The sequence below is a fragment of the Streptomyces sp. Root431 genome (assembly GCF_001426585.1).
Taxonomy (GTDB): domain Bacteria; phylum Actinomycetota; class Actinomycetes; order Streptomycetales; family Streptomycetaceae; genus Streptomyces; species Streptomyces stackebrandtii.
In genome coordinates, this window is record NZ_LMEI01000006.1 from 408073 (window position 1) to 465252 (window position 57180).

Annotated in this window: 49 protein-coding genes and 1 pseudogene (2 of these 50 cut by a window edge); 26 read left to right on the forward strand and 24 right to left on the reverse strand. The window is 72.5% G+C overall.

What is annotated here, in order from left to right; all coding sequences use genetic code 11:
* A protein-coding gene (locus ASC82_RS06305) for an LLM class flavin-dependent oxidoreductase (RefSeq protein ID WP_056642740.1) crosses the window boundary here: on the forward strand, window positions 1-904 show its 3' portion. 179 nt of this gene lie to the left of the window's left edge; 904 of the gene's 1083 nt are visible here — the last part of the coding sequence; its start codon lies beyond the left edge, outside the window; the stop codon is at window positions 902-904.
* 103 nt (window positions 905-1007) lie between these two features.
* Here ASC82_RS06305 and ASC82_RS06310 read toward each other — a convergent pair whose 3' ends face one another.
* On the reverse strand, window positions 1008-2105 hold the full coding sequence (locus ASC82_RS06310) for a prephenate dehydrogenase (protein WP_056642743.1): 1098 nt from the start codon (window positions 2103-2105) through the stop codon (window positions 1008-1010).
* A 214-nt stretch (window positions 2106-2319) separates the two neighbouring features.
* On the opposite strand from ASC82_RS06310, the gene ASC82_RS06315 reads away from it, so the two are divergent.
* The 7 genes from ASC82_RS06315 to ASC82_RS06345 all read left to right on the forward strand — a co-directional run bounded on the left by ASC82_RS06315 (window position 2320) and on the right by ASC82_RS06345 (window position 10239).
* Complete coding sequence (locus ASC82_RS06315; RefSeq protein WP_107105833.1) at window positions 2320-2820, forward strand: flavin reductase family protein; 501 nt, start codon at window positions 2320-2322, stop codon at window positions 2818-2820.
* Window positions 2821-2869: 49 nt separating this feature from the next.
* Entirely contained in the window at window positions 2870-4384 is a 1515-nt protein-coding gene (locus tag ASC82_RS30555) for an FAD-binding oxidoreductase (RefSeq protein WP_079039086.1), read from the forward strand.
* Window positions 4385-4428: 44 nt separating this feature from the next.
* A complete protein-coding gene (locus tag ASC82_RS06325) occupies window positions 4429-5640 on the forward strand; it encodes an acyl-CoA dehydrogenase family protein (protein WP_056642747.1) in 1212 nt (403 codons plus the stop codon).
* On the forward strand, window positions 5637-7289 hold the full coding sequence (locus ASC82_RS06330; protein WP_056642750.1) for an AMP-binding protein: 1653 nt from the start codon (window positions 5637-5639) through the stop codon (window positions 7287-7289). Before ASC82_RS06325 ends, ASC82_RS06330 begins: the two co-directional genes overlap by 4 nt.
* Window positions 7290-7319: 30 nt before the next feature.
* Window positions 7320-7811 (forward strand): flavin reductase family protein, encoded by a 492-nt coding sequence (locus ASC82_RS06335; protein ID WP_056642753.1) that lies wholly within the window; start codon window positions 7320-7322, stop codon window positions 7809-7811.
* 58 nt (window positions 7812-7869) lie between these two features.
* Window positions 7870-8853, forward strand: coding sequence for an LLM class flavin-dependent oxidoreductase (locus tag ASC82_RS06340; protein ID WP_056642756.1), 984 nt, complete (start codon window positions 7870-7872; stop codon window positions 8851-8853).
* Between the two features lie 162 nt (window positions 8854-9015).
* Window positions 9016-10239 (forward strand): styrene monooxygenase/indole monooxygenase family protein, encoded by a 1224-nt coding sequence (locus tag ASC82_RS06345; RefSeq protein WP_056642759.1) that lies wholly within the window; start codon window positions 9016-9018, stop codon window positions 10237-10239.
* Window positions 10240-10350: 111 nt separating this feature from the next.
* Here the strand turns inward: ASC82_RS06345 and ASC82_RS06350 are convergent, their stop codons facing one another.
* Complete coding sequence (locus ASC82_RS06350) at window positions 10351-10968, reverse strand: TetR/AcrR family transcriptional regulator (RefSeq protein WP_056642761.1); 618 nt, start codon at window positions 10966-10968, stop codon at window positions 10351-10353.
* Window positions 10969-11185: 217 nt separating this feature from the next.
* Here ASC82_RS06350 and ASC82_RS06355 point away from each other — a divergent pair, with 217 nt between their 5' ends.
* Window positions 11186-12766: an MFS transporter gene (locus tag ASC82_RS06355; RefSeq protein WP_056642763.1), complete on the forward strand. Its 1581-nt coding sequence runs from the start codon at window positions 11186-11188 to the stop codon at window positions 12764-12766.
* A 110-nt stretch (window positions 12767-12876) separates the two neighbouring features.
* Here ASC82_RS06355 and ASC82_RS06360 read toward each other — a convergent pair whose 3' ends face one another.
* From ASC82_RS06360 to ASC82_RS06380, 5 genes are all read right to left on the reverse strand, one after another.
* Window positions 12877-13689, reverse strand: a complete 813-nt coding sequence (locus ASC82_RS06360) for a class II aldolase/adducin family protein (protein ID WP_056642766.1) — start codon at window positions 13687-13689, stop codon at window positions 12877-12879.
* A 133-nt stretch (window positions 13690-13822) separates the two neighbouring features.
* Window positions 13823-15358 (reverse strand): FAD/NAD(P)-binding protein, encoded by a 1536-nt coding sequence (locus ASC82_RS06365; RefSeq protein WP_079039087.1) that lies wholly within the window; start codon window positions 15356-15358, stop codon window positions 13823-13825.
* A gap of 360 nt (window positions 15359-15718) precedes the next feature.
* Window positions 15719-16711: a helix-turn-helix domain-containing protein gene (locus ASC82_RS06370; RefSeq protein ID WP_024761587.1), complete on the reverse strand. Its 993-nt coding sequence runs from the start codon at window positions 16709-16711 to the stop codon at window positions 15719-15721.
* Window positions 16712-17133: 422 nt separating this feature from the next.
* Window positions 17134-17799, reverse strand: a complete 666-nt coding sequence (locus ASC82_RS06375; RefSeq protein WP_056643370.1) for an SDR family NAD(P)-dependent oxidoreductase — start codon at window positions 17797-17799, stop codon at window positions 17134-17136.
* 157 nt (window positions 17800-17956) lie between these two features.
* Window positions 17957-19255, reverse strand: coding sequence for an ROK family transcriptional regulator (locus ASC82_RS06380; protein WP_107105835.1), 1299 nt, complete (start codon window positions 19253-19255; stop codon window positions 17957-17959).
* 171 nt (window positions 19256-19426) lie between these two features.
* Between ASC82_RS06380 and ASC82_RS06385 the strand changes: the two genes are divergently transcribed.
* The 5 genes from ASC82_RS06385 to ASC82_RS06405 all read left to right on the forward strand — a co-directional run bounded on the left by ASC82_RS06385 (window position 19427) and on the right by ASC82_RS06405 (window position 25261).
* Window positions 19427-20731: a sugar ABC transporter substrate-binding protein gene (locus ASC82_RS06385; RefSeq protein WP_056642775.1), complete on the forward strand. Its 1305-nt coding sequence runs from the start codon at window positions 19427-19429 to the stop codon at window positions 20729-20731.
* An 11-nt stretch (window positions 20732-20742) separates the two neighbouring features.
* Window positions 20743-21735, forward strand: coding sequence for a sugar ABC transporter permease (locus ASC82_RS06390; protein WP_056642778.1), 993 nt, complete (start codon window positions 20743-20745; stop codon window positions 21733-21735).
* Between the two features lie 34 nt (window positions 21736-21769).
* Window positions 21770-22609, forward strand: coding sequence for a carbohydrate ABC transporter permease (locus ASC82_RS06395; RefSeq protein ID WP_056643373.1), 840 nt, complete (start codon window positions 21770-21772; stop codon window positions 22607-22609).
* 44 nt (window positions 22610-22653) lie between these two features.
* On the forward strand, window positions 22654-24045 hold the full coding sequence (locus ASC82_RS06400) for a GH1 family beta-glucosidase (protein WP_056643376.1): 1392 nt from the start codon (window positions 22654-22656) through the stop codon (window positions 24043-24045).
* A 208-nt stretch (window positions 24046-24253) separates the two neighbouring features.
* Window positions 24254-25261 carry a phosphotransferase gene (locus ASC82_RS06405; RefSeq protein WP_056643378.1) on the forward strand — a complete coding sequence of 336 codons (1008 nt, stop codon included), beginning with the start codon at window positions 24254-24256 and terminating at the stop codon, window positions 25259-25261.
* A gap of 18 nt (window positions 25262-25279) precedes the next feature.
* On the opposite strand, the gene ASC82_RS06410 is transcribed toward ASC82_RS06405, so the two are convergent.
* On the reverse strand, window positions 25280-26350 hold the full coding sequence (locus ASC82_RS06410) for a LacI family DNA-binding transcriptional regulator (RefSeq protein ID WP_056642781.1): 1071 nt from the start codon (window positions 26348-26350) through the stop codon (window positions 25280-25282).
* Window positions 26351-26539: 189 nt separating this feature from the next.
* Here ASC82_RS06410 and ASC82_RS06415 point away from each other — a divergent pair, with 189 nt between their 5' ends.
* The 4 genes from ASC82_RS06415 to ASC82_RS06430 all read left to right on the forward strand — a co-directional run bounded on the left by ASC82_RS06415 (window position 26540) and on the right by ASC82_RS06430 (window position 33742).
* A complete protein-coding gene (locus tag ASC82_RS06415; protein ID WP_056642784.1) occupies window positions 26540-28729 on the forward strand; it encodes a discoidin domain-containing protein in 2190 nt (729 codons plus the stop codon).
* A 143-nt stretch (window positions 28730-28872) separates the two neighbouring features.
* Window positions 28873-31050 carry a discoidin domain-containing protein gene (locus ASC82_RS06420; RefSeq protein WP_056642787.1) on the forward strand — a complete coding sequence of 726 codons (2178 nt, stop codon included), beginning with the start codon at window positions 28873-28875 and terminating at the stop codon, window positions 31048-31050.
* Window positions 31051-31086: 36 nt separating this feature from the next.
* Entirely contained in the window at window positions 31087-32193 is a 1107-nt protein-coding gene (locus tag ASC82_RS06425) for a DUF1996 domain-containing protein (RefSeq protein ID WP_079039090.1), read from the forward strand.
* A 136-nt stretch (window positions 32194-32329) separates the two neighbouring features.
* The gene (locus ASC82_RS06430) at window positions 32330-33742 is read left to right on the forward strand and encodes a GH1 family beta-glucosidase (protein ID WP_056642794.1); all 1413 of its coding nucleotides are present in this window, start codon (window positions 32330-32332) and stop codon (window positions 33740-33742) included.
* 72 nt (window positions 33743-33814) lie between these two features.
* Here the strand turns inward: ASC82_RS06430 and ASC82_RS06435 are convergent, their stop codons facing one another.
* From ASC82_RS06435 to ASC82_RS06475, 9 genes are all read right to left on the reverse strand, one after another.
* Complete coding sequence (locus ASC82_RS06435; protein WP_056642799.1) at window positions 33815-36055, reverse strand: MMPL family transporter; 2241 nt, start codon at window positions 36053-36055, stop codon at window positions 33815-33817.
* A 109-nt stretch (window positions 36056-36164) separates the two neighbouring features.
* A complete protein-coding gene (locus ASC82_RS06440) occupies window positions 36165-36446 on the reverse strand; it encodes a ferredoxin (protein ID WP_347336070.1) in 282 nt (93 codons plus the stop codon).
* Window positions 36447-36450: 4 nt separating this feature from the next.
* The gene (locus ASC82_RS06445; protein ID WP_056642802.1) at window positions 36451-37686 is read right to left on the reverse strand and encodes a cytochrome P450; all 1236 of its coding nucleotides are present in this window, start codon (window positions 37684-37686) and stop codon (window positions 36451-36453) included.
* Window positions 37687-37750: 64 nt separating this feature from the next.
* Complete coding sequence (locus ASC82_RS06450; RefSeq protein ID WP_056642806.1) at window positions 37751-38542, reverse strand: ABC transporter permease; 792 nt, start codon at window positions 38540-38542, stop codon at window positions 37751-37753.
* Entirely contained in the window at window positions 38539-39519 is a 981-nt protein-coding gene (locus ASC82_RS06455; RefSeq protein WP_056642810.1) for an ATP-binding cassette domain-containing protein, read from the reverse strand. The genes ASC82_RS06450 and ASC82_RS06455 overlap by 4 nt, the downstream gene beginning before the upstream one ends.
* Before the next feature lie 175 nt (window positions 39520-39694).
* Complete coding sequence (locus tag ASC82_RS06460; protein WP_056642813.1) at window positions 39695-40531, reverse strand: DUF4097 family beta strand repeat-containing protein; 837 nt, start codon at window positions 40529-40531, stop codon at window positions 39695-39697.
* Window positions 40532-40610: 79 nt separating this feature from the next.
* Window positions 40611-41147 carry a hypothetical protein gene (locus ASC82_RS06465; RefSeq protein WP_056642818.1) on the reverse strand — a complete coding sequence of 179 codons (537 nt, stop codon included), beginning with the start codon at window positions 41145-41147 and terminating at the stop codon, window positions 40611-40613.
* A 120-nt stretch (window positions 41148-41267) separates the two neighbouring features.
* A complete protein-coding gene (locus tag ASC82_RS06470) occupies window positions 41268-41987 on the reverse strand; it encodes a DNA alkylation repair protein (protein ID WP_199862475.1) in 720 nt (239 codons plus the stop codon).
* Entirely contained in the window at window positions 41984-42655 is a 672-nt protein-coding gene (locus tag ASC82_RS06475) for a CGNR zinc finger domain-containing protein (RefSeq protein WP_199862476.1), read from the reverse strand. Before ASC82_RS06475 ends, ASC82_RS06470 begins: the two co-directional genes overlap by 4 nt.
* Window positions 42656-42711: 56 nt before the next feature.
* Between ASC82_RS06475 and ASC82_RS06480 the strand changes: the two genes are divergently transcribed.
* The 3 genes from ASC82_RS06480 to mtnC all read left to right on the forward strand — a co-directional run bounded on the left by ASC82_RS06480 (window position 42712) and on the right by mtnC (window position 44579).
* A complete protein-coding gene (locus ASC82_RS06480) occupies window positions 42712-43479 on the forward strand; it encodes an AzlC family ABC transporter permease (protein WP_079039091.1) in 768 nt (255 codons plus the stop codon).
* On the forward strand, window positions 43476-43784 hold the full coding sequence (locus ASC82_RS06485) for an AzlD domain-containing protein (protein WP_056642828.1): 309 nt from the start codon (window positions 43476-43478) through the stop codon (window positions 43782-43784). Before ASC82_RS06480 ends, ASC82_RS06485 begins: the two co-directional genes overlap by 4 nt.
* A 72-nt stretch (window positions 43785-43856) precedes the next feature.
* Window positions 43857-44579, forward strand: a complete 723-nt coding sequence (gene mtnC / locus ASC82_RS06490) for an acireductone synthase (RefSeq protein WP_056642831.1) — start codon at window positions 43857-43859, stop codon at window positions 44577-44579.
* A 110-nt stretch (window positions 44580-44689) separates the two neighbouring features.
* Here the strand turns inward: mtnC and ASC82_RS06495 are convergent, their stop codons facing one another.
* From ASC82_RS06495 to ASC82_RS06505, 3 genes are all read right to left on the reverse strand, one after another.
* Complete coding sequence (locus ASC82_RS06495) at window positions 44690-45043, reverse strand: hypothetical protein (RefSeq protein ID WP_056642834.1); 354 nt, start codon at window positions 45041-45043, stop codon at window positions 44690-44692.
* A gap of 176 nt (window positions 45044-45219) precedes the next feature.
* Window positions 45220-45666 (reverse strand): peptidase inhibitor family I36 protein, encoded by a 447-nt coding sequence (locus ASC82_RS06500; protein WP_056642837.1) that lies wholly within the window; start codon window positions 45664-45666, stop codon window positions 45220-45222.
* A gap of 115 nt (window positions 45667-45781) precedes the next feature.
* Window positions 45782-46708, reverse strand: coding sequence for a hypothetical protein (locus ASC82_RS06505; protein WP_056642841.1), 927 nt, complete (start codon window positions 46706-46708; stop codon window positions 45782-45784).
* A 426-nt stretch (window positions 46709-47134) separates the two neighbouring features.
* Here ASC82_RS06505 and ASC82_RS06510 point away from each other — a divergent pair, with 426 nt between their 5' ends.
* A complete protein-coding gene (locus tag ASC82_RS06510) occupies window positions 47135-48628 on the forward strand; it encodes a family 43 glycosylhydrolase (protein WP_242427573.1) in 1494 nt (497 codons plus the stop codon).
* A gap of 16 nt (window positions 48629-48644) precedes the next feature.
* Here ASC82_RS06510 and ASC82_RS06515 read toward each other — a convergent pair whose 3' ends face one another.
* Window positions 48645-49523, reverse strand: a complete 879-nt coding sequence (locus tag ASC82_RS06515; protein ID WP_056642844.1) for a helix-turn-helix domain-containing protein — start codon at window positions 49521-49523, stop codon at window positions 48645-48647.
* Between the two features lie 123 nt (window positions 49524-49646).
* On the opposite strand from ASC82_RS06515, the pseudogene ASC82_RS30940 reads away from it, so the two are divergent.
* Window positions 49647-49811, forward strand: a pseudogene (locus ASC82_RS30940) (NAD(P)-dependent oxidoreductase); the annotation flags it as partial.
* Window positions 49812-49880: 69 nt separating this feature from the next.
* Here ASC82_RS30940 and ASC82_RS30945 read toward each other — a convergent pair.
* From ASC82_RS30945 to ASC82_RS06535, 3 genes are all read right to left on the reverse strand, one after another.
* Window positions 49881-50990, reverse strand: a complete 1110-nt coding sequence (locus ASC82_RS30945) for a winged helix DNA-binding protein (protein ID WP_242427574.1) — start codon at window positions 50988-50990, stop codon at window positions 49881-49883.
* Window positions 50991-51064: 74 nt separating this feature from the next.
* Entirely contained in the window at window positions 51065-51880 is an 816-nt protein-coding gene (gene ddaH, locus ASC82_RS06530) for a dimethylargininase (protein ID WP_056642849.1), read from the reverse strand.
* Between the two features lie 18 nt (window positions 51881-51898).
* A complete protein-coding gene (locus tag ASC82_RS06535; RefSeq protein WP_056642851.1) occupies window positions 51899-52846 on the reverse strand; it encodes a methionyl-tRNA formyltransferase in 948 nt (315 codons plus the stop codon).
* A gap of 247 nt (window positions 52847-53093) precedes the next feature.
* Here ASC82_RS06535 and ASC82_RS06540 point away from each other — a divergent pair, with 247 nt between their 5' ends.
* From ASC82_RS06540 to ASC82_RS06550, 3 genes are all read left to right on the forward strand, one after another.
* Window positions 53094-54455, forward strand: coding sequence for a lysine N(6)-hydroxylase/L-ornithine N(5)-oxygenase family protein (locus ASC82_RS06540; RefSeq protein WP_056642854.1), 1362 nt, complete (start codon window positions 53094-53096; stop codon window positions 54453-54455).
* Between the two features lie 133 nt (window positions 54456-54588).
* Window positions 54589-55650 carry an iron-siderophore ABC transporter substrate-binding protein gene (locus ASC82_RS06545; RefSeq protein ID WP_199862477.1) on the forward strand — a complete coding sequence of 354 codons (1062 nt, stop codon included), beginning with the start codon at window positions 54589-54591 and terminating at the stop codon, window positions 55648-55650.
* Window positions 55651-55778: 128 nt separating this feature from the next.
* Window positions 55779-57180, forward strand: the beginning of a protein-coding gene (locus tag ASC82_RS06550) for a non-ribosomal peptide synthetase (RefSeq protein WP_056642860.1). It continues 13073 nt past the right edge of the window; 1402 of the gene's 14475 nt are visible here — the first part of the coding sequence; its start codon is at window positions 55779-55781; its stop codon lies beyond the right edge, outside the window.

Genomic DNA, 57180 nt, shown 5'->3' on the forward strand with positions numbered 1-57180 from the left:
CGAACACCACTCCATGCCGGGGATCTCCAGCAGCAGCCCGGCCGTCGTCCTCGCGCACCTGGCGGCCCAGACCCGTACCCTGCGGCTCGGCTCCGGCGGGGTCATGCTGCCCAACCACGCCCCGCTCGTCGTGGCCGAGCAGTTCGGCACCCTGGAAGCGCTCGCGCCGGGCCGCATCGACCTCGGTCTCGGGCGTGCCCCCGGCACCGACGGCGCCACCGCGGCGGCGCTGCGGCGGGCCGCCGGGGCGCAGGCCGACGACTTCCCGGCCGAGGTCGCCGAGCTCATCCGCTTCCTCCGCGACGACTTCCCCGACGGACACCCCTACCGGCGCATCCACGCGGTCCCCGGGCCCGTGCAGGGCGAGGTCGGGCAGCCGCAGGTGTGGCTGCTCGGCTCCTCGGGCTTCTCCGCCCGCCTCGCCGGCGAACTGGGCCTTCCCTTCGCCTTCGCCCACCACTTCTCCGCGCGCAACACCCTCCCGGCCCTTGAGCTGTACCGGTCGAGCTTCCGGCCCTCCGCGACCCTGGCCGAGCCGTACGTCGTGCTCGGCGTCTTCGCGTTCGCCGGGGAGACCACCGAGGAGGCGCACCGGCAGGCGCTCACGGGGGCGCTCGCGACGGTACGGCTGCGCAGCGGCCGGCCCGGTCTCGTACCGACGCCCGAGGAGGCCGAGCGGCACGTCTTCACCGAGCAGGAGCGCGCGGTCCTCGGCACCTGGCTCGACAACGCCCTGTACGGCACGGCCGACGAGGTCAGGGCGGGCCTGGACGAGCTGCAGAAGCGGACCGACGCGGACGAGCTGATGCTCGCGATGAACTCGCACAGCCCCGACTTCCGCGTGCGCTCCTACGAGCTCATAGCCGACGCCTACGGCATGCCCGCCGATGTGACGGCGGGATGATGCCGCGCTGAGACGATGTCGACGTGCGGGAGGCCCTGGCCCCTTCCCCGGAGTTACGGGGAAGGGGCCAGGGCCTCACCACGTGCCGTACACGACGGCCCCGTCACGAGCCCGCCGCCACCGTGACCCGCCAGCCGTCGTCGGCGAGCCGGCGGCGGACCGCCTCGGCCGTGGGGGCGGGGGCCGCGAGGAGGGCCGAGAGCTCCGTGTCCGCGTCGGACCAGCTCAGCCGGATGCCGTCCGCGTCGATGCCGGAGCCCTCCGCCGCGTCGATCAGCCGGTCCACCTCGCCGGGGCCGCCGCCGAGCGGGACCGTCAGCGTCACCCGCTCCACGGGGACCCGGCCGCCCGGCTCGTACACCGCCTCCCAGCCTTCCCTGCCCCGCTCCAGGAGGTCCCGGAGCGAGGCCAGCGCCTCCTCCGACTCCGGCCCTGACACCTCCAGCGCGTTGAGCGCGCGCGTCAGCGCCTCCAGGTCCTTGCGCAGGTCGCCGAGGATCTCCGCGATCGCGGGACCGTTGGACCGGACGATGTCCGTCCAGAGCGTCGGGGCGCCGCCGGACACCCGGATCACGTCCCGAACCCCCTGGCCGGCCAGGGCGAGCGCCTCCCTGGACGCCCCGCCGAGCCGCGCCGCCATCAGCGTCGCCACGAGGTGCGGCGCGTGGGAGACGAGGGCCACGGCCCGGTCGTGCACCCCCGGTTCCATCACCAGGGGCACGGCGCCGCACAGCGCGACGGCGGCGAGCACCCGGTTGAGCGTGCCCGACGAGGTCTCGGGGCCGGGGGTCAGGACCCAGGTGCGGCCCTCGAACAGCCCGGCCCGGGCGGCCAGCGGTCCCGACCGCTCGCTCCCCGCCATGGGATGGCCGCCCACATAGCTCGGGCGGTGCACCCCGGTGCGCGAAACGGCAAGCGCCGTGGCCGACTTGACGCTCGCCACATCGGTGTAGGCGTGGGCGAGACCACGGCCCTGCTGGTCCGCGAGCACCTCCGCCACCCGCGTCGGCGGTACGGCGACGACAGCCAGGTCGACCGGCCCGGGAGGCGTCCCGAAGACACCGGCCCCCCGCGCCGCGGCCACCCGCGCCGCCGACTCGTCCGCGTCCAGCAGGTGCACCTGGACGCCGCGGCGCGTCAGCGCGAGCCCGATGGACGTGCCGATCAGCCCGGTCCCCACCACAGCCGCAGTGCGAATCACTGTTCCCCCCTCATGGCCCGTTCACCGACGTTCGCAGTCTGACCGCTACCCGGCCCCCGGTACTCGGCCTCCCGCGCACGGCATGTGCCGCATCAGCGCACTTCGGGCATTCGCGAACGCGACAGAGCGCATGCGCGGGGACAGCAAAACCGCCCGGCGCCGGACCATAGCTTGCTCTCGCCAAGGGGCCGTCAGCGAACGAAGGAGGAACGCCGTGGAACTCGATCTGCGCACGGTGATGCGGCACTTCGCCACCGGTGTCGGGGTGGTGAGCACCTGGACCGAGGCGCCGGACAGCCCCGGCGGGCGCCGCCACGACGCCATCACGGTCAACTCGCTCGTCCCCGTCTCCTTCGACCCCCCGCTCGTGTCGCTCTCCCTGCGCCACGGGTCGGCCTTCCTCACCGACCTCCTCGCCTCCCGGCGCTGGGGCGTGTCGATCCTCGCCGCGGACGGCGCGGACACCGCCCGCCGCCTCGCCGGCTCCCGGGAGAGCCGGACCGAGGCGCTGACCGACCTGCCCGCCGCGCCGGGGCCGCACACCGGAGCCCTGCTCTTCGACGGCCCCGGCTGGATGGAGTGCGCGCTCGCCGACTCCTTCACCGTCGGCGACCACCTCATGGTGATCGGCACCGTGCTCGCCACCGGCGTGGGCGCACCGCAGGACCCCCTGGTGTTCCTGCACGGGGCGCTCACCCCCGCCACCGGCCCGTGACCCGGGCCCGGCCCCGTCCTCGTACCGCCACTTCGCCAGGGAGACCACGATGACCGAACAGTCCAGGGCCGTCGACGACCCCGCCGCCCCGCCCGCGTCCGCGAGCCCCGCGCTGCGCAAGGCCCTCGACGCGGCCGCCCGGATCCTCGGCGAGGACCGGGTGCTGCGTCCCGAGGACGACGAGCGGGCGACCGGGCTCCTCGGCCCCAACGCGAGCCTCTTCCGCTCCCGCCGGATCGCCGCCGTCCTGCGGCCTGCGACCGCGGGGCAGGTCCCCGAGCTCGTCGAACTCTTCGCGGGGGACAGCGAGTCGGGCAGCCTCCACGTCGTCAGCACCGGCCGCAACTGGGGCCTGGGCTCCCGCGAACCGGCCGACGACGACGTCGTCGTCCTCGACCTCGGCGGCCTCGACAAGGTCCGCGCCCTGGACCTGGAGGCCGGCTGGGCCGTCGTCGAACCCGGCGTGACGCAGGGCCATCTGTCCCGGCTCCTCGCCCACACCCCGCGCCTCGTCAACGTCACGGTCTCCGCCGCCGCCACCAGCGTCCTCGGCAACGCCCTGGACCGCGGCGTCGGCCTGCGCGGCCAGCGCACCGACGACCTCGCCGGCCTGGAGGTGGTGCTGCCGGACGGCGAGACCGTACGGGTCGGCTGGTGGCCCACCGCGGACCGGACCGCACCGGTCTACCCGCACGGCCTGGGCCCGTCGCCGCTGCCCCTCTTCGTCCAGTCCGCCCTCGGCGTGGTCACCGCCGCGGTGATCCGGCTGCCCGCCCGGCCCGAGGCGCTGCGCGTGGTCCGGCTCGACTTCCCGCAGTCCGCGCTGAGCGCGGCGACCGACGCGGTGCGCCGCTGGGTCGCGCAGGGCCTCACCCGGGGCGTCCCGCGGATCTACGATCCGGCGGCCGCCCGGTCGTACGGCGGCACCGAGGGCGAGTTCCTGGTGCACCTCCCCGTCGACGGCACGGCCGAGGCCGTCGAGGCCCTCACCGGCATCCTGACCGCCGAGGCCCGCCGCACCGGCCTCTTCACGCAGGTGACGGCCACCGAGGCCATCGACCCCGCCCACCCGAACCACGAGGTCGCCCGGCTGGTCGAGCGCGGCTACGCCGGCGACCCCGACATCGCCGACGTCCTCTTCCGGGCCAAGATGGGCGTGCCCGCCGACCGCGTGGACGCGGACGCGGGGTTCGTCTTCTTCCTGCCGCTGCTGCCGTTCAACGGCGCGGACGTCGCCCGCGCGGACGGGCTGCTGCGGGAGGCGGCCGCCGCCACCGGCACCCGCCTCTCCGCGACGCTGCACCTCCTCGGCCCCGACCTCATCGACTGCGTGGTCGCGATGAAGTTCTCCCGCGAGGGGGACGCGGCCGAGCGGGCCCACCGCGCCCTCGACCTGCTCCACACCTCGTTCGCCGACGCCGGCTTCGCCCCGTACCGGCTGGACGTCGACCACGCCCACCGGCGCGACGCCCTCGCCGTCGATCCCGGAGCCCTGGCCCTGACCCGTCGGCTCAAAGCCGTACTCGACCCCAACAACGCCATCGCGCCGGGACGTTACCGCTGACCGCGGGAGACGACCGGCACCAGTGAGACAGGGGACTACAGCACATGGTCACTTCACAGGAGGTCGCCGCCCGGCGTCCCGATTCCGCCCGGCCGACCACCCCGGAGGAACTGCTCAGGCGTGCCGAGGACCTCGTCCCGGTGCTGCGGGGCCTCTCCGACGACATCGAGCGGGCCCGCAGACTGCCCGACGAGGTCGTGGAGAAGCTGCGTGACGCGGGCGTCTTCCGCATGGGCGTGCCCACCGAACAGGGCGGCCCGGGACTCGACTCCATCCAGCAGACGGAGGTGGTGGAGACCCTCGCCCGCGGCGACGCCTCCGCCGCCTGGTGCGCCATGATCGGCATGGACACCCCGCTCTACGCCCAGTTCCTGCCCGAGTCCGTCGCCCGGGAGGAGCTGAGCGACCCCGACGCCATCACGGCCGGGCTGATCCTGCCCCTCGGCCGCGCCGAGCGGGTCCCCGGCGGCTACCGGGTCAACGGACGCTGGGGCTTCGGCAGCGGCATCACCCACGCCGACTGGGTCGTGGCCGGCTGCTTCGTCCACCAGGACGGACAGCCCGAGCCCGGACCCGACGGCTCGCCCCGGCACTGGCGCATCATGCTGGCCCGCCGCGACGAATTCGAGGTCCTCGACACCTGGTACACCACCGGCCTCGCCGGCAGCGGCAGCAACGACTACCAGGCGAAGGACCTGTTCGTCCCGGAGGAGCACTCCTTCAGCCTGGGCGCCCCGCGCGTCGAGGGCCCGCACTCCACGGCGGAGGCGATCCTGCGCAACATGCCGGGCGTGCCGCTCGGCGTCGCCAGGGCCGCCCTCGACTACGTACGGGACCTGGCCGCCGGCCGCACCGACCGCGCCGCCGCCACGCCGTGGGCCGACACCTACCGGGTGCAGATGGCCATCGCCGAGTCCGAGATGGAGCTCGGCGCCGCCCGGCACGCCGTCTACGGCAGCCTCCGCAGGCAGGCCGAGATCCTGGAGAAGGGCGGCGAGATCGGCCGCGACGACCGGGTCGACACCGTCCTGGCGCGCGTCAACGCCTTCCGCGTGGCCCGCGCGATCGTCGCCCGGCTCTACGACCTGGTGGCGACGACGGCCGTCTACCGGCCCTCGCCGCTCGACCGCTCGCTGCGCGACCTGACGACGATGCGCCAGCACGTCATCGCCCAGGACCAGGTCCTCCAGTCGGCGGGCGCGCACCTGCTCGGCGGTACCCCGTCCAACCCCTTCAGTCTGGGCATCGTGGCATGAGCGGGCACCCGCGCGCGGAGGCCGGCGGACCATCCGCCGCCACGGTCACGGCGGACCGCGAAGACCTCGCGGACCGTGCGGAGCTGAGCGGCGGACCGCTGCCGGAACCGGCGGTCGGCACGCTCGGCGAGGCGCTGCGGCACGCCGCGCGCACCCCGCACGGCGTCGTCGTGATCGACGGCACGGGCACGGCCGTCCGCAGGTCGTACGCCGAGCTGTACGAGGACGCGGCGCGGGCGGCGGCGGAACTCGCCGCCGCGGGCGCGCGGCCCGGCGCGCGGGTGATCCTCCGCACGGCCCGCACCACCGACCTGCTCACCTTCTTCTGGGCGTGCGTGCTCGGCGGACTCGTCCCGCTGCCCGTCTCGTACGGCTCCGGTGCCGACGGGCTCGCCGACGCGGCAGGCGCCGTCGGGGAGGCGTGGCTGCTCGGCGACGAGCCGCCCGGCCCGTACCCTCCGGGGCTGCGCCGACTCGGGGCCGTGGGCGGCGCCTCCGCGGGAACCGGCGAGCCCGTCGGGGCGCGGCCGGACGACCCGGCGGTGCTCACCCTCACCTCGGGCAGCGGCGGCCGGCCCAAGGCCGTACAGCTGACCCACCGCCAGGTCCTCGCCCGGGCCCACGGCACCGCCCTCGCGCGGGGCCTCGGCCCGGACACCCGCAGCCTCAACCGGATGCCCCTCGACCACGTCAGCGGCATCGTCATGTTCCACGTACGGGACGTCTACCTCGGCTGCCACCAGGTGCACGCCGACGCAGGATGGGTCCGCGCCGACCCGCTGCGCTGGCTCGACCTGGCCGAGGCCGAGCGGATCGACACCACCTGGGCGCCCAACCGCGTCCTCGCGCTCCTCGTCGACCGGCTCGCCGAGGAGCCGGACCGGTCCTGGGACCTGAGCCGGCTCCAGTACGTCATGAACGGCGGCGAGGCGGTCAAGGACCGTGTCGTCCGGCGGTTCGTCGAGGCCCTCGCCCCGCACGGCCTGCCGGCCACCGCCGTACACCCCGGGTGGGGCATGCCGGAGACGGCCTCCGGCGTCGTCGACACCGTCTTCCGCCCCGCCGACGGCCCGCTCCGGCGCCACGTGCCGGTCGGGACGCCGCAGCCCGGCGTGTCCGTGCGGGTCGTGGACGAGACGGGCCGGGTGGTGCCGGCCGGGGTCGTGGGCCGGCTCCAGGTCACCGGAGCACCGGTCGCAAGCACGTACCTCGTCGGTGGGGAGGTGCGCCCGGCCCCGCTCTCGGACGACGGCTGGCTCGTCACCGACGACCTGGCCTTCGTCGCGGACGGCGAACTCACCGTGACGGGACGGGCCGACGGCCTCATCGAGATCGGCGGCGCCCGGTGGCACGGCCACGAGATCGAGGACGCCGTCGAGGAACTCCCGTACGTGCTCCCGTCCTTCACCGTCGCCCGTCCGCTCGCCGCGGACGGGACGGGCTCCACCGGGCTCGCGGTGTTCTTCCGGCCCCGGCCGGGGGTCTCCCCGGACGAGGCGGCGGAGCGGGTGCGCGAACGGGTCCGGGGGCGCTTCGGGGCCGGCCCGGTGCACGCCGAGGCCCTGGCGGAGCACGAACTGCCCAGGACCGCCACCGGAAAGCTCCGCCGCTCGGTCCTCACCGCCCGGCACCCCGGCACCCCGGGCTGAACCCGAACCCGCCCCACCGAGAGGCTTGCCATGTCCCTGGACCTGACCGCGACCATGCGCACCTTCGCCACCGGAATCTGCGTCGTCACCACCTACGAGGAGGAGGGGGACCGGCGCCGCCACGACGCGGTGGCCGTCCGCTCCTTCACCTCCGTCTCCCTCGACCCACCGCTCGTGTCCCTCGCCATCCCCCGCGACTCCGAGGTCCTCGCGACGCTGCTCACGACCAAGGTCTGGGCGGTGTCGATCCTCGACGTCGCCGGCATCGACATGGCCGAGGCCCTGGACGGCGACCGGGAGACCCGCGCCCGGGCCCTGCTCACCTGCACCGCCTCGCCCGGGGAGCGCACCGGGGCGCTGGTCCTCGACGCACCCGGCTGGCTCGAGTGCGCCCTGTACGACCGCCACGACACCGGCGACCACACGGTCCTGATCGGGGAGGTCCTGGCCACCGGCGGCCGGCACCGGCGGCCCCCGCTCGTGTTCGTGAACGGCAGCCTGCGCGCACTCTCCGAGGCCTGACCGCGCGCCGCCCCCCGGCACCCCCGACCGCATTCACTCCGAACTCCGAGGAGAAACCATGAAATTCGGCATCTGGCTCGACTTCCGCAACCCGGCCGGATGGCGGCGGCCCTGGACCGACGTCTACGAGGAGACGCTGTCGCTCGCCACCGACGCCGAGACCCTCGGGTTCGAGTCCGTCTGGCTGTCCGAGCACCACCTCACCGACGAGGGCTACCTGCCCTCCCTCTTCCCGGCGCTCGCCGCCATCGCCGCCCGTACGAGCCGGGTCCGGCTCGGCACCGCCATGGTCCTGGCCGGCCTCACCCACCCGCTGCGGCTCGCCGAGGACGCGGCCGTCACCGACCTGCTCTCCGGCGGCCGGCTGGAGCTCGGACTGGCCCCCGGCTACCGGGAGAAGGAGTTCGAGGCGCTCGGCTTCGACCGGGCCAAGCGGGGCGCCCGTACCGAGGAGACGGTGGAGATCCTCCGCCGTGCCTGGACCGGCGAGCCCTTCTCGTACGCCGGGAAGCACTTCGCCCTGGACGACGTCGTCGTCACCCCGGTGCCCGAGAGCCAGCCGCCGGTGTGGATCGGCGGCGGCAGCGAGGCCGCGGCGCGCCGGGCCGGCCGCCACGGGCTGCGCTTCCTGCCCGACCTCGGCACCCCGCCGGAGATCCTCGACCTGTACCGGCGCACCCTCGCCGAGCACGGGCACGACCCGGCGGCCTTCCCCCTCACGGCCATCGTCACCCCGGGCGTGTACGTGTGCGAGGACGCCGAGGCGGGCTGGCAGGAGATCCGGGAGCACTACTGGTACCTACTGAACAAGTTCCAGGAGTGGTTCGGCAACCCGGGCCTGCCCTCCGTGGACGACCTGCCGCGCGAACTGTTCCTGGTGGGCCCGCCCGACGTCGTCGCCGAGGGGCTGCGCGACCGGATCAAGCCCCTGGGAGACGTCGAGCGGGTCATTTTCTTCGGCCGCGCGCCGGGGCTGCCGGCCGACCGGGCCCGCCGCTCCCTCGAACTGTTCTCCGAGCACGTCCTCCCGCAGTTCGCCTGAGCCGGACCCGGTTCGCCACGGTCGGACCCGGTCCGACCAGCCCGATCCGATCCGGTCCGACCCGGTCCGGTCCAACCCGGTCCGGCCAAGCCCGATCCGGTCCGACCAGGCCTGATCCGGTCCGACCCGACCCGACTGACCCATGAAGGAGCAAGGAGCACCATGTCAGACATCGCCATCGTCGGAGCAGGCATCTCGGGCCTCCACCTCGCCCTGCGGCTCCAGCAGGCCGGGGTGACCACGACGGTCTACGCCGAGCGCAGCAGCGAGGAGCTCGCGGCGGGGCGCCCGCTGAGCCTCCCCGTCCGGTTCGGGAAGACCCGCGAACGGGAGAGCGAGCTGGGCGTCTCGTACTGGGAGGGCGGGGACGACGACACCCTCGGCGTCCGCCTCGTGGCGCGCGGGGAGCCGGGGATCGAGTTCCTCGGCCGCCTCGACGCCCCCGCGAGCGGCGTCGACCTGCGCCTCTACCTGCCCACGCTGACCGCCGACTACCTGGAGCGGGGCGGCCGCGTGGTCGTGCTGCGGCCGGACGCGGCCGAGATCGACCGCATCTCCCGTGACCACGACCTGGTCGTGGTGGCCACCGGGCGCGCCGCCACCACCGGCCTCTTCCCGCGCGATCCGGAGCGCTCGCCGTACACCTCGCCCCAGCGCGTCCTGACGGCCGGCCTCTTCCACGGCATCGCGCCCGTCGACCCGGGCCACATCCACTTCCAGGTCTCCGAGGCGGGCGAGATCTTCTCCACCCGCATCCTCACCGCCGACGGTCCCGTGCACGGCATGGTCGTGGAGGGCCTGCCCGGCGGCGCGCTGGAGCAGCTCGCCTCCTACGACCACCTGGAGGACCCCGCCGGCTTCGAGAAGACCCTGCTGTCGCTCGTCGCCGAGTACGCGCCGGACCTGCGCGAGCGCATCAACGACCGGGAGTTCGGGATCCGCCGCCCCGGAGATGTGATCCAGGGCGGTCTCACCCCGGTGGTCCGCCGCAGCTGGGCCGCGCTCGACTCGGGCCGGATCGCCCTGGCCCTCGGGGACGCCTGGATCGTCAACGACCCGCTGGCCGGGCAGGGCGCCAACCTCGGCTCGCGCATCGCCTTCGAGCTCGCCGAACTCATCGTCGCCGGCGGGCCGTTCGACGAGGCGTTCGCCGAGCGGGTGGCCGAGCGGCTGTGGCGGATCGCCGAACCGGTCGTCGCCTGGTCGAACCTCAACGTCGCGCCGCCGGTCGAGCACGTGGGCGGGATCTTCGTGACCGCCACCGCCGATCAGCGGGTCGCCGACGCGTTCGTCGCCAACTTCAACCACCCGGCCGACATGTGGGAGGCCGTCAAGTCGCCCGACGCGACGCGGGCCTGGCTGGACAAGATCACGGAGGCCGGGTGACGGAGACGGTCCGCTGACGACGGGAAGCGCGCGCGGCCGGGCCGTGCCGTCGGGAACCTCCCCCGCGGGGGAGGCGTCCGGACGGCACGGCCCGGCCGTCTTCACGTGGCGTTACGCGGCGACCAGCGGGCCGGTCCGGGCGCTCCACACGGTCATCGCCATGTCCACCAGTTCGTGCAGCTGGGCGCGCTCGGCGCCGTCGCGCGCCTGCAGCGAGAGGCCGTTGAGGAAGGTGGTGTAGAAGGCGGCGATCCGGTCCGTGTCCGTGTCGCCGGCGAGCTCCCCGCTCGCCACGGCGGCGTCCAGCCGGGCCGCGAGGGTGGACTTGGTACGGGCCCGGCAGCGCAGCGCGAAGTCCCGGACGGACTCGTGGTCGGTCGTGCAGCTGCTGGCGGCGTGCACGATCATGCAGCCGCGCGGCCGGTCCTCGGCGGTGAACCGGTCGACGCTCCCGTGCAGGAGCGCCGCGACCGCCTCGCGCACGTTCGGGGCCTCGTCCATGGCCCGGCGCGAGGACTCAGCCTCGGTGCGCTCGTAGAGCTCGATGGCCTCCCGGAAGAGCTGCTCCTTGTTCTTGAAGGCGGCATACAGGCTGGGCGGGTTGATGCCCATCGCGGCGCTCAGGTCGGTCGTCGACGTGGTGGCGTACCCCCGTTCCCAGAAGACGAGCATCGCCGTGTGCAGTGCGGCGTCCCGGTCGAAGCTGCGGGGGCGTCCGGTGCGGGCCACATGTCCTCCTTGACGGCCGATCAGCCGGTCGATAGCCTCTTCTGTAGAGGTTAGTACAGAAGTGGTGTTGTCCGCTGCCCCCCGAGTGGGGAAATCGGCGGTCACTCAGTCCTGCCCTCGACTTTACGGTCGGTCCGTCCTCCCGCCCACCTCGTCGGGCGACCACGGTGGCACGGCGTCCCCCTCCCCAGACCCATCCGACAAGGAGATCCAGTTCATGACCATCTCGGACGACGCCACGACGGACGGCGCGTTACCCGGCACGAGCGGTCCCGAGGCCCGCGTGCGGTGGGGCCTGCGGGAATGGCTGATGCTCGTGGTGGTGTGCGGAGCGTTCTCCCTCGACGCGCTCGACAACATCATGGTCGGCATCGCCACCCCCCAGATCAAGGACGAGTTCGGCATGAGCACGTCCGCCGCACAGTGGGTGGTGAGCGCCTACGTCCTCGGCTTCGGCGGCTTCCTGCTCCTCGGCGGCCGGATGTCCGACCTGCTCGGCAGGCGACGGGTGTTCCTCGTCGGACTCACCGTCCTCGCCGCCGGCTCCCTGCTCGGCGGCCTGGCGAACAGCGGCTTCCTGGTCATCGTCGGCCGGCTCGTGATGGGCATCGGCGCCGCACTGACCGCGCCCTCCGCCCTCTCGATCGTCGTCGGCAACTTCCCCGAGGGGCCCCAGCGCAACCGGGCCCTGGGCATCTACACCGCCTGCGGCGCCATCGGATACTCGATCGGCGTGGTCGTCGGCGGCGCCCTCACCCAGGCCAGCTGGCGCTGGACCTTCGTGCTCGGCGTGCCCGTGGCCATCGCGGCCCTGATCGGCGCTCTGATCCTGGTCCCCAAGGACCCGGCACACGACGGCTCCAAGCGGCACTTCGACGCCGCCGGCGCGGTCACCGTCACCGCCGCCATGCTGCTCCTCGTCTACGGCATCGTGCAGGCCCCGACGAGCGGCTGGTTCTCCGGCGTCACGCTCGGCGTCCTCGCCGCCGCGGCCCTGCTGCTCGCCGCCTTCGTCGTGATCGAGACCCGCAGCCCCCAGCCGCTGCTCCGGCTCGGACTGCTCCGCAACAAGTCCCTCGTGGGCGCCAGCCTGATCGCCGCGGCGATCCTCGGCACCTACATGAGCTACCAGTTCATCGGCAGCCTCTACCTCCAGACCTACCGGGGCTGGTCCCCGCTGGAGATGGCCTTCGCCTTCCTGCCCATCGGCCTCATGATCCTCACCTTCGCGCCCCGCGCGGGGAAGTGGCTGGGCCGGACGGGGCTGCGCTGGCCGATCTTCGGCGGCATGTTCGCCTACACCGTCGCCTTCCTGCTCTTCCTGCGGGTCGGCGAGGGCTCCTCGTACTGGCTGGTCATCCTGCCCAGCATGGTGCTCATCGGCGTCGGCTTCCCCTTCGCCTTCACCGCGGCCAACGTCCGGGCCACCTCGGGCGTCGACGAGTCCGAGCAGGGCCTCGCCGCGGGCATCCTGCAGACCGGCTACCAGGTCGGCGCCGCGGTGGTGCTCGCCGTGGTGACCGTCCGCATGGGCGGCGAGGAGAGCCCCTCGCACGCCGAGGCGCTCACCGGGTACCACCAGGGCACCTGGGTCATCGTCCTCATCGCCGCCGTCTCCGCCTTCTCGGTGCCGATCGCCGCGGTGGCGGCCCGGCGGCGGGCCGGCCGGGGCGCCCCGGCCGGGGGAGTCACCGCCGGTGCCTCCTCGGGCGAGCACGTGACGGACGGGGGCGGTACGGACGGTACGGAGAAGGCGGACGGCCGTCCGGCCGAGTCCGCCGGCCGGTCGGCTCGCTGATCCGGCCCGCGTACCGATCCCGAGGTGTGACGATGGTTCGCGAGAGGCCGCTCCCCGGTGAGGGGAGCGGCCTCTCGTGCCGTGTCACGGGCCCGTCGGCCCGTGTCCGGTCACTCGTCGAGCAGGTCCGGCTGCTCGTGGACGATCTCGTCCCACAGCAGCTGGAAGCTGAACCAGCCGAGGTGCCGGTCCCCGAAGCCGTCGCGGGCCGCGACGGCCTGCTCGTGGCTCATCGGCTGCACCTGTCCGGCGGCGGCCGCGAGCAACTGCACCTGGGCGGCGGCCTCGTACGTGAAGAACCAGTGCACGGCCTCGTCGACCGAGCCGCCGACGGTGATCAGACCGTGGTGGCGCAGCAGGATCGACCGCTTGTCGCCGAGCCGGGCGGCGATGTCCTCGCCCTGCGCGAGGCTGATGGACGGGCCCTCGTAGTCGCTGTAGAGGACCTGGTCCTGGTAGAAGGCCGCGGACTCCTGGTCGAGCGGTTCGAGCAGCCGGCCGAGCGCGCCGAGCGCCCGCGAGTACGGGGTGTGCCCGTGCGCGGCGGCGACGGCGCCCGGGTGGGCGCGGTGGATGGCGGAGTGGATCACGAAGGCGCTGGGGTTGAGCCGGTGGTGGCCCTGGACCACCCGTCCCTCGGAGTTCACCAGGATCAGGTCGCGGACCTTCACCCGGCTGAAGGGGACGCCGAACGGGTTCACCCAGAACAGGTCGTCGCCCTCGGGATCTCGTACCGATATGTGTCCGGAAACGCCTTCGCCGTACCCGTACTTGCCGAACAGGCGCAGGGCGGCGGTCAGGCGCTGCTTGCGGTGCCTGCGGTCGTCCTCCACGGAGTCGAAGACGGGTTCCGTCGGCATGGGCAGGCCGGTGTGGGTGTCGGCCAGGTAGTCGGCACGTTCCTGCGTGGCGATCTCGGTCATGTGCGGGCTCCTCGGTCGTGTGGGGCGGCCGGTGTCCGGCCGGATAAGAGGGCTGAGAGGGAGGTGGGTACGCGTGTCGGTGCCAGGGAGGCGTGTACGCGTACGGGCGGGGGCTCGGGCGTGTCGGACCGGGTCACAGGGCGCGGACCCCGTTCGCGGACGCGACGGGGGTACGGGCGGCCTCCGCGTGCACCGCGTCGGCGATGTCCACGGCCCTGTCCACCAACGAGGGCACGCCGAAGGTGAAGAAGAGCGACCCGGACGCGAGGTCGCCGAGCACGTGGATCCGCCGGTCCGTCTCCCCGTCGGCGAGCAGCCCGCTGGTCGACCGGGCGACGTGGACGCCGCCCCGCGGGTGCCGGACGGCGAGCCCCCTGCGGACGAGGGCGTCGACGAGCGCCGACGCCCCGCGCGGGACGCGGGCCGAGCCCGGGCTGACGGCGTTGACGACGACATCGGCGTCCTCGACGCCGGAGTCGCCGACCAGCCGGAAGCCCCCGTCCGGCCGGGCCGTGAGGCGCTCCACGCCGCGGACGATCCGCAGCAGGCCCCGGTCGGCCCGGTCGAGCAGCGTCGCCGCGCTGGCCGGCGGCATGGGGCAGCACAGGCTCATGACGGTCCGGTAGTGGTCCCGCAGCAGGCGGGTCCGCTCGTGCTCGGGCAGCAGCGGCCAGACGTCGGGGCCCGTGTCCGGGACCGCGCGCTGGAGGAGCCGCAGGCCCGGGTCGGCGCCGTCCACGAGGTCGTACTGGCGGCGCAGCCGGGCGACGGGGTCCTCGACTCCGCAGGAGGCGATCTCCTCCGAGACGGAGTCGAGCCCCGATCCGGCGTCCGCCAGCTCGGCCCCCATCAGGGAGACCACCTCGTCGATGGTGAGCCGTCCGCCCCGGGCGGCGACGGCGCGGAAGTGCGCCGCGGTGAAGTAGCGCAGCTCGCGCTCCACCGGCCGCTGGCGGACGCTCGGCAGCACCCCGCGCCGGGAGGCCATGACGATCTCGCCGGTGTGCCCGGCCGCGGTCAGCTGCAGGACCACGTCCACGGCGGTGAGCCCGCTGCCGACCACGACGACCCGGTCCCGCTCGCCGATGCCGGCGAGCCGGCGCACGACCGGGTAGGGATCCGCGATGAACCCCGGCGTGCCGGTCAGCCCGTGCGGGTCGGCCGGTTCCCCGGTGCCCACGCAGAGCACGGCGTGGTCGAGGGCGTGCGGGGTGCGGTCGGCGGTGTACGCGACGAGGGAGCCGTCCTCGCGCGCCACGTCGACCACGGCGGACCGGACCAGCCGGATGCGGCTGCCGCGGGCCGCGAGCCGGTTCAGCGCGCTGCGGGCGCACTGCTCCAGGTAGTCGCCGTACAGGGCCCGGGGAGGGAAGGCGATGCCCGACCGGGCGTCGACGTGGTCGGTACGCGTGCCGAGGACCACGGCCCGCGCTTCCAGCCACCGGGTGAAGTGCTCCGGGTCGCCGGCCCGGACGGTCATGTCCTCGGGTGGGGCGTTCACCCGCAGGGTCGCCGCGTCGGGTTGATAGGCGCGGCCCCGCCACAGGTGTGGGGAGGGGTCGAACACCGTGACCGACTCGGGAATTTCTTCGCGCTGGCTCAAAGTGTCGAGCAGGCATACGGCGGAGGCGCCGCCTCCGATGATGCCGATTCTCGCAGGAAACAACATTCGAGCGAACCCCGTTCAATGGCGCGGATGATGTCCGTTCTTTTGCTGAGGGAAAACCGATCGGAACAGGCGCGGAAAGAAATGCGGAAGACGGGTGCCGGAACATCGGGAGAACCGAACCGCAAAACCTGTGAAATCGGGCTCCAGTCTCCTTGCTTCCCGCCCGCGCCGCTGGCGCGAACACGCATGCGGCATAACGGGTTTGCGCACGCCGGTTGGACGCGCGCACCGGTACGGGGAGCAGGGAGGAGAGAGGGGGAAGGGGAGGGTGGGGGAAGTGGGGGAGGGGGTGTGGGTGGAGGTGCGGAAGGGGCGGGAGGGCCGGCCGGGACGACCGGGAGGGCCGGGCCGGCCGCCGGGCTACGGGAGTCCGCGCGAGGACTGGCGGCGCCACTCGCGGGGGGCCACCCCGTATCGCTCGCGGAACAGCTTGCTGAAGTGCGACGCGCTGTCGAGGCCCCAGCGCTCCGCGATGTTCGCCACCGTCAGATGGGCGGTGCGCGGATCGGAGAGGTCGTCACGGCAGCGGCGCAGCCGCTCGTTGCGGATCCACAGGGCGGGACTGCTGTCCTCGTCCTGGAACAGCAGCTGGAGGTAGCGCAGGGAGATCTTGTGCGTCCTGGCCAGCAGCCGGGGGCTCAGCTCGGAGCAGCCGAGGCGGGCGCGGGCGAAGGTCTTGATCCGGTGCAGCAGGGCGCGGCGGGCCTGGACGGGGTCGCTCACCGCCTCGCCGAGCTTCTCCGAGCAGACGGCTCCGACCAGGCTGGCGACGCTGCTGCCCAGGTGGTCCGCGATGGCCGGGTCCAGCCGGGACATGTTCCGCGCGGCGCTGCGGAGCAGGTCGGCGAGGAGCACGCTGGCCCCCTCGGAGCCGGACCAGGTGGCCGCCCGGAGCGGGTGCTCGACCCCGGCCCTGAGGTCGACCAGGTGGTGGCCGAACTTCACGGTGACCATGTGGATCGGCTGCCGCATCCAGAGCTTGAAGGGGAGGGAGCTGTCGTAGCAGAAGAGGTTGCCCGCGCGGGCGACGGCCGAGAGGTCGCCCTGCTGGACGCGGACCTCTCCCTCGAGGACGCACGCGAGGTAGAGGGGAGCGGCCGCCGCCCTGGTGGCGAGCAGCGCGGTGCGCTCGACGGCGTGCGGGCCGGCCTGGACCTCGGCCAGCTGGACGGTGCCGAAGGTGCCCGTGGCGATGGCCCCTTCGAAGTGACCGGGCTCGGTCCGGTAGACGCGCAGCGGACCGCAGGTGTCCGTGACGAGATCCCCCCAGGCATGGAATCCGCGGTGCAGATCGGATTCCCCCGTGCGCAGGGTTCGGACCGGGCCGGGCGGGTCGAGCAGGACAGCGCTCATGTGAATCGTCCCGGGGCCGCCGAAAGAGATATGCAGTTGCCCTGTGGCTCGCGGGGCATGTTTTTTCTCCTTTCCCGAGAACCGTTACCGGTTCTGTGCACAGATGCTCCTCATCCTGCTCCATGGGCTCGGCCGCCCGGCAGTTGGATTTGCGTCAGCGCCGTTCGAACAAGGATTCCTTGTTCGTGTATATCCACGGGAAGGGGGCGCGGCCCCTGTCGCACTGTGTAGTTCATGGAACATTCACGAATGTCCGCTCGCCCCGGACATGGCTGAAGCCCCGTCGGTGCGTGACCGAAGGGGCTCTTGCTTTCCTGTCCCGGTGCGCGCCCGGCGCGCTCAAGGCGTGATCCCGGGCGGTCCTTGGGCGCGGAGTCCGGAAAGGCCGCCTTGACGGCGCCGCCCGGTGGCGCGTTCGGGCCCTAGTGCGCCGCCGGTACGCCCCCGTGCACGACCTCGCGCTCCCAGCCGTCGCGGGGCTGGTTGTGGAGGCGCCAGTAGTGCTCGGCGATGTCGTCCGGGTCGTACGCGGTCCCCGGCGCCACCGCCCCCGGGACGGTCACCGAGGCCACATGCACCCCGGCCGGACCGTACTGCGCGTCGAGCAGGTCGACCAGGGTCCGGACACCGAATTTTCCGAGGCCCAGGCTGACGTACTCCGGCGTGATGCGCGGCATTCCGCCCGTGACCAGGATCGTTCCGCGCCCCCGCTCGGCCATGCCCGGGGCCACGTGGCTCGCCGTGGTGAGCGCGCCCACCACGTTCACGGCCCAGGCGTCCAACTGCCCCCGCGCGCCGAGCTCCCCGGGGGAGTCGCGGCGGATGAGCGCGGCGTTGTAGACGGCCGCCTCGACCGGTCCGAGCTCCTCGCCGACCGTGTCGAGGGCGGCCCGCAGGCCCTCCTCGTCCGTGCTGTCGGCGGTCAGGGCCAGCACCCTGCCGCCGTCCCGCCCGATCTCCTCGGCGACCCGTGCGACGGTCTCCTTCGTCCGCGCGATCACGGCGACGGAGTACCCCTCCCGGGCGAACCGCGCGGCCACGGCCTTCCCGATCCCCGGCCCGGCGCCGACCACCACTGCTGTGGACACCACAACTCCCTTGTTCCTGCGAATGGTTACGGGGAGCGTACGACGATCTTCGACCCGGTCACCGCCACCGCCGGGGAGGAACCACCCGTGCGAGCGAACGGCGGACACGGAGCGTGATGCCGAGGGAGTCGCGGGGGTCGGGCGCCGGGCCGCCGCGTCAGACGCGGTCCTGGAGAGCGGCCTGCCAGGCGGGTGCGGGGACGGTGGGCTCCGTCTCGGGACTGCGGCCGCCCCGGGCGAAGAAGTCGGCCAGGGGCAGGAGGGCCGCGCCGACGGTGACGGCCTGGGGGCCGAGGGTGCCCAGGCCGATGCTCGTCCGGCTCGCCGGGTAGCGGAGCGCGTACGCGCCGGCGTACCGGGTGACGGTGTCGAGGAAGCGGGTGCCGAGCTGGAGGCCGGCCCAGCCGCCCACGAGGATGCGCTCGGGCTGGAAGAGGTTGATGAGGTCGGCGAAGCCCGCGCCGAGGTACTCGGCGGTCTCGTCCAGGACGGCGAGCGCCGTGGCGTCGGGGGCCGTGTCCGGATCCTCGGGGTGGGCGGCGGCGAGCATCGCGGTGAGCGCGGTCTCCTCGTCCGCCCCGGCCGGGGGCCGCCCGCCGGCCTCGCGCCACCGTTCGAGCAGGGCCTCGGCGCCGGCGTACGCCTCCAGGCAGCCGTGGGAGCCGCAGCGGCAGCGCCGCCCTCGTACCCGTACCGTCAGATGTCCCCATTCGAGGGCGCGGCCCGGTTCCATGGGGTCGGCGACGGAGCAGGCGCCGACGCCGGAGCCGAAGAGGACGACGACGGCGCTGCGGGCGCCGCGACCGGCGCCGAACCACATCTCGGCCTGGCCGAGGGTCTTGGCGCCGTTGTCGATCCAGTACGGCACGGTCTCGGGCAGGTCGACGGCCCGGCGCAGGAGCCGTTCCAGGGGGACGGTGTCCCAGCCGATGGTCTGGCCGTGGACGACGGCGCCGTCCTCGCCGTGGTCCACGATCCCGGGGACCCCGACGCCGATGCCCAGCAGGCGCTCGACGGGGACGTCCGCGGACCGCAGCACCTCGGCGATGCCCTCGCGCAGGTGGGCGACGACGAGGTCCACGTCGTAGCGCTCGGTGCGGGGCCCGGAGCTGGCCAGCGCCCGCTCCGCGCGGGCGAGTTCGGTGAGGGTGAGGTCGAACAGCTCGATCCTGATGCGGGTCTCGCCGATGTCGACGCCGATCATGAAGCCGCTGTCCGGCGTGACGCGCAGGAGCGTGCGGGGGCGTCCGCCGGCCGAGTCGACGCTGCCGGCCTCCTCGACCAGGCCCTCCGCGAGGAGCTCGGCGACGACGTTGCTGACCGAGCCTGAGCTGAGGCCGGTCGCGGGGCCCAGCGCGAGGCGGCTTTTCGGCCCGTCGAAGTACAGCCTGCGCAGAACGGCGGTGCGGTTCTCACGCCGCAGGTCACGCACCGTGCGGCCACTTCTCGCGTGCACTTCGGTCCCCGTCTCTGAAGTCGTTCGTTGCAACATACCCGCAGTACAGGCCTTGACGCGACCTTCCCGCGAGGTTTAACTCACATCCTAAATTAAGCCGATGTCACGGAGAGCGGTCAGGCGCTGTCCTCCGTCGGCATCCCCGCCATCCCCCGAAAGGGCCCAGGAGCCATGCGCAGAATCAGAGCCGCAGTCACCGGTGCCGTCACCCTCTCCCTCGCCTTCACCGCCACCGCCTGCGGCGGCGGGGAGAGCGGCGAGGCGACGCCGAAGACCCTCACCTACTGGGCCTCCAACCAGGGCTCCAGCCTCGAGGTCGACAAGAAGGTCCTGCAGCCCGAACTCGACCGGTTCGAGCAGGAGACCGGGATCAAGGTCAAGCTGGAGGTGATCCCCTGGTCCGACCTCCTCAACCGGATCCTCACCGCGGCCACCTCCGGCCAGGGTCCCGACGTGCTCAACATCGGCAACACCTGGAGCGCCTCCCTCCAGTCCACCGGCGCGCTGCTCCCCTTCGACGCGAAGAACTTCGACTCCATCGGCGGCAAGGACCGCTTCGTCGACTCCGCGCTCGGCTCCACCGGCACCCCCGGCAAGGACCCGGCCGCCGTCCCGCTCTACTCCATGGCCTACGCCCTCTACTACAACAAGCAGATGTTCAAGGACGCCGGCATCGCCAAGCCGCCGACCACCTGGGACGAGGTGATCGCCGCCGGCAAGAAGCTGAGCAAGGGCGGGAAGTGGGGCCTCGGCGTCGAGGGCTCCAACCTCTCCAACAACATCCACCAGGTCTTCGCCCTCGGCAAGCAGCACGGAGCCGACTTCTTCACCGCCGACGGCAAGGCCGACTTCACCTCCGACGGTGCCGTCGCGGCGGTCAAGCAGTACGTCGACCTGATGGCCACGCAGAAGATCGTCGCCCCCGGCAACGCCGAGTACGCGCAGAACCAGTCCCTGAGCGACTTCGCCAAGAACAAGACCGGCATGGTCCTCTGGCAGACCCCCTCGCAGACCTTCGCCTCCCAGGGCATGACCCCCGAGGAGTGGGGCGTCGTCCCGGCCCCGGTGCCCTCCGGCAAGCCCGGCGCGGGCCGGCAGACCAACTCGATGGTCGCCGGCATCAACATGGCCGTCTTCAAGAACACCAAGAACCTCGACGGCGCCCTGAAGTTCGTGAAGTTCATGACCAGCGACGAGGAGCAGGTCATCCTCAACAAGACCTACGGCTCCGTGCCGCCGGTCAAGGGCGCCCAGAAGGACCCCTCGTTCGCCGACCCGTCGCTCGACGTCATCCGCGAGACCCTCGCCTCCAGCGCCGCCGCGCTCCCGCAGGTCCCCGAGGAGTCCCAGTTCGAGACCGTGGTCGGCACGGCCGTCAAGGAGCTGTTCGCCGACGCCGCCGCCGGGCGGCCCGTCACCACCGAGTCCGTGCGGGCCAAGCTCGACAAGGCCCAGCAGCAGATGCCCAAGAAGTAGGCAGCCCCTCCATGACCAGAACCGCCCTCGCTCGCCCGAGCGAGCCGGCGGTGCGCAAGGCCGCACCCGGAGAGGCACCCGCACCACGCCGCTCCGGGCGTCGCCGCATCGCACTGCCGTACCTGCTGCTCCTGCCCGCCCTGCTCCTCGAACTCCTCGTCCACCTCGTCCCGATGCTCATGGGCATCGGCATGAGCTTCAAGGAGCTCACCCAGTTCTACATCCGCAACTGGTCCGAGGCGCCCTGGTCGGGGCTGGACAACTACACCGTCGCGATCGACTTCGACGCCCCCGTCGGCCAGGCTCTCCTGAAGTCCTTCCTGACGACCTGCCTGTTCACCGTCCTGTCCGTGGCGCTGTGCTGGTTCCTCGGGACGGCCGCCGCGATCTTCCTCCAGGAGAACTTCCGGGGCCGCGGCATCCTCCGGACCCTGTTCCTCGTCCCCTACGCCCTGCCCGTCTACGCCGCCGTCATCACCTGGGCGTTCATGTTCCAGCGGGACAACGGCCTGATCAACCACGTCCTCCACGACCAGCTCGGCATCGGCGACAGCCCCGCCTTCTGGCTCATCGGCGACAACAGCTTCTGGGCCCTGCTCGTCGTCTCCGTGTGGAAGGGCTGGCCGTTCGCCTTCCTCACCGTCATGGCGGGACTGCAGAACATCCCGCGGGACATGTACGAGGCGGCCGCCCTCGACGGCGCCGGCGTCATCAAGCAGATCCGGCACATCACCCTGCCGTCACTGCGATCGGTCAACCAGGTCCTCGTTCTGGTGCTGTTCCTGTGGACGTTCAACGACTTCAACACGCCGTTCGTGCTCTTCGGCAAGGCGGCCCCCGAGGCGGCGGACCTCGTCTCGCTGCACATCTACCAGTCGTCCTTCCAGACCTGGAACTTCGGCACAGGCTCGGCCATGTCGGTGCTGCTGCTGCTCTTCCTCCTCGTCGTCACGGGCGTCTACCTCCTGCTCACCACCCGCGGAAGGAAGACCTCCGATGTCTGAGCACGTACGCGGGCGCACCGTCCCGCGCTCCCCGATGGCGGCTCCCCGCTCGTTCCTGTGGACCCGGCGGATCTTCCTCACGCTCCTCACGACCTTCGTGCTGCTGCCGGTGTTCGTGATGGTCTCCAGCTCGCTGAAGCCGCTGGAGGACGTCTCGGGGAAGTTCCAGTGGATCCCCTCGGGGCTCACGATCCGCCCGTACTTCGACATCTGGGAGACCGTCCCCCTCGCCGACTACTTCGTGAACTCCCTCGTCGTCGCGGGCGCCGCCACGGTCTTCTCGGTGGTCGTCGCGATCTTCGCCGCCTACGGGGTGAGTCGCTACGAGTTCCGCGGCAAGCGGGTCTTCACCGTGACGGTGCTGTCGACGCAGATGTTCCCCGGCATCCTCTTCCTGCTGCCGCTCTTCCTCATCTACGTCAACATCGGCAACGCCACCGGCATCGCGCTCTTCGGCTCGCGCGAAGGGCTGATCCTCACCTACCTGACCTTCTCGCTGCCGTTCTCCATCTGGATGCTGACCGGCTACTTCGACTCGATCCCGCGCGAACTCGACGAGGCCGCCAAGGTCGACGGCTGCGGGCCGATCAGGGCCCTGTTCCGGGTGATCGTCCCGGCGGCGTCCCCCGGCATCATCGCCGTCGCCGTCTACGCCTTCATGACCGCCTGGGGCGAGGTCCTCTTCGCCTCCGTCATGACCAACGACACCACCCGCACCCTCGCCGTCGGCCTCCAGGGCTACGCGACCCAGAACGACGTGTACTGGAACCAGGTGATGGCCGCCTCCCTCGTGGTGAGCGTCCCCGTCGTCGTCGGCTTCCTCCTCCTCCAGCGCTACCTCGTCGCCGGCCTCACCGCGGGTGCGGTCAAGTGACGTCCTTCTCCACCTTCTCCACGCCGATCACGAAGAGGTTCTCCGTGTCCGAATCCACCGACTCCCGCACCGCGCTCGACCTGGATGCCTTCCCCGCGTCCTTCGCCTGGGGCACGGCGACCTCCGCCTACCAGATCGAGGGCGCCGTCGCCGAGGGCGGCCGGGCCCCCTCCATCTGGGACACCTTCTCCCGCACCCCCGGCGCGATCGACAACGGCGACCACGGCGACACCGCGTGCGACCACTACCACCGCTGGCCCGAGGACGTCGCCCTGATGAAGGGCCTGGGCACCGACGCCTACCGCCTCTCGATCGCCTGGCCCCGGGTCGTCCCCGGCGGCGACGGACCCGTCAACGCCGCCGGAATCGACTTCTACGACCGGCTCGTCGACGCCCTCCTCGACGCCGGCATCGCGCCCTCCGTCACCCTCTACCACTGGGACCTGCCCCAGGCCCTCCAGGACCGGGTGCAGGACAGCCGAGGCGGCTGGACCGAGCGGGCCACCGCCGAACACCTCGCCGCGTACGCCTCCGTCGTCGCCGAGCGCCTGGGCGACCGCGTCACCCAGTGGACCACCCTCAACGAACCCCTCTGCTCCGGCTGGATCGGCCACCTGGAGGGGCGCATGGCCCCCGGATACACCGACCTGACGGCCGCCGTGCGGGCCTCGTACCACCTGCTCCTCGGCCACGGCCTCGTCACCCAGGCCATCCGCGCCGCCGCCCCCGGCGCCCAGGTCGGCCTCGTCACCAACCACTCCACCGTCGCCCCCGCCTCCACCCGGCCCGAGGACGTCGCCGCCGCCGCCCGCATGGACGGTCACACCAACCGCTGGTGGCTCGACCCGGTGTACGGCCGCGGCTTCCCCGCCGACATGCGCGAGCTGTACGGCGTCGACCTCCCCGAGCGGGCCGGCGACCTGGAGACCATCGCCGCCCCGCTCGACTGGCACGGCCTCAACTACTACTTCCCGGTCACCGTCGCCGACGACCCGGCAGGACCCGTCCCGCACGCCCGCGAGGTGAGCCTCCCCGGCGTACCCCGCACCGGCATGGACTGGCAGATCGACGCCGGTGGCCTGGAGGCCCTCCTGCTGCGCCTCACCGAGGACTACGGGATACGCAAGCTGTACGTCACCGAGAACGGATCGGCCTTCCCCGACACCGTCGGCCCCGACGGCGAGGTCCACGACCCGGACCGCACCCGCTACCTGGAGCAGCACCTGGCCGCCTGCGCCCGCGCCCTGCGCAAGGGCGCCCCGCTCGCCGGGTACTACGCCTGGTCCCTGCTCGACAACTTCGAGTGGGCCTACGGCTACGACAAGCGCTTCGGCCTCGTCCACGTCGACTACGCGACCCAGAAGCGGACCGTGAAGACCAGCGGGCGGCGGTACGCGGAGATCATCCGGGCGCACCGGGAGACGACCGCGGGCTGAGCGGGCGGCCCGCGCGCCCTCGTAGACTCCGGAGGGCCGCCCCGGCACCGCGGCTGCTCGCCCCGCCGTGGCGGCCTTCCGGAGAACACCGCCGTCGCCCCACCGTCCCCGCCCGAGGCTTCCCGTCCAGGAGCGTCCCATGGCCGACACCGCCGTTCCGTCCCTTCCACCGGGGCCTGAAAACGACGCCGAAAGCGACGCCGAAAGCGTGGCCGAAAGCGCCGCCGACAGCGCCGAGTTCGCCGCCGAGCGGCTGCGCCGCGTGCTCGGCCCGGTGACGGTCGTCCGGGACACCGTCCTCAGCGGGGGCTTCTACAACTCCGCCCGTCTGCTCGAACTCGCCGACGGGCGGCGGCTGGTGCTCAAGACGGCTCCCCGGGGGAGCGCCCTCGCCCTCACCCACGAGCAGGGCCTCCTCGACACCGAGGCACTCTTCCACCGCCTCGCCGCCCGGGCGGGCGCCCACGTGCCCACCGTCCTCCACTACGAGCCCGCCGGCCCCGGGACCCCCGCCGAATGGCTGCTCCTCACCTACGTCGACGGCACCACCTGGGACGACGCCCGCGACCGGCTCACCCCGGCCGACCGCGCCGCGCTGCGCCACCGGTTGGGGGAGTCCGTGGCCCGGATCGCCACCGTCACCGGACCGGCCTACGGCTACCCGCGACCGGCCCTCGGCCTCTCCGGACCCGACTGGCCGTCCGCGTTCACCGCCATGCTGCACGCCGTCCTCGCCGACGCGATCCGGTTCGAGGTCACCCTGCCCGTCCCGGCCGCGCTCTTCGCCGACCTGCCCGGACGCTTCGGCCACCGGCTCGCCGAGGTCCGTCGCCCCGCGCTCGTCCACTTCGACGCCTGGGAGGGCAACCTCGTCCTTGACCGGACCGGGCACGGCGAGTGGAGGCTGAGCGGCCTCATCGACGGCGAACGCGCCTTCTTCGGCGACCCCCTGGCCGAGCTCGTCGGACTCGACCCGCTCGGCTCGGCCGAGGACGACCCCGACCTCATGGCCGGCTACCGCTCCCTCGCTCCCGGCCTGACCATCGACACCGGCGCCCGTATACGGCTGGCCCTCTACCGGGTCTACCTCACCCTCATCATGCGCGTGGAGGTCGTACCCCGCGCCTACGAAGGGGAGCTTGCGTCCCAGCGCGACACCTGGTCCGCCGAGTACCTCACGCGACAGCTCGCCGCACTGGACGCCCTGGACACCTGACGTGCGGGTGCGGCGGGGTCAGGCGGACTCGCGGACGACGAGCACCGGCTCGAACACCTTCGAGGCGGGTTCGGCCGGATTCCGGGCCGCGGCCCGGTCGGCCCGGCCACCGTCGAGCTCCTCGATCAGGAGCCCGGCCATGGCCGCCGCCATGCGCTCCACCGGCTGCCGCACGGTGGTCAGCGGTGGCCGGGCCGTCCGCGCGGCCACCGAGTCGTCGAAGCCCACCACGGCCACGGAGCCGGGGACGGCCACGCCCTGCTCGCCCAGGTACCGGCAGGCGCCCTGAGCCATCAGGTCGTTCGCGGCGAACACCGCGTCGATCTCCGGGTGGTCCTTCAGGAGCCGCGCCATGGCGAGGCTGCCGCTCTCCACCGTGAACCGTCCCCGTACCACCGGCACCGACGTCAGGCCGCGGGCCGCGAGCGCCTCCCGGAAGCCGTCGAGGCGTTCGCGCGCGGCGGGGGCGGTGACCGGTGCGGCGATGGTGGCGGGGCGCCGCCGGCCGGTGGCCCACAGGTGCTCGGCGGCCAGCCGGGCGCCCGCGGCGTTGTCGAGGTCGACGAAGCCGCACCGCAGGGAGTCGCGGGGGCGGCCGAAGAGCACCGTGGGGACGCCGGCCGCCACCAGCATCGCGGGAAGCGGGTCGTCCTCGTCGAGCGAGACCACCAGTGCGCCGTCGGCCCCGCCGCGCCGCAGGTACTCGACCAGTTGGGCTCTGGCCGGCTCCGACTCCGCGACCAGCATGACCGGTTGGATCGCGCGCTCGCGCAGTACGGGGAGGATGCCGTCCACCACCCGCCCGAAGAAGGGGTCGGAGAACACCCGGGCGGCGAAGGCCTTCCCCGTCGCGGAGAGCACCAGGGCGACGGTCCCGGTGCGGCGCGTCACCAGGGAGCGGGCGGCCTGGTTGGGCGTGTAGCCGGTGCGGGCGATCACGTCGCGTACGGACCGCTGGATGTCGGGAGCGACGTTGCGCACGCCGTTGACGACCCGGGACACCGTCGCCCGCGACACCCCCGCCTCCCGTGCGACGTCCTCCAGAGTCGGTCCCCGGTTCCCCGCCTGCGCACCCCGTCGATTCCCCACTTGTGCACCATATCGGGGCTCGGTGTCCGGTGGCGGGACGGCTTCGTCCGGACGGCGGCGAACCAGGTCGTCACTTAATGAAAGCCAAAAGAAAAGCCCTGTCGTACGCCTTGACCGTCAATGCGCGGGCCGGGCAAGGTTTCGGAGAGCGCTCTCCCATGTTTCCGCCATGTACACCGAGGAGCCCCCATGTCTTCCGTCGGGTCCCCGCCGGCCTTCCGGCGCCCCGCTTCAGCCGTCCGACGGGCCACCGTCGGCGCACTCGTCGCCTCGCTCGCCGGCGGCCTGCTCGCCGTCCTGCCCGCCGCGACCGCGCACGCCGCCCCCACCCTGCTCTCGCAGGGCAAGACGGCCACCGCCTCGTCCACGGAAGGGGCCGCCTACGCCGCCTCGGCCGCCGTCGACGGCAACCTGACCGGAACCCGCTGGGCCAGCCAGTGGTCCGACGCCCAGTGGGTCCAGGTGGACCTCGGCCAGAGCGCAACCCTCAGCCGCGCCCTCCTGACCTGGGAGGGGGCCTACGGCAAGAGCTACCAGATCCAGGCCTCCGAGAACGGCACGGACTGGCGGACCGTCACGACCGTCACGGGCGGCGACGGCGGCACCGACGACGTCACCCTCTCCGGCACCGGCCGCTACGTCCGCATGAACGGACTCACCCGCGGCACCGGATACGGCTACTCCCTCTGGGAGTTCCAGGTGTACGGCTCCACCGACGGCGGCGGCCCGACCCTCCCGGGCGGCGGCGACCTCGGTCCCAACGTGCACGTCCTCGACCCGTCCACCCCGAACATCCAGGCCAAGCTGGACCAGGTCTTCCAGGAGCAGGAGTCGGCCCAGTTCGGCGCCGGCCGCCACGCCTTCCTCCTCAAGCCCGGCACGTACAACGGCCTCAACGCGCAGCTGGGCTTCTACACCCAGATCGCCGGCCTCGGCCTGCGCCCCGGAGACACCACCATCAACGGCGACGTGACCGTCGACGCGGGCTGGTTCAACGGCAACGCCACCCAGAACTTCTGGCGCGGCGCCGAAGGCCTGACCCTCAACCCGGTCAACGGCACCAACCGCTGGGCCGTCTCCCAGGCCTCCTCCTTCCGCCGCATGCACGTCAAGGGCGGCCTCAACCTCGCCCCCACCGGCTACGGCTGGGCCAGCGGCGGCTACATCGCCGACTCCAAGGTCGACGGCCAGATCGGCAACTACTCGCAGCAGCAGTGGTACACCCGGGACAGCTCGATCGGCGGCTGGTCCAACAGCGTGTGGAACCAGGTCTTCTCCGGCGTCGAGGGCGCACCCGCCACCTCGTTCCCCGAGCCCCGCTACACCACGCTCGACACCACGCCGATCTCCCGCGAGAAGCCCTACCTCTACCTCGACGGCAGCGAGTACAAGGTCTTCGCGCCCGCCAAGCGGACCAACGCGCGCGGCACCAGCTGGGCCGCCGGCACCCCGCAGGGCGAGTCCGTCCCGCTGAGCCAGTTCTACGTGGTGAAGCCCGGCGCCACCGCCGCCACCATCAACCAGGCGCTCGCGCAGGGGCTGCACCTGCTCTTCACCCCCGGCGTCTACCACGTCGACCAGACGATCAACGTGAACCGGGCGAACACCATCGTCCTCGGCCTGGGCCTCGCCACGATCATCCCCGACAACGGCGTCACCGCGATGAAGGTCGCCGACGTCGACGGCGTCCGCCTCGCCGGCTTCCTCGTCGACGCCGGACCGGTCAACTCCCCGAGCCTGCTGGAGATCGGCCCGAACAACGCCTCCGCCGACCACGCCGGCAACCCCACCACCGTGCAGGACGTATACATCCGCGTCGGCGGAGCCGGCGCGGGCAAGGCGACCACCGGCATCATCGTCAACAACGACGACACGATCGTCGACCACACCTGGGTCTGGCGCGCCGACCACGGCGAGGGCGTCGGCTGGGAGACCAACCGGTCCGACTACGGCGTCCGCGTCAACGGCGACGACGTCCTCGCCACCGGCCTCTTCGTCGAGCACTTCAACAAGTACGACGTCGAGTGGTACGGCGAGCGCGGCCGCACCATCTTCTTCCAGAACGAGAAGGCCTACGACGCCCCCAACCAGGCCGCCATCCAGAACGGCACGACCAAGGGGTACGCCGCCTACCGCGTCGACGACTCCGTCAACACCCACGAGGGCTGGGGCCTGGGCAGCTACTGCTACTACAACGTGGACCCGACCATCCGCCAGGACCACGGCTTCAAGGCACCCGTCAAGCCCGGCGTGAAGTTCCACAGCCTCCTGACCGTCTCCCTCGGCGGCAACGGCCACTTCGACCACGTCATCAACGACATCGGCGCACCCACCCAGGGCACCGAGACCGTCCCCTCCACCGTCGTCAACTTCCCCTGACGGCCCCGTCGGGGCGCCCCGTACGGCGCGCCCCGACCCCCACACCCCTTCCGGGCGGCACCACCGTCCCCGCTGCGCCGCCCGGAAGGCGATCCCCTCACCGGGGGTGTCCCACCCCCACCGTTGTCCGTCCAGGAGCCTCCATGACCAGGATCACCGCCCCGACGCAACGACGGCGCGCCCGCGCCCGTACCACCGCATCCCTCGTCTCCCTCGGCGCGCTGCTCGCCACGTCCGCCACCGTGCTGACGGCCGCACCGGCCACCGCCGCGCCCACCCTGCTCTCCCAGGGGAAGACCGCCACCGCCTCCTCCAGCGAGGGCGCCGCCTACTCCGCGTCCGCCGCCGTCGACGGCGACCTGACCGGAACCCGCTGGGCCAGCCAGTGGACCGACGGCCAGTGGCTCCAGGTCGACCTGGGCGCCGTCGCCGACATCAGCCGTGTCGTACTGAACTGGGAGGGCGCCTACGGCAAGGCGTACGACATCCAGCTCTCCGACAACGGCACGGACTGGCGCACCGTCTCGTCCGTGACCGCCGGCGACGGAGGCACCGACGACCTCACCGTCAGCGGCACCGGCCGCTACGTCCGCCTCCAGGGCGTGACCCGGGGCACCGGATACGGCTACTCCCTCTGGGAGTTCCAGGTCTACGGCTCCACCTCGGCGCCCCCCGGCCCCGGCGGGGCCGTCCGCGTCACCGGCACCCAGGGCAACTGGCAGCTGACCGTCGGCGGACAGCCCTACACCGTCAAGGGCGTCACCTGGGGCCCCGCCATCGCCGACGCCGGCCGGTACATGCCCGACGTCAAGTCCATGGGCGTGAACACCATCCGCACCTGGGGCACCGACGGCGGCACCAAGCCGCTGCTCGACACCGCGGCCGCCCAGGGCATCCGCGTGATCAACGGCTTCTGGCTCCAGCCCGGCGGCGGCCCCGGCTCCGGCGGCTGCGTCAACTACGTGACGGACACCGCCTACAAGAACACCATGCTCACCGAGTTCGCCAAGTGGGTCGACACCTACAAGTCCCACCCGGCCACGCTCATGTGGAACGTCGGCAACGAGTCCGTCCTCGGCCTGCAGAACTGCTACAGCGGCACCGAACTCGAAGCCCAGCGCAACGCCTACACGACCTTCGTCAACGACGTCGCCAAGAAGATCCACACCATCGACCCCGACCACCCGGTGACCTCCACGGACGCCTGGACCGGAGCCTGGCCCTACTACAAGCGCAACGCACCCGACCTCGACCTCTACTCGATGAACTCCTACGGAGACATCTGCGGAGTGCGCGAGGACTGGCAGGAGGGCGGCTACACCAAGCCGTACATCATCACGGAGACCGGACCGGCCGGCGAATGGGAGATGCCCAAGGACGCCAACGGCGTGCCCGACGAGCCCACCGACGTCCAGAAGGCCGAGGGCTACACCAAGGCCTGGAACTGCGTCGTCGGACACCAGGGCGTCGGCCTCGGCGCGACCGTCTTCCACTACGGCACCGAGCACGACTTCGGCGGCGTCTGGTTCAACCTGCTCCCCGCCGGCCTCAAGCGCCTGTCCTACTACGCCGTCAAGAAGGCCTACGCGGGCAGCATCGCCGGCGACAACACCCCGCCCGTCATCAGCGGCATGACGGTCGACCAGGCCGGATCCGCCCCGGCCGGCGGCGAGTTCACCGTCCGCGCCGACGTCCGCGACCCCGACGGCGACCCCGTCACCACCAGGATCCTCCTGAGCGGAAACTACGCCAACGGCGACAAGCGACTCGTCGAGGCGCGGTCCCGCTCCCTGGGCAACGGCTCCTACGCCGTGACCGCGCCGGAGAAGCTCGGCGTGTGGAAGGTGTACGTGCAGGCCGAGGACGGCCGCGGCAACGCCGGCATCGAGACCAGGTCCGTGAAGGTCGTCGCCCCGCCCGTCACCGGCACCAACATCGCCCTCGACAGGCCCACCACCGCCTCCTCCTTCCAGGCCTCCTACGGCGACTGCCCCTGCCCGCCCGCCAACGCCACGGACGGCAAGCAGGGAACCCGCTGGGCCAGCGACTGGAGCGACCCGCAGTGGATCCAGGTCGACCTGGGCTCCGTCCGCGCCTTCCGCCGCCTCCAGCTCGTCTGGGACCCGGCCTACGCCCGCGCCTACGAGGTCCGCGTCTCCGACGACGGAACGTCCTGGAAGACCCTCCACACCACCACCGACGGCAACGGCGACGTCGACACCGTCGAGGCCGGCGCCACCGCCCGGTACGTCAGGCTCCAGCTCACCGCGCGCGGCACCGGCTGGGGCTACTCCCTCCACGAGTTCGGCGTCTACAGCTGACGCCCTGAGGAGAACGAGGAGAACGAGGAGAAGATGATGAGAATCCGCGGCCGGACCCTGTCCGCCTTACTGCTCGCCACCGCCCTGGGCGTCTCCGCCCTGGCCGTCGACACCTACAGCGCCGTCACCGCCCGCGGCGAGAGCGGGACGTCCGCCTCCGCCCACGGCGGACACGCGGTGGGCACCGCCCCCGTCGCGCACGTGATGGGCGCCTCCGCCCTCCCGTCGGCCGACGACGCCGACGGAGACGGCTACATCCCCGCGAACCCGCAGGTCACGGGGGTCACCCCGTCCACCGCGACACCGCCGCCGGCCTACCACCGCGAGTTCCAGGCCAACTGCTACGTCACCCACACCGCACCGGACGACCCGATCGTCTATCCCGGCCAGCCGGGCGCGTCCCACGACCACACGTTCATGGGGAACACCTCGACCGACGCCCGGTCCACCACCGCCTCCCTGACGGGCGGACCCACCACGTGCAACGCGCCGGCCGACTCCTCGGCGTACTGGATGCCCTCCCTGTTCAAGGGTGACCAGAAGATCCTGCCCGAGGGCCCCCAGGTCATCTACTACAAGTCGGGCGTCACCGACTACAGGAGCGTCCGTCCCTTCCCCAAGGGACTGCGGTACGTCGTCGGCAGCCCGATGCAGAGCGCCGAGGAGTTCCGCGCCCACAAGGGCTTCGTCGAGGGCTGGGAATGCGGCGAGAGCTTCTTCAACGTCGACTTCCCGACGAGCTGTCCGAGCCGGCCCGACGTGAAGCTCAACATCCGCTTCCAGGCGCCCAGTTGCTGGAACGGTCTGTACCTCGACACCCCTGACCACAAGAGCCACATGGCCTACCCGGTGGTCAAGCCCGGCACCAACGACAACATGTGCCCGGCCTCCCACCCGGTCGCCCTGCCGATGATCGAGTTCAAGATGGCGTTCCCGGTCAACGGCGACATGAGCCAGGTCCGCCTGTCCAGTGGCCGCGGCTACTCCTTCCACTACGACTTCTTCAACGCGTGGGAGGAGCGCACCCTCAAGGCCCTGGTCGACCACTGCATCGTGGGCGGCCTCCAGTGCGACACGCGCGGCTACGACCAGAACCACCCCGAACGCGGCGCGGTCCTTAACGCCGACCACCGGCTGCCCTGACCCGTCACCCCCGCACGGCCCGGACGCCCGCGACGGCGTCCGGGCCGTCCTCACGCCCGCGACGGCTTCGGAGCCGACCTCACGCCCGCGCCCCACCGTCCGCCGACCTCTCTCACCCCGGCCTCAGGAGCAGCCCATGACCTCCACCGTCCCGTCCGTCACCGCCCAGCACGACAAGCTCATCGACACGCTGCCCCCGCACTTCCGCTTCGGCGCCGCCACCTCCGCCTTCCAGATCGAGGGCGCCGCCGACGAGGACGGCCGAACCCCGTCCATCTGGGACACCTTCTGCCGCGTCCCCGGGGCCGTCGACAACGGCGACACCGGGGACATGGCGTGCGACCACTACCACCGCATGCCCGAGGACGTCGCCCTGATCGCCTCGCTCGGCCTCGACACGTACCGCTTCTCCGTCTCCTGGCCCCGCGTCCAGCCCGGCGGCCGCGGCCCGGCCAACCCCGCCGGCATCGGCTTCTACGACCGGCTGGTCGACGAGCTCCTCGGCGCCGGGATCACCCCCTGGCTGACCCTCTACCACTGGGACCTGCCCCAGGAGCTCCAGGACGCCGGCGGCTGGCCGGCCCGCGATACCGCGTACCGCTTCGCCGACTACGCGGAACTCGTCCACGACCGCCTCGGCGACCGCGTCACCCACTGGACCACCCTCAACGAGCCCTTCTGCTCGGCCGTCCTCGGCCACGTCGAGGGCATCCACGCGCCGGGCGGCCGCTCCCTCGCCGACGGGGTGCGGGCCGTCCACCACCTGCACCTGGCGCACGGCCTCGCGGTCCAACGCCTCCGCGCCGCCGCCCGCCGTCCGCTCGACCTCGCCGTCACCCACCTCCTGGGCACCAGCCGGCCGGCCACCGACAGCGCCCCCGACCGCGAGGCCGCCCGCCGGGCCGACGCCATCGGATTCCGCTTCTACCTCGACCCGATCCTGCGCGGCCGCTACCCGCAGGACCTGATCGACGACCTCGCCGCCCACGGCATCGAGATCCCCGTCCAGGACGGCGACCTGCCGATCATCGCCGGCCCCATCGACACGCTCGGCGTCAACTACTACCGCTCCATGCGGACATCAGGAGCCGACGAGCACGGCGCCACCACCGACCCGCGGGGCCTCCCCGTCACCCGCAACCTCCCGCACGGCGGCCTCCCGGTCACCGGCCTCGGCTGGGAGGTCATGCCCCACGACCTCACCGAACTGCTCCTCCGGATCTCCCGCGACTACCCCGGCACGCCGATGGTCGTCACCGAGAACGGCGCCGCGTACGAGGACGAACCCGACGCCCACGGCTACGTCGACGACTCCGAGCGCACCGCCTACCTCTCCGCCCACCTGGCCGCGGTCGCCCGGGCCCGCGGCCAAGGAGCCGACGTCCGCGGCTACTTCGCCTGGTCGCTTCTCGACAACTTCGAATGGGCCTACGGCTACGACAAGCGCTTCGGCCTCGTCCGCGTCGACTACCCGACCCAGACCCGCACGCCCAAGCGCAGCGCCCTGTGGCTCCGCGACACGGCCCGGAGGGTCCGCGGCGCGGAGTGACGGGCCTCCCGGCACACGCGCGACGGCCCCGGGCGAGGGAATCTCGCCGGGGCCGCCGTCGGTCCTCGTCGGCTAGCCGACGAACTGGTTCTCGCGCATCGAAGGCTCCGAGGGGACCACGGGCTGCCGCGACAGCCTCTCGCCCTCGACGTCGATGTTCGGAAGGAGCCGGTCGAGCCACTTCGGGAGCCACCAGGCGGACTTGCCGAGCAGGGCGAAGAGCGCGGGCACGAGCGCCATCCGGACCACGAAGGCGTCGAAGAGGACGGCGGCCGCGAGACCGAAGCCGATCATCTTGACGAAGTCGTTGTCCTCCACGATGAAGCCGGAGAAGACGCTGGTCATGATGATCGCCGCCGCGCTGACGACCCGGCCGCCGTACCGGAACCCGGTCACGACCGCCTCGGCGGGACGGGCGCCGTGGACGTACGCCTCACGCATCCGTGACACCAGGAAGACCTCGTAGTCCATCGCGAGACCGAAGACAACGCCGATCATGAAGATCGGCAGGGTGCTCATGACCGGACCCGGCTGGTCCACGCCGAAGAGGTCGGCGAGCCAGCCCCACTGGAAGACGGCCACGACTGCCCCGAGCGCCGCGGATACCGACAGGAGGAAGCCGAGCGCCGCCTTGAGGGGGACGAGCACGGAGCGGAAGACCAGCATGAGCAGGAGGAAGGCGAGACCGACGACCAGCGCGAGATAGGGGAGCAGGGCGTCGTCCAGCGTCTGCGAGAAGTCGATGAACATCGCGGTCTGTCCGGCGACCAGGATCTCCGAGGCGCCCGACCGGGACTCCAGACCGTCCGTCATGCCGCGCAGCGAGCGCACCAGGTCCTCGGTCCGGCTGTCGGTGGGGCCGGTGGCGGGGACGACGGTGACGAGGGCGGTGTCGCCCGACGCGTTGACGGTGGCGGGGGACACGGCGTCGACACCGCGGACCGTCTCCAGGGCCGTGCGGACCTGCTCCGCGGCCGTCTTCGCGTCCTTGGCCTCGACGGTGACCGTCAGCGGCCCGTTGAACCCGGGACCGAACGCGTCGGACAGCATGTCGTACGCCTTGCGCTGCGTGGTCTGCGGGGCCATCGAACCCTCGCCCGGCAGGCCCAGTTCGAGGCTCGCGGCGGGTACGGCGACGGCGCCCAGGCTCATGACGCCGAGGAGCAGTACGGCGACGGGGTGCCGCAGCACGAACGCGGCCCAGCGGGCACCGAGGTTGGGCTTGTCGCGGGCCGCGAGCCGGGCGGCCTTGCGCTGCTGACGCTTCGACAGCGGCTTGCCGGTGTGCTGCTTGCGGTCCCTGCGGGCCAGCACCCTGACGGGGGCGAAGCCGAGGAGGGCGGGCACGAGGGTGATCGCGACGAGTACGGCGATGGCGACTGTGCCGGCCGCGGTGAGGCCCATCTTGGTGAGCATCGGGACGTTCACTACGGCGAGCCCCGCGAGGGCGATGATCACGGTGAGTCCGGCGAAGACGACCGCCGAACCGGCGGTGCCCACGGCACGGGAGGCGGCCTCCGCGCGCTCACGCCCCTCGGTGATCTCCGAGCGGTAGCGGGAGACGATGAACAGGGCGTAGTCGATCCCGACGGCGAGGCCGATCATCATCGCGAGCATCGAGGTCGTCGACGACAGGCCGAGGGTGCTGCCCAGTGCGGCGATGCCGCTGACGCCGATGCCGACGCCGATGACGGCCGTCAGCAGGGGCATTCCGGCGGCGACGAGGGAGCCGAAGGTGAGGAGCAGGACGACGGCGGAGACGAGGATGCCGATCTTCTCGCCCGTACCGCTCATGGCCTGCTCGATCTTGACGGCGTCGCCGCCCGCCTCGACGGCGAGGCCCGCGTCCCGGGCGTCCTCCAGGGCGTCGGCGAGACCGTCGTGCGCCGCGTCGGTGAGCTCGGTCGCCCGTGTCCTGTACGTGACGTAGGCGTACGCGGTCGTCGCGTCACCGCTGACCGCTTGCGCGGCGAACGGATCGGCCACACGCGCCACTTGGGGTGCGCGGGAGAGATCCTTCACGAGCTGCTCGACCTGCGCCTTGCGGGCGGGGGAGGTGATCTTCTCGGCGCCGGGGGCGCGGATGACGACACGGGCGGCGGCGCCGTCCGCGCGGGCGTCCGGGAACTTCTCCTGGAGGAGGTCGAACGCCTTCTGGGACTCCGTTCCGGGCATCGAGAAGGTGTCCGCGGGCGGGGCGGCGGCGGTGGAGGCCGCGACGCCCACGCCGACGAGGGCGAGGAGCCACAGGAGGACGACCAGGCCCCGCCGTCGGAAGGCGAAGCGGCCCAGCTTGGAGAGGAAGGTGGCCACGGGAGGAATCCTGTCGGTGAGTCGAGCGGTCGATGGGGGCCCGGGCCGCCGGCGAGGGCATGTCGAAGGCGCCGAAGGCGGCGGACCGGGGCAGTGCGGTGGATGGGGGTTACGAGGCGGGGGAGGAGCCGCGCCGCGTGAGGGCGATGGCCGAGGCCGGGCAGACGCCGGCGGCGACGCGGACGGCGGCGAGCTGTTCCTGCGCCGGCCGGGCGTCCAGGAGGACTACCAGGCCCTCGTCCTCGTCCTGGTCGAAGACCAGAGGGGCGGTCAGGGCGCACATTCCGGCGCCGAGGCAGCGGTCGCGATCGATGTGGACGTCGATGTCCCTGTCCCTGCCCATGTCCATGTCCCTGTCCGGGTCCATGTCCCCGTCCGGGTCCGTGTCCACGGGATCAGCTCTCGTCCCAGGTCACCGGCAGCCGGTGCACGCCGTACATGCTCATGTCCGTCCGCAGGGGCACCTCGTCGGCCGGCACGTCGAGCCGCAGCGTGGGGAACCGCCGCAGCAGCGCCGGCAGCGCCACCGTCAGCTCGACGCGGGCCAGTTGCTGCCCCAGGCACTGGTGGATGCCGTGCCCGAAGCCCAGATGGCCGGTGGCCTTGCGGTGGAGGTCGAGCACGTCCGGGTCGGGGAACCGCTCCGCGTCCCGGTTGGCGGCCTCGAACGACAGGGTGACGCTCTCGCCCGCCTTGATGAGCCTGCCCTCCAGCTCCACGTCCTCCAGCGCGGACTTCACGCTGGTGTGGGCGATGGTGAGGTAGCGCATGAGCTCTTCGACGGCCTGAGGGGCGAGGTCCGGGTCCGTCCGCAGGGCGTCGGCCTGGGCGGGATCGGTGAGGAGCGCGAACGTCCCGTGGGCGATCATGTTGGCGGTGGTGTCGAGCCCCGCGGCGAGCAGGAAGCCCCCGACGCCGACCAGTTCCTCGTCGGAGAGGTCCGAGTCCCGGGCCAGATCGCCGAGCAGGTCGTCGCCGGGTGCGGCGCGCTGGGCGGCGACCAGCTCGGCCATGTACTCCTGGAGTCCGACGTACGCGGCGTAACGGTCCTCGGGTGACACGTCCATGGACATGATCGTGTCGGCGTGGCCCTGGAAGCGGTCGCGGTCGGCGTAGGGAACGCCGAGCAGCTCGCAGATCATCAGCGCGGGCAGGGGGCGGGCGAACGCCTCGACCAGATCGGCGCCGGGACCGCCGCGCTCCATCGCGTCCAGGTGCTCGTCGGTGATCTCCGCGACCCGGTCGGAGAGCAGTCGCATCCGGCGGACGGTGAACTTGCCCGTCAGGATGCGCCGTAAGCGGGTGTGCTCCGGGGCGTCCATCCCGGTCATGTCGCCGACCGGGGCGGGCGGCAGCGGGCCCTCGGGTCCCCCGGGGAAGGGGTAGTGCATCAGCTCGTACCGCGAGCTGAAACGGCTGTCCCCCATGATCGCGCGGACCGTCGACCAGCCCGTGGCCAGCCAGCCGACGTGCCCGTCGGGGTACGCCATGCGGGCGAGCGGGCTCTCCTCGCGCAGCTCCGCGAGGCCGGCGGGCGGGTCGAAGGGACAACCGGCGGCGCGCTGCGTGGGGAGCGTGACGGGCTCGGAGATCCGGGCGGTTAAGGGGCGGTGCGACGGTTCGTTCTGCATCGTGTCCTCCGTGGTCCGTGGTCCGTGGGTGGGTGAGTGGCGTGCGGTGGCGGGGAGGCGGCCCTCAGAGCTTGGCCGTGCGGCCGAAGGCGGAGCGTGCCCAGAGGTAGCCGACGAGCGAGAGGCCGACGCACCAGGCGAGCGCGAGGTATCCGCTGTTGCCGATCTCGGTGCCCATGAGCAGGCCGCGCAGGGTCTCGATGACCGGGGTGAAGGGCTGGTACTCGGCGAACCAGCGCAGGCCGGTCGGCATCGAGTCGGTCGGCACGATGGCGCTGCCGAGGAAGGGCAGGAAGGTCAGCGGCAGGGGCGCGTTGCTCGCCGACTCGGGGGTCTTGGCGACCAGGCCCATACCGGCGGACAGCCAGGTCAGTGCCGTCGTGAGCAGGGTGAGGAGGCCGATCGCGGCGATCCACTCGACGGCCGAGGCGTTGGGGCGGAAGCCGATGGCGAGGGCGATGCCGATGACCAGGGCGATGGCGATCACGGTCTGGATGACGCTGCCCACGACGTGCCCGGTGAGGAAAGCGGCGCGCGAGATCGACATCGTACGGAAGCGGTTGACGATGCCTTCGGTCATGTCGACGCAGACGCCGACCGCCGTCGCCACCGCCCCGGCCGTCGCGGCCATCAGGATGATGCCGGGAGCGACGTAGTCGATGTAGGCCCCGCCGCCGGTGGGCGCGCCGGCGATGCCGCTGCCGAGGGCGCCGCCGAACGCGTAGTTGAACAGCAGCAGCATCATCACGGGCATGATGACGACGGACAGGGTCATCGAGGGGTAGCGCAGCGCGTGCTTGAGGTTGCGCCGCAGCATGGTCAGCGAGTCGCTGACGGCGTACGAGAGGGAGCTCATCGGGTCATCTCCGTCGTGGTGTCGGGGGTGCCGTGACCGGTCAGGGTGAGGAAGACGTCGTCGAGGTCCGGCGTGTGCACGGTCAGCGACTCGGCCCGGACGCCTGCCGCGTCGAGGACGTCGAGCACGGCCCGCAGGGCGGGGATCCCGCCGTCGCTGGGGACGCGCAGCGTGAGCTCTTCGGGGTCACGGGCCGCCGCGCCGAAGTGGCGGGCGGCGGCGTCGAGTTCGGCGGGCGAGGCGAAGACGAGGCGGATGTGCCCGCCGGGGATGAGGCGCTTGAGCTCGTCGGAGGTGCCCTCGGCGACGAGCCGGCCCCGGTCGAGGACGGCGATGCGGTCGGCGAGCTGGTCGGCCTCCTCCAGGTACTGCGTGGTGAGGAAGATCGTCACTCCGTTGTCGGCGACCAGCTCGCGGATGATCTCCCACATGGTGCGGCGGCTGCGGGGGTCGAGCCCGGTGGTCGGTTCGTCGAGGAAGATGACCTTCGGGTCGCCGACCAGGGTCATCGCGAGGTCGAGCTTGCGGCGCATGCCGCCGGAGAGGGTGCTCACCGGTTTGCGGGCCGCCTCGGCCAGATCGAAGCGGCGCAGGAGCTCGGCGGCGCGCCGCCGTCCCTCGGGGCGGGGCAGGTGCCGGAGGTCGGCCATGAGGAACAGGTTCTCCTCGGCGGTGAGGAGGTTGTCGACGGCGGCGAACTGGCCGGTCACGCCGATGGCGGCGCGGACGCCCTCGGGCCGCTGGGCGAGGTCGTGGCCGGCGACCTGACCGCTGCCGCCGTCGGCGTCGATGAGCGTGGAGAGGATCTGCACGGTGGTGGTCTTGCCGGCGCCGTTGGGGCCGAGCAGGGCGAAGATCGTGCCCTCGGGGATGGTCAGGTCGATGCCGTCGAGGACGATCTTGTCGCCGTAGGACTTGCGCAGCCCGAGGGCGGAGATCGCCGGGGCGGCGGCCGTGGTGAGGGATGTCGTGGTCATGGAGGCCCCTTGTGAGCAGTGAGGTGTGACATGTCACCTGTGACATTGCGTCTTGGGTTACGGATCGCCGCCGCGAGGGTGGCGACGGCCGTCCGGGTCGTCCGGGGTGGGGGAGGGGGTGGGTCGTGGAGGCCCGGGGAGGCCTGGGAGACCGAGGAGGGGGGAGGAGGCGAGGTCAGGCGCGACGGATCACGATGTCGCCGACTCCGGTGCGCGCGTGGATCTCGACGGTCTCCTGGGCCGTGTCGGGACCCTCGGCGGCGCCGAGCGCGTTGCGTACGGTTCCGACCCGGGTGTTGACGTCCAGCCAGGCGGCGGTCGACTCCCGTACGCCGATCTCCACGTCGTGGGCGGCGGCCTGCAGCTGGATCACGCCGCGGACCACCTCGTCGATGCGGATGGCGCCGTTGGCGGACCGGGCGTCGACGGAGGCGTGGGCGAGGCCGACGGTGATGCGGCCGTTGGCGGAGTTGGCCTTGAGGTCGCCGGTGATCTCGCCGATCTCGATCTCGCCGTTGCCGTTCTTGACGACGGCCGTGCCGGTGATCTCGCCGACCTCGATCCGGCCCTGCCCGTGGATCTCGGCATGGCCGGTCGCGCGGTTGACGCGGATGTCGCCGTGGCCGGTCCGCAGGTGTGTGGCGCCGGCCTCGTCGAGCCGGATGTCGCCGAGCGAGGCCTTGACCCGGCACTCTCCGAGCGGACCCTCGCTGCTGAAGTCCCCGATGGAGCCGGTGCCGGTGAGGCGCGAGCCCGCCGGGAGCTCGACGGTGATGTCGATCGATCCGTGCTTGCCGAACGGCGAGCGCTTCTTGGGCCCCTTCACGGTCAGGGTGCCGTTGGCGTACGTGACCTTGGTCTGCTGGGCGACGCGGACGTCGACGTCCTCGGCTTCGTTGCTCGGCAGCACCTCGACGACCGTGTCCTTGCGCTCGCTCGACACGAGCCGCACGTTGCCGACCTCGAAGTCCAGGATCGCGGTGATGGGCTGGGGCGTCTCGAAAGAAGGCATGGCTGTCCCGTCCTCTTGGCTCTGATGGGTGTTTGCGCAGGTGGTGCGGGTGGCGCGGGTGTCGGGGTGGGCGGTCCGGCTAGCGGACCCACCCCCGGTAGCTCTGTCCCCCTCGGGTGGCGCGCGGGGCGGGCGGTTCGGTTCCGGCCCCTTCCAGGGAGCCTGCCACCGCCCGTACGAGCCAGGCGTTGACGGACAGGCCCTCCTGGCCGGCGGCGTCCTCCACCCGGGCCTTGAGGTGGGCCGGGAGGCGGAAGTTGATGCGGGCGGTGCCGCCTTCGTCGCCGTCCCCGGCGAGTGGTGCCACCGGTGCCGTACGTGGCGCCATCGGCGCCGCCATGGGGGTGACGTCCTCGTTCGCCGTCCCGGAACCGAGCGGCGACGTCACCACGAACTCGGGGTCCGTCCCCCGCAGCCGTACGTCCACCGAGCCCGGCGCCAGCTCGCGGGTGATCTCCTCCGAGGCGGCGGACAGGGCGTTGAGGAGCGTCAGGCGAGCGGCCGACTCCAGGGGGGCGGTCAGCCGCTCGGCCAGGGCACGTGCTTCGTCTCCGCCGGCGTTGGCGGCGACCGCGAGCTCGCTGCGGAGGTGGTCGACGTAGGGGGTCAGGTCCATGGGTAGATAGTGGCACCACTGTGGCGCCATTGCAAGTCCCTGTGGCGCCATGTGGCACCGTCTGGCGTCTCGTAGCGCCATGCGGGCGCCACGTGGTGCCGCATGGCACCCGATGTGGCGCTACTCGGCGTGCTGCCGGCGCACCATCTCGGTGATCCAGTCGGGTGCGTACGGCGACGTGCAGCCCGGGGATGTCGGGTAGTCCTTCAGTACCTGCAGGCGCTCGCCGATGTCGAGGGCGCGGGTGCGGTGCTCGGGGTGCTCGATCCCGATCTGGGCCAGGCAGTGGTTCATCGCCCACTGCAGCCGGTCCGGCGCGTCCTTCATCTCCGCCTCGACGACGTCGAGCAGGCCCGCGAGGTCGAGGCCCTCGGGCTTCTTCGCCACGCGTTCGGTCGTCAGCGCCCAGCCGGCGCTCGCGACCACGGGATCCGGGTCGGCGGACCAGGCCACGCGCAGCTCTTCGGCGTGCGGGTTCTTCTTCACCACGTAGTTCACGAGCCAGTCGTGCACCTTGGGCGTGCGCGCCTCGCGCAGCATGGCGTCCAGCTCGTCCCGCTCGAACGCCTTCGGGCGGCAGATCAGCAGCGCGAGCAGCCTCGCCGCCGTGTCGTCCGTCGCCCACAGCCGGCGCGCCAGGTCCTGCTGGGTCTTCAGCCGCTTCGCGAGCGCGCGCAGCTTGCCGAGGTTCACGCCGTGATCGTCGCCGTGCTTCTCGTTCACCGTGCGCGCCTTCGGGTCCTCGAGCGCGGCCAGCTCGGCCATCACCTCGGCCACCGTCGTCTCGCTCACCGTCGTCTCGCCCACCTCGGACCTCCCGTCCCGCTCGTGCGGAGTCATCGAGCCTGCTTGCTGCGAGCGTAATGGCGGCGGGCGCGATCACGGTTGCCGCAGTCGCCGGAGCTGCACCACCGCCGGGTGCCGCCGCGGCTGCGGTCGAGGAAGAACCAGCCGCAGCCGGGCCCTCCGCAGCGCCGGATCCGTTCGAGGCCCGGGCCGGCCAGCAGCGCTTCGGCTTGCAGGGCGAGGGTGTGGCCCAGGTCGACGAGGCGTTCCGTGCCGGGCTGCCAGCGCAGCGGGAACGCGGCCGGGAGCTCCGCGCTCTCGCGGGCCAGCAGGATCACCCGACGGAGTTCGTCCCACGGCGCGACCGGCGGGGGCTCGCCCTCGGTGAGCGCGTCCAGGACGGGCCAGAGCAGGCCGCGGAGGCGGAGCAGTGCGGCCAGTTGGCGCTCGGTCTCCTCGGCCCCCTCCTCCGTCGACGCCTTCTGGAGTTCGGCGGACTGCCGTGCCGTGAGCAGTCCGGCGGCGACAGCCCATCTCGCCCACGCCGTGGCGCCCTTCACCCGCTCGACCCGGCGGTCGGGGTCCGTCCGCCAGGCGACGGTGTTCGCGAAGTCGAGCACCGGGTGCCCGCCCATGAGCGTCACGCCCGCGCTCGTGTCGGGGGTGTGTGCCCGCTGCGCCGCCGCGGACGGGGCGTCGGATCCGTTCTTCTCCACTGCCACCCCGCCATTCTAGCTATCTAACGACCATGACGGCTTATGGCTGTTAGTTTGTGCGCATGGAAAGCTCCCCGCCGGTGACGCCTGACGTCGCCACACCCCGTGAGCGCTTCCGCTCCGGGCTCCGGATCGGGTCAGGGCCGGCAGCCGCCTCGTTCCTGCTCGCCACCAGCTTCGGCGCCCTGACGCAGGCGCAAGGCTGGGGCACCCTCGCGCCCGTCCTGTGCTCCCTCGTCGTCTTCTCCGGCTCGGCGCAGTTCGCCCTCGTCGCGGCCTTGGGCACCGGCGGCGGCGTCGCCTCCGCCGTCACCGCCGCCGCCCTGATCAACAGCCGGTTCCTCCCCATGGGCATGGCCGTCGCGGCCGACCTCCGCGGCGGCCGGCTCCGCCGGGCCCTGGAGGGCCAGACGGTGGTCGACGGCTCGTGGGCCGCGGCGCACCTCGGCGGCGGGCGCTTCGACCGGTACGTCCTCTTCGGCGCGACCGCCGTCCAGTGGCCGGCGTGGGTCGCAGGGACCGCCCTGGGCGTCGTCGCCGCTCCCTCGCCGGATCTCCTCCACACGCTCGGACTTGACGTCCTCACCCCTGCCCTGTTCGTGATGCTCCTCATGGACGAGCTCCGCAAGGAGCGCGCCAACCGGCTCCCGGCTCTGCTCGGCGCGGCCGTCGCGGCAGTGCTGGTCCTCTTCCTCCCGACCGGCCCGGCCCTGATCGGTGCGGCCGCCGGCGCACTCGTCGCCCTCGTCCGACCCGCGGCAGAGACCCCGCCCGCCCGGCCCGCCCCCGTCGGCGGATCCGCCCACCGCGCCGCCGAGGTGGAGGCATGACCCTCTGGATCGCCATCGGCGCCATCGCCCTGATCAGCTTCGCCTTCAAGGCCGCCGGACCCGCGGTCCTGGGCGGCCGCCAACTCCCCGCCCGTACCCGGTCCGTGCTCGCCCTCGTGGCACCGGCCCTGCTCGCCGGCTTCGTCGTGACGGCCCTCGCCGGGCCGGGCTGGAGCGCCCTCGACCTCACCCTGCTCGCCGGACTCTCGACCGTGGTCGTCCTCCGGCTCTACCGCGCACCGATGCCGGTGACCCTCCTGGGCGCGGTGGCCGTCACCGCGCTCCTCCGGCTCTGGACCGGGTGACAGAAGCGAGGGGGCCGTGCGGCTGCCGTACGCATGGTGAAGTGGTCGCAACCGACCAGAGAAGGACGACTCATGCAGCGCGCACCCGACTTCTCCCACGGAACGGCCCCCGTCCGGGCCGTCGTGCTCGACATCGAGGGGACCACCGGGTCGCTCGACCACGTGCAGGACGTCCTGTTCCCCTACGCGCGGGCCCGGCTCGCCACCTGGCTCGCCGCGCACCGCGGCACCGCGCAGTGGCAGGGGATCCTCGACGAGGTCGCCGCTCAGGCGGGGGCGGCCCACGACGAGGCCGGTGCCCTCGCGCTCCTCGAACGGTGGTCCGACACCGACGGGAAGGTCGCCCCGCTCAAGACGTTGCAGGGGCTGATCTGGGCCGGTGGCTACGCGGCGGGCGAGCTGCACGGGCACGTGTACGAGGACGTGCCGCCCGCCCTCGAGCACTGGAAGGCGCGGGGCGTGGGCCGCTTCGTCTACTCGTCCGGCTCCGTCGCCGCCCAGCGCGACTGGTTCGGGCACACCGCGTACGGCGACCTGTGCCCGCTGCTCGACGGCTACTTCGACCTGACCACGGCCGGCCCGAAGACGTCCCCGGAGTCGTACGACACGATCGCGAGGGAGCTCGGGCACGCGCCGGAGGGTCTGCTGTTCGTCAGCGACCTCGCTCCCGAACTCGACGCCGCGGCCACGGCCGGCTGGCGGACCGCCGCCGTACGCCGGGCCGACGACGCACGCGCCGCCGTCCCCGGGCACCCGGCCGTCACCGACCTCACCGAGCTGCTCTCCGGAACGTAGCGGCGGTGAGGACGGACGTGTCCTCGGTCGCCGTGCGCCCCACGCTCGACATCTGGCGGTCGCGAGCGCGCCCGCGGCTGCGTCGCCGGGAGCGCAGCCTCCCGTAACCGTCAGCGGAACTCGTGGGTCACCTGGATCCCGCCGACGATGTGGGCGTTGAAGTCGTCCAGCTCCTCGGCCGGGACCCACAGCTCCAGGATCGTCCGCCCGCCGGCCTGCTGGACGGGATACCGGCGCAGGAACTCCGAGTCGACCTCGAACCGGGTGACGAAGCCCGCGCCGTCGTGCTTCACGTTCCAGTCCCGGGCGATCCTGATCGCGTAGTCCTCGTTGAGGACCGGATAGAAGATCGGCTGCTCGGGGAGACGAGGCGGCCACGCACGCCAGTTCAGCTCGCGGACGAGGTCCAGCTCCGTGGGTCCGGTGGGCCGCCACAGGGTCGTCGTCGGTCGACGGCTGGTCATGTGCGTCTTCGCTCTCTCGGCAGGGCGGCCGAGGGTACGGCCGGCGGGACTCCGGACGATAGCCGCGGCGCGAACCGGGAGGCCATCGAGTTTTCCGCCCCCCCGGGGTCGCCGCCGTGACCACGCACGCCGGCCCGGCGGGGTGTCCCGTCGGGCCGGCTTCCGGGTGGGTGTCGTCAGCAGGCGTCGACCCAGAGGTGCGAGCCGACCTTGTCGTTGACGGGCTCGCCGTGGCCGATGCCCGGGCCGAAGAACGTCAGGCCGGAGGCGCCGAGGTCGGGAATCGAGTGGCCCTGGTGGAGGCAGACCCACGAGCCGTCCCAGGAGGTGAGACGGAAGAGCTTGACGTCCTCACCCTGCCCGGGGAAGCCGTTGTTCCAGATGTCCGAGATCTTGTCCCGGCAGCCGGCCCAGTTGCCGTTGGGCCCGTTCCACTTGCAGTGGGCTCCGCCCGCGTGGGGGTGCTCCCAGGCGTACAGGAAGCCGTCCGGGGCGGCGGCCGCCGCCGGGGAGACGGCCGCGGGGGCCTCGGGGGCGGCGACGCGGGCGTCGGCCACCGGGGCCGTGAGGAGGGCGAGGGCCCCGACGGTGAGAGCGGTGGCGAGGGCACGCTTGACGCGCATGGTGTGTCTCCTTCTGGGGTGGGTGGCCGTACCGCCCTTCGCGGCACGGCCGTTGGGGCCGCCGTGTGCCCCTGTGGCACTCGGCGGAGTCTTGGGTGCGGATCGACCGCGCGGGTCAGGCCCGGGCGTCTTCGCCGAGGATCCGGCGGGCGCGGGGCAGCGCGGCCGACCTCAACCGCTCCCGCGCCTCGACGTCCGCGCGGTACTCCCGCGCCAGGAGCCCGCCATGGTGCGCGTCGAGGTCCCGGGCCGTGCGGGCGAGGCCCGATTCCCCGGCGCACCGCACCTCGGTCAGGGCCAGGGCCACTTCGCGGTCCGCGCTCAGGGGACGTACGGGGGAGAGGGCGGCGGCCCGGGCCTCGGCGGGCGTCGCGAACGCCTGTCCGGCGCGCCGCATGCAGTCCCGCCACGGAACGAGCCGTTGTACGTAGCGGGGGTCGGCCACGACGCGGCCCCGGCGGATCTGGGCCAACGCGCCGACGCGGGTCGAGGCGCGGAACCAGGCGGTGAGGTCTCCGTACAGCCCGCGCTGGGCCTCCGCGACGCAGCCCCGGTCGCTGCGCCGTACGGTCCCGCCGCCCGGGAGGGTGACGGTCGGTCCGTCGGGCGAGGCGCCGTTGGCGGCGGCGAGCGCCGCGGCCTTGCGGTCCGCCGGGAGCGCGGCGAAGTAGGCGCGGTTCGGATCGCTCGCGGCGCGGGCCTCCCGCTGCCTTCGCAGGTCGGAGCCGTAGCCGTGGCGGCGGGCCCGCTCCGCGTCGTCGAGGACGTACACGAAGGTCGTGGCCTCGGTGTCCTCGGGGAGCGGGAACACTTCGTACGTGAATCCGTGCCGGCGCATGCAGTCGCGCAGCAGCCTCTGCTCGGCGTCGTGGAGGAGCCGGTCGTCCGCGCCCGTGGCGCCGGAGCGGACGGGAGGTGGCCGTTCGCCGCCGGCCGGTTCGCCGAGGCCGGCGAGCAGGGTCGCGGCGAGGGCGATGACGGCGCTGGAGACCGCTACGGCGGTGGTGACGGGGGAGCAGCGGGCAGGGCTGTGCCGGGGCATGGGGGATCTCCTGCGGTGGGTGAGCGGTGGGTGAGGACGAGAACGACGGCGATTCCGGGGGCCCGAGGAAGTGGCGTCGGAACGTGTCGGCGTGGGTGCGCCGGAGCGCGGTTGCCACGTGGCTCCGCCGCACGGCGCGGGTTCGCACCGGGGCGGGACATCCGCTCGGGCCCCGCTGTGGAGCGGTGCCGCGGCCGGACAACCGAAGTCTGTGCCGGGCGGGAAGCGGCCCGCAACCGTGTCCCGCCCGCTTCGGCCAAGTCGGGATCCCGGCCCCGCTGACCTGCGGGGACCCTCCTGTCCCGGGACAGGAGAGTCCCCGGGACAGGGTCGGGACCGGCGCGACGCGAGGGCGGCCGCGTCGTTCTCGTGGTGTACCCGCGCACCGAGGCGCGGGACGACCGGAACCGAAGGAGCGGATGATCCATGGACCACCGGGACGAGCGAGGCGGCGGACTCCTCCGCCGCACGGACGCGAGACGGCGTCGCGCACGCGGGCCGATCGGCCGGGGACGGGCCGCGTCCCGGCGGGGGTTCCTCGCGGCCATGGCCCTGGGAGCGGCCGCCTGCCTCACGGCCCTTCCCGGCGCCGGCGCCGCCCCGCCCCTGACCCCGGCCACCACCCACGCCGTCCACATCTCCGCGCCGACCTCGCCGACCACGCCCGTCCTCGACCAGGACTTCGCCGACCCGGACGTCGTGCGCGTCGGCCGGGTCTTCCACGCCTACGCCACCAACGCCCACGGCAGGAACATCCAGCACGCCACCTCCACCGACCTCGTCCACTGGACGGTCGACGCGACGGACGTGCTGCCCGAGGTCGGCGCATGGGTCACGCTCGATCCGCCGGGCCACGTCTGGGCGCCGGAGGTCTTCGACAACGGCGACGGGTTCACGCTCCACTACACGGCCCGCGACCGGGCCGGCGGGCGCCAGTGCATCGGCGTCGCGCTCGCGTCCTCGCCCGACGGCCCGTTCCGGCCGGTCGGCGACGGCCCCCTGGTCTGTCCGGCCGAGCAGGGCGGCGCGATCGACGCGTCGAGCTACACCGAGAACGGCACCCGCCACCTCCTCTGGAAGAGCGACGGCAACTGCTGCCGGCTGGACACCTGGCTCCACCTCCAGCCCGTCTCGTGGGACGGCACCCGTGTCACTGGCGAGCCGGTCCGGCTCATCAAGCAGGACGACCCGCACAACTGGGAGCAGGGCCTCGTCGAGGCGCCCACCCTCGTCAAGCGGGACGGCCGTTACGTCCTCCTGTACTCGGCCGGCGACTACCGCACCAACGCCTACACGGCGGGCTGGGCGACCGCCGACGCCCTCACGGGGCCGTACGTGAAGGGGGACGGGCCGTTCATGACGACGGCCTCCTTCGGGAGAGCGATCGGCGGACCCGGCGGCCAGGACGTGGTGACCGGCCCGGACGGCCGGGACCGGATCCTCTTCCACGGCCGGGGCGCCGACGCCTCACGACGGGTGCTGTACGCCGCCGACCTGGGGTTCGCCGACGGCGGCCGCCCGGTCGTGCGCGGCAGCAAGACCGTGTACGAGGCCGAGCTCGCTCGGGTGCACCGGGCGGCCGTCCGCGAGGCACGGAACGCCTGGGGAGGCCGCGCCGTCGGGCACATCGACGAACCCGACAGCTTCGTGGAGTTCCGGGTCTTCGCCGCCTCGCCGGGACGCCACACCCTGACCGTTCGCTACGGAAACGGCTCGCTCGACGCATCGGACGCGCCGGCCGCGGCATCGCACCTGCTGACGGTCAACGGCACGGGGGCGGGCACGGTCGACTACCCGTACACCGGGTGGGACGAGTGGAGCCCGCGCGAGGTGCCGGTGGACCTGCGCGAGGGGTGGAACACCCTCCGGCTGACGAAGAGGGAGCGCTACACCGAGCTGGACGCCGTGGAGGTGGCGTAGCCTCCGACTCGCCGCGTCAGGCCCACTTCTGAGGCGTCGTCCCGTCGCACGGCAGCACCCGCAGACCGCCCGCGCTGTCGGCCAGGCAGCGCCGGGCCGTCGTGCTCCTGATCTCGACGGCCACGTCGTCCCGCGCGGTGACGGTCCACCGCTGCGACGCGGACGCGCCGCAGGCCGTCGTGGCCAGGCCGCCGGGCAGGTGGTCCAGACACTCTCCCGTCGCGTGGTTGCGGAGCTGGGTGCCGCCGTCCGCCGTCGTGCGCATGGTCCAGCGCTGGTACGACATGCCGTTGCACGCGAAGGACCTGGTGCCCTGGTCGAGACTGTCGTCGAGGCAGGCGCCCGTCGCCCGGCTCACGAAGATCCGGGGGACGTCCGACGCGGCGGACGCTCCCTGCGCGCCCACCGGGGCGGAGCCGCCGGGTGTCGGGGCCTGCGGCCGGAGGAGTACGGCGCTGACGGCTCCGAGTACCAGGCCGATCACGGCCCCGGCGACGGCCCACGCCACGTGCTTCCTCCGCGGGGAGAGACGGCGCCGAGCCGTCTCGGGCGGGGCGTCGTCCGACGGACCGTCACCGTCCTCCGCGCCGGAGGTCGCCTCCGTACCGGCGTCCCCGGCCGGCTGACGGCGGACCGGTTTGCGCTGGCTGTGGTCGGCGGCCTCCCACAGATGCCGGTACTCGGAGGGGTCACCGCCGAGGGCCTTGCACAGGTCGCGCACCGTCGACCACGGAGGGACGGTGCTGCCGAGGAAGTACCGGGACAGCGACGAGTCGCTGATGCGGACGGTCGTCTCCAGGTCCCGCAGCGTGCGCCCGGAGCGTCGCTGGAGGTCGCGCAGCGCCCTCCCCAGCGCACGGGCCGGTTCCTGGTCGTCCGGCCGTTCGGCAGCCATGGCGGCGCCCTTCGCAGGAGGGGCAAACGGTGTGTTCCAGCAGGTCAGAACCCTAGGGGGCGGCAGATCTCGGTGGCAAACAGGAACACTCTCCTGAAGGACACCCAGGCCGCAGGTTGACGCGCCGCCGACACCCCGGACCGGGCGCGGGACACCACCCGCTGGGCCGACGACCACGGCATCCGCCATCTCGACGGTGCCGTCATGACGCCCACCCCGACCATCGGCACGCCGCATGCAGTGTTCCTGCACAGCGGCCCGGAGGAGCTCTACGCCGAACACCGGCCGAGGGGCTCACGCGCCGCACGATCGGCCTGGGGCACGGCGCCGAGGGGTTCACCCGGATCGCCGAAGTCCTCACCCGCCGCTGAGAGTTCGGCGATCGGCGGTTGGGGCCGGGGCCGGGGTCGGGGCTGGGGCCGGGGTCGGGGTGGGGGTCGGGGCCGAAGCCTGGACCGCCGGGCCGAAGCATTCCTCCGGGGCGGTCTCCCGGCCTTCCTCCGTCCGGACGCGGAGCAGCGCGAGGGCGCGGTTGCGGCCCGTGTGGGCGGCGGGTCCCGTGACGATGACGACGCCTTCGTCCTCGGTGTGGAGGACCAGGCCGGGCGTCCCGGCGTAGGTACGGCGGGTGACCGTGGCCGCGAGGATCTCCAGGCGTCGGCCGTTGTGGTGGGTGTAGGCGGTCGGGTAGGCGTTCCGCCGGGCGTCGACGAACCGGACGAGGGACTCCGCGGGGAGGGACCAGTCGATCCGGCCGTTCTCGGCGGAGTGGCTCTGCACGGGGGCGTCGGCACCCGGCCCGCGGTGACGCGCGCTGCTCGGTGATTCGTGCACGACGGCGGCCGGTGCCGGTTCGAGGTGCCGGTGCACGCGGCGTAACAGGGAGCCCAGTTGGTCGCGTTCCGCCGGGCTGAGCGGGGCGAGGATGTCGTCGTCCGCCGACGCGATGTCCGTGTTGAGCTCGGCCAGTGCGGTCCTGCCCTCGTCGGTCAGCCGGACGACGACGCGGCGGCGGTCGGAGAGGTCGCGGACGCAGTCCACGTGCCCGGCCCTGTCCAGGTCGTTGACGATCTTCACGAGGTCGCTGGCGTTCATGTCGAGCCGCGCGGCCAGGGCCGTCTTCATCTGCGGTCCGAGGTCACCGAGCAGTGCCATGACGGTGAGGTGCCACAACCGGAGCCCCCGGGCGGCCAGTCGGTCGGTCAGCCGCCGCCGCGCGGACTTGCCGATGGCGGTGAGGAGGTAGGCGTGGAGGTCGAGGACGCTCGGTGGTGTCATGCGCGTCGCGGCGCCGGCGGTGGGCGGCGCGGCCGCGGTCTCGGCCGGCGGTGCGCCGAGTGTCAGGTCGGTGCCGGCGAGCGCGGTGAGGACCCGTGCCCAGTCGGTCGGCGCGTTCGAGAGGCCGACGAAGGCGAACCGCTCGCCTTCCGGGCCGTGTGCCGTCCCTGAGACCACCGGCTGTTCCATGACTCATCCTTAGGTGAGGCTAACCTAATATTCTTGCACTGACGTACCCCGGGACCGTCCGGGGCACGTCAGGCTTATGCGGTGGCCGTGCGCAGCTCCAGCGTGCAGCACTTGACGCTGCCGCCGGCCTTGAGGAGTTCCGAGAGGTCCACGCCGATGGGGTGGAAGCCCCGGGCGCGCAACTGCTCGGTCAGGCCTGTGGCGTTGTGCGGCAGGACCACGTTGTATCCGTCCGAGGTCGCGTTGAGTCCGAAGACCGCCGCGTCCTCGGCCGTGGCGATGACGGCGTCGGGGAACAGGCGCCGCAGCACCGCGAGGCTGCCCGGCGAGAAGGCCGCCGGGTAGTACGCGATCGTCCGCTCGTCGAGCACCGTGAGCGCGGTGTCGAGGTGGTAGTAGTCCGGGTCCACGAGCGTCAGTCCGATGACGGGGCGGCCGAAGAACTCCTGCGCCTCGTCGTGCGAGCGCGGATCGCTGCGGAAGCCCGTACCGGCGAGCAGCCAGTCGCCGGCCAACAGGTAGTCGCCCTCGCCCTCGTTGACGACGCCGGCGGTGCGGAGGTCGGGGAAGCCGTTGTCCCGCAGCCAGTCGTGGTAGGCGGGGCCCTCCGCGATGCGCTCGGCGTCGCGGAACCTCGCGACGAGCGCCCGGCCGTCGATCACCGTCGCGCCGTTGGCGGCGAAGACCATGTCGGGGAGGCCGGGGACGGGGTCGATCGTGTCGACGGTGTGCCCGAGGCTCAGGTAGACCTCGCGCAGCTTCTCCCACTGGGTGATGGCCAGTCGGGTGTCGACGGGCTTCGCGGGGTCCATCCAGGGGTTGATGGAGTAGACCACGTCGAAGTGGGTGGGCCGGCACATGAGGTAGTGCCGAGGCCGTGCGGTACGCATGGGTGGGGTTCCTCGCGGTCAGGGGCGGCTGGTGAGGTAGCCGCCCATGGAAGTGAAGTACTCGGCGGCGGCCAGTTCGCGGCCGTCGTCCGTCCGTACGCGGGTGATGGCGAGGCCGTGGTTGCGGCCGGTGCGCGCGTCGGCTCCGGCGACGATGACGACGCCGTCGCCCTCGCGGTAGAAGATCCGGCCGGGAGTGCCGCCGTAACGGCCCGTGGAGACCACGGCGGAGAGGATCTCCAGGCGCCTTCCGCGGTGGAAGGCGAAGGCGGCCGGATACGGGTCGGACTGGGCGCGGACCAGGCGCTCCAGGACCTCGGCGGGCCAGCTCCAGTCGATCCGGATGTCCTCCTCGGCCCGCTTGTGGAAGAAGCTGGCCTGCGACCTGTCCTGCTGGGTGAACTCGGTCTCACCGGAGGCGATCAGGCCGAGCGCGCCGATCGTGACCGGGGCGATGAGGTCGACGGTCTTGTGGAACAGGTCCGTCGCCGTGTCGGTCGGCTCCACGGCGACCGACTCCTGCCGGACGATGTCGCCGGCGTCGAGCACCTCGTCCATCATGTGGGCCGTGACGCCCACTTCGGGCTCGCCGTTGATCAGCGCCCAGATCAGGGGCGAGAAGCCGGCGTACTTCGGCAGCAGCGAGTCGTGGACGTTCAGCGTGCCGTGGCGCGGCAGGTTGTAGATCCGCGGCGGGATCCACGTACGCCAGTTGTTGGCCACGATGATGTCCGGATCGGCCTCCTTGAGCCGCTCGAACAACTCCTCGTCGTCCGGCCGGTTGCGGATGACGACGGGGACGCCGTGCTCCGCCGCCAGGTCCGCGACCGAGTCGCTCCAGATCTTCTCGTACGCGTGCTCGCTCTTGGGGTGCGTCACGACCAACACCACGTCGTGCTCGGAGTCCAGGAGCGCTTGGAGGGTGCGATGGCCCCAGGTCTGATAACCGAACATGACGACCCGCATGGGCTTCCTCCTCGGAAGAGCGATTGATCGACGCAAGTAAAGCAAGGCTTACCTAACATCACAACTGGGCGGTGTTTCAAGGCCGTTCGAAGCCATACTTTCGCCGCTGTTCGCCTCGGACTGTCGACAGGCGCCGTCAGGTCAGGTTAGCTTTACCTAAGTTCCGCTCGGGTCGCCCTCTCCGGTGTGCCCCGATGCCCTGTTCCCTGCCACGCCCCCCACAGGCGGCACGCACGATGGGAGTGACATGTCTCAGGTTCTTCCTGGTGACACACCTCTGGTCCACGACCTCATTGGAATCGGCTTCGGGCCGTCCAACGTGGCCATGGCGTTGGCGCTCAGCGAGCACAACGCACGCGTCGGCAGGGAGGAGGCGGTGACCGCGCACTTCTTCGAGCGGCAGCCGTGCTTCGGCTGGCACCGCGGCATGCTGATCGACGACGCGACCATGCAGGTGTCCTTCCTCAAGGACCTGGTGACGCTGCGGAATCCGTCCAGCGAGTACAGCTTCCTCTGCTACCTGCAGAGCAAGGGACGGCTGATCGACTTCGTCAACCACAAGAACCTCTTCCCGCTGCGCGTGGAGTTCCACGACTACTTCGAGTGGGCGGCGGCGAAGGTCGACGACATGGTCTCGTACGGCCACGAGATCATCGCGGTCGAACCGGTCGTCCAGGACGGCGTGGTGGAGTACCTGGAGGTCACCGCCCGCGCCGGCACGGAGCTCGTCGTCCACCGCGCCCGCAACCTGGTCCTCGGCACCGGACTGCGCCCCCGCATGCCCGAGGGCATCGAGCGCAGCGACCGGGTCTGGCACAACTCCGACCTGCTGGCCAAGGTGGACGGCCTGGAGGGCACCGCCCCCGAACGGTTCGTCGTCGTCGGCGCCGGACAGAGCGCCGCGGAGAACGTGGCCTACCTGCACCGCCGCTTCCCGGACGCCGAGATCTGCGCCGTCTTCTCCCGCTACGGCTACAGCCCGGCCGACGACAGCGCCTTCGCCAACCGCATCTTCGACCCCGAAGCGGTCGACGAGTACTTCACCGCTCCTGACGACATCAAGCGCAAGCTGATGGAGTACCACGGCAACACCAACTACTCCGTGGTGGACATCGACCTCATCGACGACCTGTACCGGCAGTCGTACCAGGAGAAGGTCCTCGGCACCGAGCGGCTGCGCTTCCTCAACATCTCGCGGCTCGTCGGCGTCGAGCACGGCCCCGACGGGGCCCGCGCCACCGTCAGGTCCCTGGTCAGCGGCGAGGAGACCACTCTCGACGCCGACGTGGTCGTGCTCGCCACCGGCTACAGCCCCGCCGACCCGATCGGCCTCCTCGGCGACGTCGCCGAGCGCTGCCTCCGCGACGACCAGGGCCGCATCCGCGTCGAGCGCGACTACCGCGTCGCCACCGACCCCGAACTGCGCTGCGGCATCTACCTCCAGGGCGGGACGGAGCACACCCACGGCATCACGTCGTCGCTGCTCTCCAACACCGCGATCAGGGTGGGGGAGATCCTCGACTCGGTCGTCGGCCGGCTCGCGGCCGCCGCCGTCCCGGCCGCCCGGCAGGACCGGCCGGTCGTCGACGGCGTCGGCACGGCCCGCTGAGGCCTGCCCGGACCTCCGTACGTCCCCGCACTTCTCCGCAACCCCCCACGCAACACCCGCCGTTCCCCGCCGGGCAGCGCTCGCGTCCCGGCGGGCACGGCACGCACTGTGAATCCCCGTGAAAGGAAAGTCTGTGTCAACTGGTGCACGTCCCGCGCTCGCGCGGTTCGCCGGATCCGCTCCCCGCGTGGCCGTCGTCGCGGTGGCGGCGCTCGCCCTCGCCGCCTGCGGGGGCGGGACGGAGAAGTCCGGCTCGTCCTCCTCGCCCTCCGTGTCGGCGCCGGCCGACGGAGCGGGCAAGCCCGGTGCGTTCCCGGTCACGGTCGCGCACAAGTACGGCAGCACCACGATCGACAAGGAGCCGAAGACGATCGTCACGCTCGGTCTCTCCGACCAGGACGCGGTGCTCGCGCTCGGCGTCAAGCCGGCCGGCTCCGTCGACTGGTTCAAGGAGCAGCCGTACGGCAAGTGGCCGTGGACCAAGGACAAGTGGGGCTCCACGAAGCCGGTCATCGTCGGCGAGCGCGACGAGTACAACATCGAGAAGATCGCGGAGCTCAAGCCGGACCTGGTCATCGCCCAGTACTCGGGGATGAAGAAGGAGCAGTACGACACGCTCTCCAAGTTCACCAAGGTCGTCGCCCAGCCCAAGGAGCACCCCGACTACGGGGCGCCGTGGCAGGTCATGACCCGGCAGATCGGCAAGGCGCTCGGCAAGGACGCCGAGACCGAGAAGCTGATCGCGGACATCGACACCCGCTTCAAGGCCGTCCGCGACAAGCACCCCGAGTTCGCGCAGAAGACGCTGGCCGTCGCCGACTCCTTCGAGGCCGGGAAGTACTCGGCGTTCACCAGGACCGACCCCAAGTCGATCTTCTTCTCCGGACTCGGCTTCAAGCTGAAGCCGGAGATCGACGGCCTGGCCAAGCCGGGCTGGAACGTCGCCGAACTCAGCGCCGAGAAGCTGAACGTCCTCGACGTCGACCGGCTGGTCTGGGTCACCTCCAGCACCGAGGCCAACGACCGGATCAAGGCGGAGCCGCTCTACAAGAAGCTGAAGGTCAACCAGGGGAAGCGCGACCTGTTCGTGCCCTACCAGGACCCGGACATCGGCGCCGCGTTCTCCTTCAACACCGTCCTGTCGATCCCGTACGCCATCGACGAGATCGAGCCGCTCCTCGCGGCCGTCAAGTGACGAAGCACCACTGACGCACCGTCGGGGAGCGTCGACCGAATCGACGGCGTGGCGGTCCCGCCACGCCGTCGAGCCGCACCCGGAACCCTCCACACCGACGCACCTCCAGGGAAAGGCCACTTCGTACGATGTTTGACGTCGAGTCGGACCGGACGTCCGCTTCCGGGATCCCCCTCACGGGCGGGCAATCCGGCATCTGGCTGGCCCAGCAACTGGAGCCGGACAGCTCCGCCTACACCATCGTGTTCGCGCTCGACCTCCGCGGCGACGTCGACCTCGACCGGCTCGCCGCGGCCGTCCGCCGGGCCGTCGACGAGGCCGCATGCCTGCGGGTGAACATCGCTCCCGGGAGCGACGGACCGCGCCAGACGCCCCGGACTCAGCCCGTCGACGTCACCGTCGTGGACCTGCGCGCCGCCGCCGACCCCGGGGAGGCCGCCGCCGCGTGGACCGCCGCCGACCGGGACCGGCCCGTCGACCTCGCCCACGGACCGCTCTCCGGCCACGCGCTGCTGCGCCTCGCCGACGACCACGTCCTGTGGGTCCAGCGCTACCACCACATCGTCAACGACGGCATGGGCGCCGCCCTCGTCACCCGGCGCGCCGGCGAGCTCTACACGTGGGGCGAGCAGGCACCGGCCCCCGGCGACGGCACCCTCGCCGGCCTGGTCGCCGCCGACCGCGCCTACCGCACCTCGGACCGGCACGACCAGGACCGCGCCTGGTGGGCCGACCGCATGGCCGGCCGGACCGAGCCCGTACGCCTGGTCGAGCGCGGCGCGTCCCCGATGACGCGCCGCCTGCGCCGTACGACGGAACTCGCCCCCCAGGACGTCGACCGGCTCCACGCCGCGGCCCGCGGCGCCGGCGTCCGCCCGTCCCGCGTCCTCCTCGCGGCCGTCGCCGCCTACCTCCACCGCGTCAGCGGCGAGCAGGACCTCGTCCTCGGCCTGCCGGTCGCCGCCCGCCACGACGAGGTCTCCACGGCCGTCCCCGGCATGGTGTCCAACATCGTCCCGCTGCGCCTGACCGCCGGGCCCGCCGCCACCGGCGCCGCCCTCGTCGCCCACGTGCGCGACGCCGTCGCCGACGCGGTCGCCCACGGCCGCTACCGCGCCGAGGACCTGGCCAGGGACCTCGGCCTCGTCGACGGCGTACCGGAACTCGTCGGCCCCACCGTCAACATCCTGCCGCGCTCCCAGGGCCTGCGCTTCGCGGCCGACGGAGCCGAACACGAGGCCGAGCTGCTCCCGGAATGGCTCGGGCCCGTCAGCGACCTCGCCTTCACCTTCGCCGAGACCCGGCACGGCCGGGGCCTCACCCTCCACCTCGACGCCGACGCGGACGTCTGCGACGAGACCGCGCTCGCCGACCACGAACGCCGCTTCCTCGCCCTCCTGCACGCCTTCACCGCGGACCTCGACCGCCCCGTCGGCCACCTCGACCTCACCTCCACCCCCGAACGGGCGCTGGTCCTTGACGAGTTCGGCCTGGCCCCGCGCGACGTACCGGAACTCTCCTGGCCCGCCG

Coding starts and splice junctions, on each gene's coding strand:
- ASC82_RS30555 (WP_079039086.1), top strand. CDS start 2,870: ATGACCGAACAGTCCAGGGCCGTCGACGACCCCGCCGCCCCGCCCGCG.
- ASC82_RS06325 (WP_056642747.1), top strand. CDS start 4,429: ATGGTCACTTCACAGGAGGTCGCCGCCCGGCGTCCCGATTCCGCCCGG.
- ASC82_RS06330 (WP_056642750.1), top strand. CDS start 5,637: ATGAGCGGGCACCCGCGCGCGGAGGCCGGCGGACCATCCGCCGCCACG.
- ASC82_RS06335 (WP_056642753.1), top strand. CDS start 7,320: ATGTCCCTGGACCTGACCGCGACCATGCGCACCTTCGCCACCGGAATC.
- ASC82_RS06340 (WP_056642756.1), top strand. CDS start 7,870: ATGAAATTCGGCATCTGGCTCGACTTCCGCAACCCGGCCGGATGGCGG.
- ASC82_RS06345 (WP_056642759.1), top strand. CDS start 9,016: ATGTCAGACATCGCCATCGTCGGAGCAGGCATCTCGGGCCTCCACCTC.
- ASC82_RS06355 (WP_056642763.1), top strand. CDS start 11,186: ATGACCATCTCGGACGACGCCACGACGGACGGCGCGTTACCCGGCACG.
- ASC82_RS06360 (WP_056642766.1), bottom strand. CDS start 13,689: ATGACCGAGATCGCCACGCAGGAACGTGCCGACTACCTGGCCGACACC.
- ASC82_RS06365 (WP_079039087.1), bottom strand. CDS start 15,358: ATGTTGTTTCCTGCGAGAATCGGCATCATCGGAGGCGGCGCCTCCGCC.
- ASC82_RS06370 (WP_024761587.1), bottom strand. CDS start 16,711: ATGAGCGCTGTCCTGCTCGACCCGCCCGGCCCGGTCCGAACCCTGCGC.
- ASC82_RS06385 (WP_056642775.1), top strand. CDS start 19,427: ATGCGCAGAATCAGAGCCGCAGTCACCGGTGCCGTCACCCTCTCCCTC.
- ASC82_RS06390 (WP_056642778.1), top strand. CDS start 20,743: ATGACCAGAACCGCCCTCGCTCGCCCGAGCGAGCCGGCGGTGCGCAAG.
- ASC82_RS06395 (WP_056643373.1), top strand. CDS start 21,770: ATGGCGGCTCCCCGCTCGTTCCTGTGGACCCGGCGGATCTTCCTCACG.
- ASC82_RS06415 (WP_056642784.1), top strand. CDS start 26,540: ATGTCTTCCGTCGGGTCCCCGCCGGCCTTCCGGCGCCCCGCTTCAGCC.
- ASC82_RS06420 (WP_056642787.1), top strand. CDS start 28,873: ATGACCAGGATCACCGCCCCGACGCAACGACGGCGCGCCCGCGCCCGT.
- ASC82_RS06425 (WP_079039090.1), top strand. CDS start 31,087: ATGAGAATCCGCGGCCGGACCCTGTCCGCCTTACTGCTCGCCACCGCC.
- ASC82_RS06430 (WP_056642794.1), top strand. CDS start 32,330: ATGACCTCCACCGTCCCGTCCGTCACCGCCCAGCACGACAAGCTCATC.
- ASC82_RS06445 (WP_056642802.1), bottom strand. CDS start 37,686: ATGCAGAACGAACCGTCGCACCGCCCCTTAACCGCCCGGATCTCCGAG.
- ASC82_RS06450 (WP_056642806.1), bottom strand. CDS start 38,542: ATGAGCTCCCTCTCGTACGCCGTCAGCGACTCGCTGACCATGCTGCGG.
- ASC82_RS06455 (WP_056642810.1), bottom strand. CDS start 39,519: ATGACCACGACATCCCTCACCACGGCCGCCGCCCCGGCGATCTCCGCC.
- ASC82_RS06460 (WP_056642813.1), bottom strand. CDS start 40,531: ATGCCTTCTTTCGAGACGCCCCAGCCCATCACCGCGATCCTGGACTTC.
- ASC82_RS06465 (WP_056642818.1), bottom strand. CDS start 41,147: ATGGACCTGACCCCCTACGTCGACCACCTCCGCAGCGAGCTCGCGGTC.
- ASC82_RS06470 (WP_199862475.1), bottom strand. CDS start 41,987: ATGACTCCGCACGAGCGGGACGGGAGGTCCGAGGTGGGCGAGACGACG.
- ASC82_RS06480 (WP_079039091.1), top strand. CDS start 42,712: ATGGAAAGCTCCCCGCCGGTGACGCCTGACGTCGCCACACCCCGTGAG.
- ASC82_RS06485 (WP_056642828.1), top strand. CDS start 43,476: ATGACCCTCTGGATCGCCATCGGCGCCATCGCCCTGATCAGCTTCGCC.
- mtnC (WP_056642831.1), top strand. CDS start 43,857: ATGCAGCGCGCACCCGACTTCTCCCACGGAACGGCCCCCGTCCGGGCC.
- ASC82_RS06495 (WP_056642834.1), bottom strand. CDS start 45,043: ATGACCAGCCGTCGACCGACGACGACCCTGTGGCGGCCCACCGGACCC.
- ASC82_RS06500 (WP_056642837.1), bottom strand. CDS start 45,666: ATGCGCGTCAAGCGTGCCCTCGCCACCGCTCTCACCGTCGGGGCCCTC.
- ASC82_RS06505 (WP_056642841.1), bottom strand. CDS start 46,708: ATGCCCCGGCACAGCCCTGCCCGCTGCTCCCCCGTCACCACCGCCGTA.
- ASC82_RS06510 (WP_242427573.1), top strand. CDS start 47,135: ATGGACCACCGGGACGAGCGAGGCGGCGGACTCCTCCGCCGCACGGAC.
- ASC82_RS06515 (WP_056642844.1), bottom strand. CDS start 49,523: ATGGCTGCCGAACGGCCGGACGACCAGGAACCGGCCCGTGCGCTGGGG.
- ASC82_RS30945 (WP_242427574.1), bottom strand. CDS start 50,990: ATGGAACAGCCGGTGGTCTCAGGGACGGCACACGGCCCGGAAGGCGAG.
- ddaH (WP_056642849.1), bottom strand. CDS start 51,880: ATGCGTACCGCACGGCCTCGGCACTACCTCATGTGCCGGCCCACCCAC.
- ASC82_RS06535 (WP_056642851.1), bottom strand. CDS start 52,846: ATGCGGGTCGTCATGTTCGGTTATCAGACCTGGGGCCATCGCACCCTC.
- ASC82_RS06540 (WP_056642854.1), top strand. CDS start 53,094: ATGTCTCAGGTTCTTCCTGGTGACACACCTCTGGTCCACGACCTCATT.